A 57,167-nucleotide genomic window follows, 5' to 3' on the forward strand; every position below is an offset into this window, starting at 1 on the left:
GCCACCCGGCGCCGCGCCGCGGCCAGGTCGGACAGCACCGCACCCGGAGACCGGGTGTCGCTGCGGGGGCTGACCGACGAGGTGTTCATACCTCTAATGCTGCCGACCCCCTCCGACATTGCAGCCGCGCAAACCCCAGACCAAGCGACGAATACACCGATTCTGTGGACAACTGGCAGCAGGTCGCGTCTGGGGAGGAGACGACACCGCGAACCACCCCGCGACGGCGCGATCCGGTCACCTCACCTCACGCGGGTGATGCGGGCAGCGCCGCACGCGCCCTAACGTGCGCCACAAGCGCCGCATCGCGCACCGCGGCCCCGCCCCGGCGCGCACCACGCACCCCGGCACCACGCCACCCCGACGCACCACCGACCACGCACCACCGCACCACCGCACCACCGACCACCGACCACGAAAGGACCGACCGACATGGGCGTATGGGATTTCCTGATGTGGGCGTTCATGTTCTACATCTGGCTCGCCTGCATCTGGCTCGTCGTCACCGTGCTCGTCGACGTGTTCCGCGATCACGAACTCAGCGGCGGGGCGAAGGCCCTCTGGGTCATCTTCGTCGTGTTCCTGCCGCTGCTGGGGGCGCTGGTCTACATCATCGCGCGCCCCCAACGCCTCGGCGAGCGCCGCAGCGGCGTGCAGGCGCGGGAGAGCAGAACGGATGCCGATGCCTACATCCGCGACGTCACCGGACGCTCCCCCGCTGCCGACATCGAGGCGGCGAGGAAGCTCCTCGACTCCGGCGCGATCTCGCAGGCCGAGTTCGACGCTCTGAAGACCCGTGCCCTCGCTGTCACCTGACCTCGACATGGCCGCCGTCACTCCCGTGCAACCGAGCGCCGGGTTCGCCGCCCGACGCGAGGCCGGCCGCGCCGCGCGCGCCCAGACGCCCCGGCGCAGTCACGGCCCATGGCAGGCCGCCGCTGGCCGCACCGATCCGCTGGCGCTGCTGGAGGACCAGGCCCGTTCGCGTGTGCCCGAGCTCGTTCCCGTGAGGTACGAGCGCATGCGCACCTCGCCCTTCGCCTTCTATCGAGGCGGGGCGCTGCTGATGGCGTCGGATCTCGCCGCCACCCCGCAGACCGGGCTCACCGTGCAGTTGTGCGGCGACGCGCATCTGTCGAACTTCGGTCTGTTCGGATCGGCCGAGCGGCGCCTGATCTTCGACATCAACGATTTCGATGAGACCCTGCCCGGCCCGTTCGAATGGGACGTGAAGCGCCTCGTCACGAGCTTCGAGATCGCCGGTCGCCACCGCGGGTTCAGCGACGCCGAACGCCGCGAAGCGGTCACCGCGGCGGCCACGGGCTACCGCGAACGCATGCGGGCCGCGGCCCGGGCCTCGGTGCTGGACGCCTGGTACGACACCCTCGACGCCGACAGCGTGCAGACGTGGCTGCGACACGAGCGCGGCGAAGAGCGGGCGACCAAGCGCCAGACGAAGACCTTCGCCTCGGTCGTGGCGAAGGCCCGCACCAAAGACCGCCTGCGCGCGTTCGCCAAGCTGGTGTCCACCCAGGAGGGGCGTCTGCGCATCGCCGCCGACCCGCCGCTCATCGTGCCGGTCGAGGACCTCGTCGGTGACGACATGGATGCCGCGGACATCCAGGACCGCATGCAGGCCCTCCTCGCGTCGTACCGGACGACCCTCGGCATGCAGCGGCATCCGCTGTCGGAATACACCTACGTGCACATGGCACGCAAGGTCGTCGGGGTGGGGAGCGTCGGTACGCGGGCGTGGGTGCTGCTGCTGGTCGGGCGCGACGAGGAGGACCCGTTGTTCCTGCAGGCGAAGGAGGCGGAGGCATCCGTACTCGAACGGTTCCTCGGCCCCTCGCCTACCGCCAGCCACGGCGAGCGCGTCGTGCGGGGGCAGCGGGCGATGCAGGCTTCGAGCGACATCTTCCTCGGCTGGCAGCCGAGGGCCGCCGGCGACGACGCGCTGGAACACGACTACTACATCCGGCAACTGCACGATTGGAAGGGCTCCCTCGACCCCGAGCGGATGGTGCCGCTGGGCGCGGTGCTCTACGCCCGCATCTGCGGTGAGACGCTCGCGCGCGCCCACGCACGTTCCGGCGACCGGGTGCAGATCGCGGCGTATCTCGGCGAATCGAGCGCGTTCGACGACGCCATGGCCGACTTCGCCGCCGCGTACGCCGACCAGAACGACGCCGACTACCGCACATTCGCGGCTGCCGTCGACTCCCACCGCCTGGGAGCCACACCGGCCTAGCCGGAGGCGGCGATGAGCGCACCGGCACCCGCCACGGGCACCTTCAACGGCAAGCTCGCCCTGCTGCTGGCGATGGCCATGTTCGTGCTCGTCGTGGACACGTCGATCATGAACGTGTCGATCTCGGCGGTCGTGGCCGACATCGGCACGACCGTCAGTGGGGTGCAGTCGGCGATCGCGCTCGAAGCGCTCGTCTCGGCGGCGTTCATCCTCATCGGCAGCAAGACCGGCGATCTCATCGGCCGCAAACGCGCCTACGTGATCGGACTGCTCTGCTACGCCACCGGGGCGGTGGCGATGACGCTCGCCCAGACGCTCGTGCCGATCATCATCTTCTGGGCGGTGCTCGGTGGCCTGGGTGCCTCGCTCCTGCTCCCCGCCATGCAGTCGCTCATCCACGGCAACTTCGAGGGCGCCGCGCAGAAGCGCGTGTACGCCCTCGTCGGCGGCTCGGCGGCGATCGCGGCGGCCGTCGGCCCGCTGCTGGGCGGTTTCATCACCACGTTCCTGTCGTGGCGCATCGCGTTCCTGCTGGAAGCGGTGGTCATCGGCGTCGTGCTGCTCGGCATCCGCCTCGTCCGCGACGTGCCCTACACCGGCGCGCGCCGGATCGACGTCGTCGGCTCGATCCTCTCGGTGTTCGGCATGGGCGGTGTCGTGATCGGGATCCTCGTGTGGCAGGAGGGCGAGGGTCCGGTGATCGCGATCATCTCGGGTGGGCTCCTCTGTCTCGTGGGGCTCGGATTCTGGCTCGTGCGCCGCCGGCGCCGCGAGCGGGCGACGCTGCTGGACCCCGACCTGTTCCGATCCAAGCCGTTCCGCATCGGGGTCACCCAGCAGATGCTGCAGCAGATCGCTCTCGGCGGCTCGATGATCGTGCTGCCGATCTATCTGCAGATGGTGCTCGGCTACAACGCGCTGCAGGCGGGCCTCTCGCTCGCCCCGCTGTCGCTCAGCATGTTCGCCGTCGCGATGATCGCCGGCAGGATGAAGCGGCAGCTCCGCCCCGCGAACCTCGTGCTCAGCGGCTTCCTGCTGCTGCTCGCGGGGCTGCTCACCCTCATCTTCGTCGTGCCGCGCGCATCGAGCGGCTGGCTGCTGCTCGCGCCGCTGCTGGTCTGCGGGTGCGGCCTGGGGCTGTTGGTGTCACAGCTGAACAACTACACCCTTTCGCCCATCTCCGACGAACGCGTGAGCGAAGCCGCCGGCGTCAACTCCGCGGCCGGATCGTTCGGGCTGTCGTTCGGGCTCGCCTTCGCCGGCGCCATCATGCTCGCCTCCCTCGCCTTCGTCTTCACGAACATGTCCGAGGCGAGCAGCGTCATCCCCGAAGATGAGAAGCCACGCGTCGCGCAGGTGCTCGAAGCGGATGCCCAGTTCATGTCGGATGCCGCCCTCGCCGATCTCCTCGTCGCCCAGCCGCCGCCCATTCAGGAGGAGATCCTGCGCATCAACGCCGAGGCGCGTCCGATCGCCCTGCAGGTGGCGCTGCTCCTCCCGACCCTCACCGCGCTCGCCGGCATCGTCAACGCACTGCGCATGCGGCGCCTCCCCGATCCGGTGGCATCCGGTTCGGGCAACACCCTGTTGGACTGACCCGGCGTCAGTCGGCAACGCATCCGCGCCGCACCGACGCGTGCGGCGAGCACAAGCCCGTGGCGCGCGCTCAGGCCGCCTCGTACGACCCGACGAACTCGCGCAGAGCGTCCTCGGCGGGCAGTTCCACCCACAGCCTGCTGCTGCCCGCGGTCGAACCGAGCCCGTTGACCAGGGCAGCACCGCCGAGATCGTCCAGCAGCGGTGCGATGCCGGCCGCGTGTGAGTCCGAGACGTATCCGACGACGCGCCCGCGCGCGTGGACCGCGATCGATGAGGCATCGCGACTGTTGCGCGGCTCGCGACGCAGCACATACATGCGGTCACCGTTATGCGAGCGCTCGTGGTCGTCCGCGAGGAAGTGGGTGCGCTCCACCCGGGCACGGCGGGATTCGAGTCCACGCAGATCGGGGAGCGCGGCGTGCTCGTGGGCACGCAACGAAAGCAGAGAGCGGACGTGTTCCCACCAGACAGACATTCCGTTCAGGGTATCGAAGCGCCCTGGGAAATCGCCCGTGCCGACGGTCGCCGCCACTACCCCTGCGCGTCGGGGGCGGCCGGAGAGGTCGTGAACCCGATCAGCTTGTGCGTGCCGTCGCACCACGGCTTGATCGCCGACACCCCGCAGCGGCAGAGCGCCGCCGTGCGCCGCGGCTGGCGGATCTCCTCCCCCGCTTCGTTGCGGAAGACCACGTCGCCGCGCACGATCAGCGGCCCGTCGGGGTAGGGGGTGATGGTGGTCTCGGTGCGCGTCATGCTCTCCTCCACAGGGCGGTGCGTCCCTCCTGCCAGGCGTTCAGGATGTGCTCCCCCGCCCACCCGTCCACCGCGAGGCAGGCCGCGGCGCCGAAGACGATGTCGGGCACGAGGTGCGGCTCCTCCTCGGCGAGCGCCCCGGCGAGGTCCCGCCCTGCGATCTGCTCGTGCACGGCATCGGCCTCGACGTGCTCGTCGAAGTATGCGGTGACGTCGCAGTCGAAGCCGGCCCGGCGGAACCCGTCACCGTAGTGCTTGTTGGGGATCGAGGAGGTCATCTCGAAAGCGGCGAGGTGCCCCACGATCGCGCCGCGCAGGCGCCGCTGGAGGCCGAACATCGACATCACGTTCAGCGACGCGAGCGTGACCGCAGGCACGACATCGACGTAGACGCCGTACGTGTCGTCGAGGCCGACGCCGCGCATCGTCTGCGCGAAGATCCCGGCGTGCGCGCGGCCGGCGTCACCGCTGCCGTACTCGTCGAACTGGATCTCCATGAGCGCCGCCTTCGGCCGGCCGGTGAGCCGCGGGATCGCCCACGAGTGCGGGTCCGCTTCGCGCAGCGTGTAGATGCTGCGGTGCATGAGGAACTCCCGCAGCTGCTCGACGGATGCCGTCTTGGCGACGTAGCGGGCCAGGCTCGGCCCCGGAGCCGGCGCCGTCATCGAGAAGAGCAGCCGGGCGACCGCGTCGACGGTGGCCTCGGGGGCGTCGGGAACCTCGATCTCGGCGCGCAGCTGCGCCTCGAACGCTGCCTCCAGCACCCGCCGCGCGCCCAGCAGGTCGAGATCCCACTCACGTGCGACCGGCAAGTCGGCGAGCGATCCGTAGTGCAGCGCATAGAGGAGGAACAGGCTCACCTGCACGTCGTCGTCCCGGGCGATGTCGGTGGCGCGGTCGACGACGGCTGCCGCCCGGTCGGCGAGGCCCGCGGCATCCTGAGTATCGTCCGCCAGCAGGTCGAGGATCTCGGCGCTGAGCGGCCCGCGCGCCATCGGTCGGGTGCGTGTGTCGGGGTTCGCGGCGGCGTGGGTGGTCATCGTGCGTCCTGTCTGTGGTCGGTGCCCCCTCAGACTCGCAAGAAGCCCGATCCGGTCGCAGGGACTTGACGCCGCCGATGCCGGTCGCTAGCGCGGATTACCCTCGCGACCGTCGCCCGTCAATCCCTTCTGGCTCGCCGCGCGAGGTGGTTACGGTCGTGCGGAAAGACGCTCGAACAGAAGGAGGACAGCCATGGACACCGACAGCGGTCACCCCAGCCAGGCCGAGGGAGAAGACCCCGACCGTCCGCCGGACGGCGACGGCGACGGCGCCACCGGCCACCCCTCGCAGGCAGAAGGCGACGACCCCGACGACGACCGCGAGACCGGTGAAGCCGGGTGAACGTGTGGGCCGGGCATCCGCCCGGCCCTCACGTCGTCACGGGTACTGCGAGCGACGACAGAGCTGCACGAGCCGGCCGAGATACCCCGCCACGGCGAGTTCGGGCGAGAACGCGGGGGCGTTCTGCGCACCCGCGGCCACGAGCTGCGCGTAGCGGGTGACGGCGCGGGACGCCTCATCGAGGCACTCCGCGGCCTCCGGCTCCGACTCAGGCGTCGCCATCAGCACACCGCAGGCACGCACGGCCTCGGCCAGGGCCACGGTCGAGCGATCCGACGCGCCTCGAGCGACGTCGGGGTACTGCATGAGCATTTCCATCAACTCGCGCACGAGCAGCACCGACCGCTCCAGCGCCGACCACGCCCGCCGGTTCTGCTCCTGCTCGGCCGCACGATGTCGCCCGCGCGGATTACCGCGCACGCTGCGCCCCGCCTCGCGCACGCCTTCCGCCACGCTCACCGAGAGCGCCGCAAGGTCGTCGGCGTCACGGCCGAGGCGATCGGCGTCGAGGTCGCCCTCATCGATCAGATCGGCGGTCTGCTGCAGGCTCTGAGCGATGCGATCGCGCAGCTGGGCGAGCTGCGCCCCCGCTTCTCGCAGGTACAGCGGCGGCAGCAGCACGTAGTTCGCGGCGACGCCCACGAGCACCCCGAACGCCATCGTGACGATGTACGAGGTGGAGAATTCGTCCGCGTCACGGCCACCCAGCACCAGCACGAACAGTCCCGCCAGCGCGATCCACTCGCGCCCCTCCCCGAGCCGGCGGATGCCGCCCAGCGCCACCCCCACCCCGATGACGAGGGCGATCGCCACGATTCCCGGCGCCCCCACCGTCAGGGCGACCAGTCCACCGAAGCCGAGCAGGATGCCGAGCCCGAGCCCGACGATCGCCTGGAACCCGGCGCGGGCCGAGTCGGCGACCGTCGGGTACATGCTCACCAGCACCCCCATCGGGGCGTAGTAGGAGTATTCGGCGCTGGCGAACGGCACGTAGGGCGCGAGATACCAGGCCAGTGCCGCGGCGACCGCTGTCTTCACCGCGAGCAGCAGCCGGGACAGTGCGACGACCTCGCTCCCGGCGGAGCGCAGGGTCGCGACCACCGCCGGCCGTCGGAGTGCGCCGCGAGGCGAGGGGCTCATCGCGCCGCCCGACGACCCCGCGCGGCGGCAGCCGCTGCGCTCACTCGTCGTCCTGATCGCCGCCCCGCGCCCCGATCACGTCTCCGTCGTCGTCGAGTGGCACCGGCCGCTCCTCGTCGGGCACCGGCTCCGCCGGCAGCCCGGTGTCGGGATCGATCGGACGGTCCTCATCGGGCACGTTGATGCTCATGGCGTGCTCCTTTCCTGACTCCTTCAGGATCGATCCCCCCGCGACGGACCGCACCCGGTTGACGAAGCCCCGCCGCGCGGCTATCCGCGCGCTCGGAGGCTCCGTCCAGGTTCTCCGTGACAAAATCGTTACTCGAAATCGTTGCGGACCAGATCGAGATCTGCAATCACCCGAACACCCGCCGTAGACCCGACGGCGCCGATCCGCGGGGCCCGACGCGCCCAGAGGAACCGTTTGACTGAGCAGAATTCCGCCACGCCCGCCGCCACGCGTCGCGCCGCCCGCGCGGCTGCCCGCGACGCGGCACGCGCCGTGACCCCCCGCGTCACGGTGCGCAGCGCGTTCGCGATCGCCGTCGTCGTGAGCCTGGCCGGCACCGTCGCCCTCCCCGCCGTCGCCTACCCCGGCACGGAGGGCACGACAACGGCGGCGCAGCCCGCCGTCCCGGGTACGGCGACGGATGCCGCCACGTCGGCGGCAGCCGCGGCCGACACCCGCGAGACGCAGTCGCTCGTCGTGGCATCCGCCGCCGACGGGGTCGCTCTCGACCGGGCGTCCTACGCAGCCACGACCCCCGAAGAACTCGCCAGCATCGAGCAGGCGAAGGCCGAGGCCGAGCGCGCACGTCTGGCGGCCGCCATCACCAACGGCCAGCTCTCGTCAATCTCGTCGGCGCTGCCCATCGTCGGCGCCGGTGGGGTGACCCGCCCGCTCCCTTACTTCAACAACTTCGGCACCCCGTACGCCGGTCACAAGGGCGTGGACTACATGGTCGCCGCCGGCACCCCCATCTACGCCATCGCCGATGGCATCGTGATCGAGTCATCCGAGAGCGGCCCGGGCTGGGGCGTGTACGTGCGGGTCGCCCACAACATCAACGGCACGAGCGTGACGACCCTCTACGCGCACATGACCTACGGCACCCGCACCGTCCAGGTGGGCGACCGCGTCACCGCTGGGCAGGTGATCGGCCAGGTCGGCGCGACGGGTCGCGCCTTCGGCACGCACCTGCACCTGGAGGTGCAGGTCAACAACAGCTACGTCAACGGCGAGAGCTGGCTGGTCGCCAACGGCCTCTGAGCGCAGGGCGGTCAGGCGATGCGGGTGCCCGGGGGCAGTGCGCGCGCGGGGGTGCGGGTGCGGGCGTAGGCCCAGAACATGAGGCCGATGGCCAGCGCGATCTGCACCCCGAGACCGACGAACCAGCTGGGTGTCGTCGAGGCCACGATCTGCTCCGCCGTCTGGGACTGCGGGGCGCGTTCGGCGCACTCGTCGTAGATCTCTTCCGCGACGGGGGCCAGCTGCGCCGAGCGCACAGCGAGCTTGATCTGCCCGAACAGGTCCACCGGCCACCCCTCCGCGCCGAACTGCGCGGGCGTCGCATCCGCCAGGATCACGAACGGATTCGCCGCGAGCACCCACCACACCGAGTCGAAGCGGGGCTGCTCGCGGGTGTAGGTCTCCCACTCGTCCGTGCACACGACGGTGTCGCCGGAGTAGTCGGCGACGCGGTAGGACGACGTCACCTCGGTGCGGATGCTGGAGCCGACGAGCGCGAAGACGATGAGGGTACCGATCGTCAGGGCCGAGACGACGAGGTAGGTCGTGGCCACCGAGAACAGCGGACGGGCGAGGATGCCACTGAGTGCGACACCGACGGCGGAGATGACGCCGATCTCGATGATCAGCACGACGAGGGAGACGAGCACCGTCCACGGGCTCACGCCACCGCCGAGGGTCGCGATCGCCAGGAACGGCAGCGCGACCACCGCGAAGGCGAGACCGGTCGCCCAGGCCGCGAGGAACTTGCCGACGAGGATCTCCCCCGTCGAGGCGAGCGTCACCTGCACCGGTGCGAGCGTGGCGGCATCGCGGTCGCCGTTGATCGAGTTGCCGCTGAAGGTCGGTGACACCAGCACCGCCAGCAGCAGTGTGATGAACACGACGGTGGAGTAGATGCCTGCCCCGGTGTCCGCCGTCGAACTGAACATCGTGAACGCCAGCATGGTGACGCCGACCAGGAGCAGGCCGAAGATGCCGAGCAGCACGTACCAGGCCACCGACCGCACCCGCTGGATGAGTTCGAGCCGCACGATCGTGCCGAGCCGCTGCAGGTTCATGCGGTGCCTCCCCTGGCCGGTCCCTCACCCAGATCGAGGAAGGTGTGCTCGAGCATGCTGGTGGCCGCCGAGAACTCCGCCACCGGGAGCCCGGCGCCGATGAGCGCGGCGAGCGCCTGCGCGGCGTCGGCATCGGAGGCGAACCCCACGAGCACATCGCGCCGGTCGATCGGGAGCACACCGGCATCCAGCCCCAGCGTCCGGGCCACCGGAAGCACGGCGGCCGTCGCGTCGCGATCGGCCAGGCGGATGCGCCAGGTGCGCACGCGGGATGCCGCGGCGGCCACCCGGTCGGAACCGACCGTCTCGCCCGCCACGAGGAACACGGCGTCGTCGATGACCTCCTCGAGCTCCGACAGCACGTGGCTGGAGATGAGCACCGTGCACCCCTCGGCGGCGAACCGGCGCAGCAGCACGCGCAGGTCGATGCGCGCCTGCGGGTCCAGGCCCGAGGCTGGTTCGTCCAGCAGCAGGACGCGGGGGTCGTGCACGAGCGCGCGGGCGAGCCCGAGCTTCTGCTTCTGTCCGCGCGAGAGCACCCGCGCCGGGGAGTCGGCGAGGGGCTCGAGGCCGAGCTCGGCGAGCAGCTGGGCGGCGCGGGCGCGGGCCTGCTCGCGGGTCATGCCGTAGAGCTCGCCGGTGATGGTGATCGTCTCGCGCGCCGTCAGGGCGGGCCAGGCACCGAGCGCATCCGGCATCCACCCCAGGATGCCGCGCGCGAGCGCAGGCTCGGCGACGGGATCGACCCCGCCGATGCGCAGGTCTCCGGCGTCGGGGGCCAGGAGCGAGGCGAGCATGAGCATGAGCGTCGTCTTGCCCGAGCCGTTGGGGCCGACCAGCCCCGTGACCGCACCCTCCCGCGCTTCGAGGGTCACATTGCGCACCGCGTGCACGTCGCCGAACGACCTGCGCACGCCGTGGGCCACTATTCCGGGTGTGGTCACGAGCGTCACCCTAGCGGACGGCGTCGGGGGCGGCGCGAACACCGATCCGGCGCGGCGGGTCAGGGATCGCGGAAGAAGTCGACGCCCAGATCGGGGTGGTCGACGAAGACGCCGTCGACCCCGGCATCCACCAGCACCTGCCACTCCGCCTCGTAGTCGCCGAACACGGCCTTGCCGCCGGGACCGCGGAACTGGCGCACCAGGAACGCGTTCTCGGGGCGCGCCGTCCAGGTGAACACGCGCAGCCCCCGCGCGTGGGCATCGGTGGTGACCGCCGAGGGGCCGTGCACGTGGCCGAGCTTGTCGGGCGCGAGGATGAGCCGCTTGTCCACGCTGATGCCGTCGACGGCACCCACGAGCGCATCCAGGCCCGCCGGGGTCGCCGTCTGCCGGTAGGTCGGCGCGGCGGCGCCGTGCGTGGCTGCGAGGTCGAAGGGCGTACCCGCGGCCTCGAGCAGGTAGATGTAGGAGCCCCGGATGCCGCGGCGGCGCAACTCCGCCAGCACGGTCGATTCGAACGACTCCACGACGAGCGGCAGCCGCCCGTCGGCCCAGCCCGCGGCGCGCAGCTCGTCGGCGACGATCGCGGCCATGTCCCACCCGAGCGAGGCGAAGTAGGTGGCGTGCTTGATCTCCAGCACCACCGCGGTCTCGCGTCCCTCCGCGTGGGACGCGTCCCGCACGAGGTCGAGCACGTCGCGCAGCCGCAGCACCGGCTGGGCGTCGTCGAACCCGGCGCTGGCGGGGCGGATCTTCGGCAGGCGCTCCCGGCAGCGCAGACCCGACAGCTCTTCCCACGTGAAGTCCTCGGTGAACCAGCCGGTCAGTTCCTCGCCGTCGACCGACTTCGTCGTCCGCCGATCGGCGTACTCCGGACGGTCGGCGACGTCGGTCGTGGTGGAGATGTCGTTCTCATGCCGCACCACCAGCACGCCGTCGGCCGAGAGCACGACGTCGGGTTCCACCCCGTCCACCCCGAGCGCGAGGGCGAGGTCGTACGACGACCGGCTGTGCTCGGGACGGTACCCGGGCGCACCGCGGTGACCGATGACGAGCGGGCGGGGGCGGGGCACCGATCCAGGCTACGCGGCGGGGCTTTCGGGCATCCGATTCATTGCTCGCTCTCAGCGATATCCCTCTCCTCCCCCGATACCGGTCCGATACTGTGGATTGCACACAGCATGGCGCTGTGTCACCAACCCCGACTTTGGAGTGTGAGAGCACGTGGCCCTCAACAATCCCGCATTCGCCAACCCGGCGTTCCAGGAGCAGCGTCCCGGTCTGACGCCGCCCAGCGCCGGCGCGGCACAGACTCAGTACGCGGCCGCTCAGCACCAGGGCGTCGACGTCGCCACCCAGGCCAACCTGGAAGGCATGTACGCCGCCCCGCCCGCCGGTGCGATCGAGACCGACCGCATGACCGTCGAGGACACGGTCATCAAGACCATCGGCCTCTTCGCGATCCTGCTGGTCACGGCCGTCGTCGGCTGGATCTGGACGCTGTCGACCGTCACGGTCGCCAACCCGGCGCCCACGATGATGCCGTGGATCATCGGCGCCCTCGGCGGCTTCGTGCTGTCGATGGCCGTCATCTTCGGCTCGCGCAAGAAGATCCGCCCGGGCCTCATCTTCGCCTACGCGGCCTTCGAGGGCCTGTTCGTCGGCGGCATCTCGGCGTACTTCGAATTCATCTTCCCCGGCATCGTCATGCAGGCGACCCTGGCGACGCTCGCCGTCGTGGGCGTGACCCTCGCCCTCTTCGCCAGCGGCAAGGTGCGCGCGTCGAAGAAGGCCACCAAGATCTTCATGATCGCGATGGTCGGCTACCTCGTCTTCTCGCTGCTGAACGTCGTGCTCATGCTCGTGGGCGTCGTGCCCGCCGGCATGATGTTCGGTCTGCACAGCGCCACGATCGCCGGCATCCCGCTCGGCCTGATCATCGGGGTGCTCGTGGTCATCATGGCCGCCTACTCGCTGGTGCTCGACTTCGACCAGATCCAGCAGGGGGTGCGCAACGGCGCTCCCCGCAAGTTCGCCTGGATGGGTGCCTTCGGCATCATGGTCACGGTCGTCTGGCTGTACGTCGAGATCCTGCGCATGCTCGCGATCCTGCGCGGCAGCGAGTAAGCACCGCGCCGTTCGTCGCGAACGGGCCGCCCCTCGGGGCGGCCCTTTCTGCGTTCCCGCGGGGCGTGGCCGGACCGTGAGACGACAGCGGGCGGCCGAAGCAAGGGGAGCTTCCCATCGTCTCGGCCGCCAGGTGCAGCTTCACGGACGGCGGGGCGCGCGCGGGGCGCGGGCGCGGGGGGCGGGCGCGGCGGGCGGGCGCGGGGGGCGGGTCAGCGACCGGGGCGCGGGGCGGGGGCGGTCAGCGCGGACTCGACGGCCGCGGCGAGCGCACGCATCGACGCGGCGGCATCCATCTGCGCGGCGGCGGCGCGGGCGGCATCCGACAGCCACGCGCGCACCCCGGGACCGGTCAGCAGCGCGGTGAGCGCACCGGCGAGGGCCTCGACATCGCCGTCGGGCACGAGCATGCCGCCGCCGCGGGCGAGGGTGTCGCGCGGGCCGTAGGGCATGTCGTACGAGACCACCGGCACGCCGTGGCCGAGGGCTTCGAGCACGACGAGCGGCTGCCCCTCGTTGGTGCTGGCGAGCACGAACAGGTCCGCCGTCGACCACGCCGTCTCGGGATCGGGAGCGTGCCCGTGGAACACCACCGCGTCCCCGACGCCGACCTCGGCTGCCAGCTCCTCCAGCGCCGCACGCTCGGGGCCGTCGCCGTGCACATGCAGCTCGGCGTGCGCCACCGATGCCCGCACACGCGCCAGTGCGCGCACGGCGTGGTCCACGCGCTTGCGCGCGCTCAGCGTGTTGAGCATGACGATGCGCCCCGGCACCGGCTCGTTCCGAAGCCCCGACGGTGCCGGATGCGGCACGACGAACGAGGGGATGCCGTCGCCCACCCGGCGCTGCACATCGGCCTGCTGGGTGGGGGTGAGCCACAGCACACCGTCGAACCGGTCGGCGATGTCGAGCCACCGCGACCACGCGGCATCCATCGGCGCATCCCACGTGTACGGCGTCTGCACATGGCAGGCATGGGTGGTGTGGAGCACCCGGATGTCGGGGTCCAGGAGCGGCGGCGCGTCTGCCACCAGCACCTCGCCCACCTGCCGGGCTTCGCAGATGACGACGACGGGCCGATCGGACACCGCGGCGAGGGCGTTCAGCCACGCGCGGTAGAGCCCGCCGAATCCGGGCAGCCAACCGGCCGGCGCCGTGCCGTCGGCGTTCCAGACCACGACCGGCGCCTCGCTCAGGTGCCACGCGGGGTCGCCGGCGATCACCGGAAGTTCCAGCACGGTGCGGCCCTCCGCGTCGCGGATGGTGCGGGCGTCGTCAGCGGCCGTCGGCGCGGGCAGTGGCAGCGCCGCGGCGCGCAGCCACGCGGCATCCGTGCGGGCGTCGTCGAACAGGTTGCGAAGATCTGCGGGCGCGACCAGCAGCCCGCGACGCACCCACTCGGCACGGTGCGCGTCGTGATCGGCCTGGTCGCCGGGATCGACGCTCAGCACCCGCACCCGCGCGCCTGCGGCCCGCATGTCCTGCACGCGGCGCAGCACCGAGATGGTGAAGCCGCCGTCGCGGTCGGGAATCAGCCGGCTCGCCAGAACCAGGTACTCGGCGTCGGGAAGGGCGCGATCGGTCATCGCTCCATCCTCCCCCACCCCGCCGGGTGTCCCCCGAGCCGGCGTCGGAATTCAGGCTCACGCACCCTGCCGCCCGCCGCAGCTCGCCCGCACCGCCCACAGCCTGAATTCCGACTGTCGGAGGCGCCCGGTGCGGCCGCGCCTCGCGTCGGAATTCAGGCTCACCGCTCACGGCAACCGTCTGCAGCCCGCCCGCACCGCCCACAGCCTGAATTCCGACTGTCGGAGGCGCCCGGTGCGGCCGCGCCTCGCGTCGGAATTCAGGCTCACCGGACCCGGCAAACCCCCGCAGCCGCCCCCGGCCACCCACAGCCTGAATTCCGACAGGCGAAGGTGCCCGAAAACGACGGATGCCGCGACCCTCAGGCCGCGGCATCCCTCACCGATTCACTCCCACTCGATGGTCCCCGGGGGCTTCGACGTGACGTCGAGCACGACCCGGTTGACGTCGCGCACCTCGTTGGTGATGCGGTTGGAGATCTTGGACAGCACGTCGTAGGGCAGGCGGGTCCAGTCCGCCGTCATGGCGTCTTCGCTGGAGACCGGACGCAGCACGATCGGGTGCCCGTAGGTGCGGCCGTCGCCCTGCACGCCGACCGAGCGCACGTCGGCCAGCAGCACGACGGGGCACTGCCAGATCTCGCCGTCCAGGCCCGCCTTGGTCAGCTCTTCGCGGGCGATGGCGTCGGCCTCACGCAGAATCTCGAGACGGTCAGCGGTGACCTCACCCACGATCCGGATGCCGAGGCCGGGCCCCGGAAACGGCTGGCGGCCGACGATGACCTCGGGGAGCCCGAGCTCCCGACCGATCGCGCGCACCTCGTCCTTGAAGAGGGTGCGCAACGGCTCGACGAGCTCGAACTGCAGGTCCTCGGGGAGCCCGCCGACGTTGTGGTGGCTCTTGATGTTGGCCGTGCCGGCGCCGCCGCCGGACTCCACCACGTCGGGGTAGAGCGTGCCCTGCACGAGGAAGCGAATGGGCTCGCCGTCGGCTTCGGCTTCGGCGACGAGGGCCGCCTCGGCCTGTTCGAACGAGCGGATGAACTCGCGCCCGATGATCTTGCGCTTCTGCTCGGGGTCGCTGACGCCGGCGAGCGCGGTGAGGAACTGCTCCCGGGCGTCGACGGTGACCAGCCGCACCCCGGTGGAGGCGACGTAGTCCTGCTCGACCTGCTCCCGCTCACCCTTACGCAGCAGCCCGTGGTCGACGAAGATGCACACGAGCTGGTCGCCGACCGCCTCGTGCACGATGGCCGCCGCGACCGCGGAGTCGACTCCGCCGGAGAGCCCGCAGATGACGCGGGAGTCCCCGACCTGGGCGCGGATCTTCGCGACCTGCTCGGCGATGACGTTGCCGCTGTTCCAGTCGGCGGGGAGCCCGGCGGCCTTGTGCAGGAAGTTCTCCAGCACCGCCTGCCCGTGGTCGCTGTGCTTGACCTCGGGATGCCACTGCACGCCGTACAGGCGACGCTCGTCGTTGGCGAACGCGGCGACGCGGGTCGCGGCCGTCGAGGCGAGCACCTCGAAGCCTGCGGGGGCGGCGGCGACCTGGTCACCGTGGCTCATCCACACGTTCTGCGCCGCGGGCTGGCCGCCCAGCAGCACGCCGCCGTCACCGGTGAGCGTGGCATCCGTCGCACCGTACTCGCGCAGTCCGGTGTTGGCGACCTCGCCGCCGAGGGTCTGGGCCATCACCTGGAAGCCGTAGCAGATGCCGAGGGTCGGCACGCCGAGATCGAACACGGCGGGGTCGAGCGCCGGCGCACCGGGCTCGTACACCGACGAGGGTCCACCGGAGAGGATGATCCCCACCGGCTCCTTCGCGGCGATCTCCGCCGCCGTGGCGGTGTGTGGGACGATCTCGCTGTAGACGCCGGCTTCGCGGACGCGGCGGGCGATCAGCTGCGCGTACTGCGCGCCGAAGTCGACGACCAGGACGGGGCGCTGGGACGAGTCGGTCTGCGTGGTCAACGGGTGCCTTCCGTGGCGGGGATGGATTCGGATGCCGCGGCGTCGCGCTCGCGTCGGACGAGGTAGGCCTTCACATCACGGGCGACGCGGGTCTCCATGAAGAACGACAGCAGCGGGACGATGCCGCCGCACGCGAGCAGCAGGAAGCGCCAGAACGGCCACCGCATGAGGCTCCAGATGCGGAAGCAGGCGAACAGGTACACGACGTAGAACCAGCCGTGGACGATGAGGATGCCCAGCGACAGGTTGAGGCCGTCGCCGGTGGACAGGAGCTCCCCTTCGGGGCCCGGGACGACGGGGGCGAGCCACAGCAGACCGCCGGATCCGCCCGCGAACACCTCGACCGCCAGCGGCGTGTACTTGAGGATCATCTCGGCACACAGCAGCAGCAGGCCCACACCGGTGATGACGGATGCGATCTGGTAGAAACGCAGGGCCCCGCGGATCGCCGGAAACGAGGCGAGTTTGGGCTGAGGCATGGCCTCTATCCTACCGTCGCCGCACCTGTGCCATCCCCGCGCGCCGGGGTGCTCGCGGCTTCCTCCTCGAGGGCCTCGACCTCCTTCTCCCAGGCGTCGCGACCGAGGCGGTACCACATGTAGAACGCGAAGCCCGCGAACACCGCCCACTCGGCGGCATAGAAGATGTTGAGCCAGTTCACCGTGGATCCCTCCCCCGGGGCGGGCGAGTGGATCCGCTCCAGTGCGCCGAGCGGCTCCGCAGAGGTGAGGTACGCCCGGTACGCATCGAGGCCGTCGATGTCGTGCCACTGCGCGAGCAGGGCCGCGGGGGACATGCGGGTCATCGTCTGGGGATCGGCGCCGGCGGGCGGAAGACCCGGGCCCTCGTCCGAGATGAGCCGGCCGGTGACGGAGACCGTGGCATCCGGATCGGCGGCGACCGCGGCGTCGAGCTCGACGACGGCGGCCTCCGCCCCCGTGAGGGTCGGGGTCCAGCCGACCGCCACAGCGAGTGAGGTCGGCTGGTCGGTGCCGGTCGTCGCCGCATCCAGCCGCAGCTGACCGGTCACCCAGTACCCCTCGACCCCGTCGTTGAAACGGGATGCCACGATGAGGAAGTCCCCGGGGACCCAGTGCCCCGATGCCTCGACCATCTGGCCGACGAGCGGCTCGGCGAGGTACTGGCCGGGCTCGGTGACCTCGGCGAGCGGTCGCACCTGCTCGTTCATGCCGGGTGGCGGCGGGTCGGTGTCGATGGCGCTGCCGAGCTGCCACTGGCCGAGCCAGGCGAACACCCCCGCGACCACGAGGGCGAGGGCGAGCATGCCGAGCCACCACGGGCGCAGCAGCACTTCGCGCAGGGTCGGGGGGAACACCTCGGGTGGGGCGGCGGGCGCGGTGACGTCGCGGCCGGAGGGGCTGTGCGGGGTCATCCGCCGGAGTACGGGGCGACGACGACCTCGACGCGCTGGAACTCCTTGAGGTCCGAGTAGCCGGTCGTCGCCATCGACTTCTTCAGCGCGCCGATGAGGTTGGCGGAGCCGTCGGCGACGGTCGCGGGACCGTAGAGGACGGACTCGAGGTTGACCTTCTGCTCGACGCGGATGCGGCTGCCGCGCGGGAGCTTGGCGTGGTGCGCCTCGGGGCCCCAGTGGTAGCCACGCCCGGGGGCGTCGGTGGCGCGAGCGAGCGCGACGCCGAGCATGACGGCATCCGCCCCCATCGCGAGAGCCTTGACGATGTCGCCCGACGTGCCGACGCCGCCGTCGGCGATGACGTGCACGTAGCGCCCGCCCGACTCGTCGAGGTAGTCGCGACGCGCGCCGGCGACGTCGGCGACGGCGGTGGCCATGGGCGCGTGGATGCCGAGGGTGGCGCGGGTGGTGGATGCCGCTCCCCCGCCGAACCCGACGAGCACGCCGGCCGCGCCCGTGCGCATGAGGTGGAGGGCTGCGGTGTAGGTGGACGCACCGCCGACGATGACGGGAACGTCGAGGTCGTAGATGAACTTCTTGAGGTTCAGCGGCGCCTCGACGCTGGAGACGTGCTCGGCCGAGACGGTGGTGCCGCGGATGACGAAGAGGTCGACGCCGGCGGCGGCGACGGTGTCGTACAGCTGCTGTGTGCGCTGCGGGGTGAGGGAGCCGGCCACGGTGACGCCGGCGGCGCGGATCTCGGCGATGCGGTCGCGGACGAGCTCGGGCTTGATCGGCTCGGAGTACAGCTCCTGCATGCGCGCCGTCGCTTCGGCGTCGGGAAGAGTCGCGATCTCGGCCAGCAGCGGGTCGGGGTCGTCGTAGCGGGTCCACAGGCCTTCGAGGTCGAGCACGCCGAGGCCGCCGAGCTGACCGAGCATGATGGCTGTCTGCGGGCTCACGACCGAGTCCATCGGAGCGCCGAGCACCGGGATGTCGAACTGGAACGCGTCGATCGCCCAGGCGGTGGACACATCCTCGGGGTTGCGGGTGCGCCGCGACGGCACGACCGCGATGTCGTCGAACGCGTAGGCGCGGCGAGCGCGCTTGGCGCGGCCGATCTCGATCTCCATGCTCACGCCCCCAGCCTACCGGTCCCCTCTTCCCCGGCCGCCGAGTGAGTATTCGCGCTGCCGAGTGAGTATTCGGGACGGGCGCTCCACTGCGGCGCGCGACGGTCAACGCGCGCTGACGGCGACCGCCTCTGGGCAGGCGACGCTGTCACCGATCGGGGTGCGCTGGTAGTACACCTCGCGGCCGCGACGGAAGGAGCGCAGCAGCCCGGCCCCAGAGAGGACCCGCAGGTGCTCGCCGGCGGTCGCCGCGGCGACGGCCAGCTGCCCGTCCAGCTGCGTCGTGGTCATCGGGACGTCGAGCTGACACAGCACATTCGCCCGCGTCGCCCCAATGAGCTGCCACAGCGACGACTCCTCCTCACCGACGGCGCGGCGCTCCCACATCGCACCGGCACCGCGCGGCGCGTACGTGAGGGTCGGGCGAAACGGCGGCCGGTTGAGAACGAGCGTCCCGAGCCACGCGAAGACGCAGGGCACCAGGATGAGCCCTTCGCCGCTCAACCCGCTCGCGAGTTCGCAGCACTTGCGCGATATGTCGAGCCCGTCCTCCGTGCGCGTGACCTGGGGGTGCAGCGTGCGCAGCATCTCCTCCAGCCCGCCGCGCGAGATGAGCCGGGTCCGATGCTCGATGTCGGCGACCTGCGGGGCCTGGATCCTGTCCCAGTGCGCCACCAGCGCCGTCTCCCAGAACCATTCCAGCGCGTCGAGAATCCGGTGGACGCCCACGGTCGGATCGGCTTCGAACCGGTCGAGGACCTCGATCGACGCGGGCCGCTCCGCACGCTCCCGCAGAGCGATCAAGTCGTCGGCCCACACCGCGAGGTCCTGGGCCGCGACCCGATCCCGAGAACGGGAGACGGTCTCATCGCGTTCCGCGGTCGGGGTCAGCGCATCCGCGATGAAACCGGAACGCAGGCCGCCGACGTCGTCGACTCGACCGATGAGCCTCGCGGGCACGTCCTGCGAGAAGACCCGCTCGAACGGATGCGCCGTGAGCACGACGAGTTTGCGGCCCGGGTCGGCCTCGGCGCCTTCGGCTGAGCGCGCCGAGAGCGCTGGATGCCGGGAGGCGATGCCGCACGGGCACCCCGAATACTCACTCGGCGCGACGAATACTCACTCGCGAGCGCGAATACTCACTCGCGAGCGCGGTCAGCGGCGGTAGTTGGGAGCCTCGACGACGATCTGCACGTCGTGGGGGTGGGACTCCTTGAGACCTGCGGGGGTGATGCGCACGAACTTGCCGCGCGACTTCAGCTCCTCGATCGTGCGGGCACCGACGTAGAACATCGCCTGACGCAGTCCCCCGACCAGCTGGTAGGCCACCGCCGACACCGGGCCGCGGTAAGCGACCTGACCTTCGATGCCTTCCGGGATGAGCTTGTCGTCGCTGGGAACGTCGGCCTGGAAGTAGCGGTCCTTCGAGTACGACGTCTTCTTGCCGCGCGTCTGCAGCGCCCCGAGCGACCCCATGCCGCGGTACTGCTTGAACTGCTTGCCGCCGACGAAGACGATCTCGCCCGGCGACTCGTCGGTGCCGGCGAACAGCGACCCGATCATCACGCTGTCGGCCCCGGCGACCAGTGCCTTGGCGATGTCACCGGAGTACTGCAGCCCGCCGTCGGCGATCACCGGCACACCGGCCTCGCGAGCGGCGAGCGACGCCTCGTACACGGCGGTCACCTGCGGCACGCCGACACCGGCGACGACGCGGGTGGTGCAGATGGAGCCCGGACCGACGCCGACCTTGACGGCATCCACACCCGCGTCGATCAGCGCCTGGGCGCCCTCGCGGGTGGCGACGTTGCCGCCGATGACGTCGATGTGCGCGAACGAGGGGTCGGCCTTCAGGCGACGCACCATGTCGATGACACCCGCCGACTGACCGTTGGCGGTGTCGACGACCACGACGTCGACGCCCGCGTCGCGCAGCGCCTCAGCGCGCTCCCACGCGTCGCCGAAGAAGCCGATCGCCGCGCCCACGCGCAGCCGGCCGTGCTCGTCCTTGGTCGCGAGCGGATACTTCTCGCTCTTGTCGAAGTCCTTGATCGTGATGAGACCGGCGAGCTTGCCCTCGTCGTCGATGAGCGGCAGCTTCTCGACGCGGTGGTGGGCGAACAGGTCGATGACGTCTTTGGCGCCGATGCCGACCTTGCCGGTGATGAGCCCCTCGCTGGTCATGACGTCGCGCACCTGGGTGGCCAGCCGGTCGCTGCCGGTGACGAAGCGCATGTCACGGTTGGTGATGATGCCGACCAGTCGCCCTTCGGTGTCGACGACGGGGAGCCCCGAGATGCGGTACTGCGCGCACATCGCGTCGACCTCTTCGATCGTGGCATCCGGCGTCGTGGTGATCGGGTCGGTGATCATGCCCGACTCGCTGCGCTTGACGCGGTCGACCATCGCGGCCTGCTCGGCGATGGCGAGGTTGCGGTGGATGATTCCCAGACCGCCCTCGCGGGCGATGGCGATCGCCATGCGCGCCTCGGTGACGGTGTCCATGGCGGCGGCGATCAGCGGCGTCGCGACCGTGATGCGTCGCGTGACGCGCGAGGATGTGTCGGCATCACTGGGGATGACGTCGGTGTGCCCGGGCAGCAGCAGCACGTCGTCGTAGGTCAGTCCGACGAAGCCGAAGGGGTCGTTGTGCTCCATAGATGTTTCTCCTGCGCGCGCGGCGCGTACTCGAGTGACGACGACGGCCGGCGCAGTGCGGCGCCTCTTGAACGATTCTAAGCGCGCATGCGCCCCTTTCATTCCCGCGCGCTCACCGCATGCGCACGTGCGGCGGGTTCAGCCGCGCCGCGGCAGAGGGGAGGCAAACGTACGGTAGGCGAAACAGAACCGACACATTACGCTCATACCGTCGTACATCGAGGCTGATGTCGAACCCGCGCTTTGGCCTCCCGTACTCGAACCGGAGGTTCCGTGAGTCCCACGACCACGACGCAGCGGCGCAGCACCGGATGGGTGGGCGTTCTCGTCGGCCTCTTCCTTGCTGCCGCCATGGTCCTGCTGGTCGCGCCCACCGGCGCACATGCCGCATCGACCGCGCCGGACACCCCGGGCGCCGATCAAGAAGAGACCGACTACTACTTCGGCGGCGTCATCACCTTCGACGATGAGGCCGTACCCGACGTGACGATCGGCATCGAGGGCGGCGGCTTCGACGCCGAGACCGTCACCGGCGCCGATGGACGCTGGCGCCTGTATGTGCCGGAGAAGGACACGTACACGCTGGTGATCGACGAATCGACCCTCCCCGAGGGCGTCATCGTCGACCCCGAGCTGCTGCCGGAGGGCATGGTCCCCGTCAGCGGCGCGACGGCGTCGTTCGAGGTCGAGTTCGGCCTCACCGGCTCGAAGATCGTCAACCTCTTCCTCGGCGAAGGCGTACGCCAGACCACGTCGTTCATCGACCAGCTCGCCTCCCGCCTCGTCAACGGCCTCAACTTCGGTCTGCTGCTGGCCCTGGCCGCGATGGGTGCCGCGCTCATCTTCGGCACCACCGGCCTGTCGAACTTCGCGCACGGCGAGATGGTGACGTGGGGGGCGCTGGTGGCGATGGTCGTCAGCACGATGTGGCAGCTGCCGCTGTGGGTCGGGCTGATCGCCGCGGTCCTCGGCGGCGCCGCGCTCGGGCTCGCCTCGGATGCCGCGCTGTGGCGACCGTTGCGAAGAAGGGGCCTCGGCGTCGTCCAGCTCATGATCGTGAGCATCGGACTCTCGCTGGCGCTGCGCTACACCTTCCAGTACCTCATCGGCGGTTCCACGCGTCAGCTGCCGGGCGCGAGCCCCGCGCCGATCCAGTTCGGCCCGATCACCTTGAGCTACATCGACCTGATCAGCATGGGCGTCAGCATCGTCGTGATCATCGCGGTCGCGTACTTCCTGCTGGGCACCCGCATCGGCAAGGCGACCCGTGCGATCTCCGACAATCCGCAGCTCGCGGCGGCCTCCGGCATCAACGTCGACCGGGTCGTGCGCATCGTGTGGATCCTCGCGGGCACCCTCGCCGCCCTCTCGGGTGTGCTGTGGGCGTACTTCCGCCCCGGCGTGCGCTGGGACATGGGCACTCAGATGCTTCTGCTCATCTTCGCCGCGATCACCCTCGGCGGTCTCGGCACGGCATTCGGCGCTCTGCTGGGAGCGCTGATCGTGGGCATCGTGGTGGAGACCTCCACCCTCTGGATCCCGTCCGACCTCAAGTACGCCGGCGCCCTGGTCGTGCTCATCCTCATCCTGCTGGTGAGGCCACAGGGCCTCCTCGGTCGCAAAGAAAGATTGGGGTAACCCGATATGGATTGGGGTGCCATCCTCGGAAACACGCTCAGCTACCTGCTGAGCCCCGTCACCATCGCCTACGCGCTGGCGGCCACGGGCCTCGCCGTGCACTTCGGCTTCGCGGGCCTGCTCAACTTCGGCATGGCGGGCTTCATGGCCCTGGGCGGCTACGGCTACGCCATCTCGGTGCTGAGCTTCAACCTGCCCTGGTGGATGGGCATGATCGTCGGGCTCCTGCTGGCGGCGCTGTTCGCCGTGCTGCTGGGGGTCCCGACCCTGCGTCTGCGCGCCGACTACCTCGCGATCGTCACGATCGCGGCGGCCGAGATCGTCCGGCTGTTGTTCACCACGCAGGTCTTCGACGAGTGGACCAACTCCGCCGACGGTCTGGGTAACTACCACGGCGGATTCCGCGACGCGAACCCGTTCCCCGACGGCCAGTACGGTTTCGGGCCCTGGACGTTCAACCAGGACGGCCTGTGGGTGCGGGTGTTCGGGCTGTTCCTGCTGGCGCTGGCGATCTTCGTCGTCTGGTCCCTCATGCGCAGCCCCTGGGGCCGCGTGCTCAAGGGCATCCGGGAGGATGAGGACGCCGTGCGGGCGCTGGGCAAGAACGTCTTCGCCTACAAGATGCAGGCCCTCGTCGTCGGCGGCATGATCGGCGCGATGGGTGGCATCGTGTACGTGCTCCCCTCAGCGGTGGTCCCCTCGAGCTACACGACCTCGCTCACGTTCTTCCTGTGGACGATCCTGCTCCTGGGCGGTGCTTCCACCATCTTCGGCCCGTCGCTGGGCGCCGTGCTGTTCTGGATGGTGATGGCGCTGCTGGGCAACCTGCTCCCGCAGCTCGCGGCCGAAGGCATCCTCCCCATGTCCGACATCCAGGCGGGCACGCTGCGCTACATCCTCGTGGGTGTCTCGCTCATGCTGCTCGTGATCTTCCGTCCGCAGGGCATCCTCGGCGACAAGAGGGAGATGACCTTTGTCAAGTGACCAGACCAACACGCCCGAGGAGCCGCAGGCTCCGCAGGTGCCGCCGGTGACCGGCAGCGTGCCGCGTCCGAAGACCTCGGGCCTGGCCCGGGGCGAGGCCGTCCCCGGTGTCGCCAAGGTCGACCCGATCATGGTGATCGACGGCGTCACGCGCCGCTTCGGCGGTCTCACCGCCGTGGACGTCGAGCACCTCGAGATCCCGCGAGGCGCCATCACGGCGCTCATCGGCCCCAACGGCGCCGGCAAGACGACCCTGTTCAACCTGCTGTGCGGCTTCGACAAGCCCAACAGCGGCTCCTGGTCGTACGACGGGAAGAACCTCGCCGGCATCCCCGCTTTCAAGGTGGCCCGCATGGGCCAGGTGCGCACCTTCCAGCTGACGAAGGCGCTGTCGCTGCTGACGGTGCTGGAGAACATGAAGCTGGGAGCCCCGAAGCAGCGAGGCGAGAAGTTCTGGCAGTCCTTCATCCCGTCGATCTGGCGCGGTCAGGAGACGGCGAACGAGGAGAAGGCCCGCGACCTGCTGAAGAGGTTCAAGCTCGATGCGAAGGAACAGGACTTCGCGGCGTCGCTCTCGGGCGGGCAGCGCAAGCTCCTCGAGATGGCGCGCGCGCTCATGAGCGACCCGAACCTCGTCATGCTCGACGAGCCGATGGCCGGGGTCAACCCCGCCCTCACCGAGTCGCTGCTCGACCACATCCTCGACCTCAAGGAATGGGGGATGACGGTGCTGTTCGTCGAGCACGACATGCACATGGTGCGCCACATCGCCGACTGGGTCGTGGTGATGGCGGAGGGCAAGGTCGTCGCCGAGGGTCCGCCGGATGCCGTGATGCAGAACAAGGCGGTCATCGACGCCTACCTGGGCAGCCACCAGGACGTCGACCTCGGCGTCGTGACCGGACGCATCGCCGGGGAGCTGGACACCTCGGCGGTCGACCTGCTCGAAGAGATCAAAGAAGAGGAAGAGGCGTCGATCGCCGAGGCCGAGAAGGAGAAGAAATGAGTGCTCCCGCTCCCGCCGCGGCACCGTCCGCGACCGACGGCGACGTCGTCGTCGACGTCGTGGACCTGGTCGCCGGCTACCTGCCCGGCATCGACATCATCAACAGCGCCAACCTGGTCGCCCGCAAGGGCGAGCTGATCGGCATCATCGGTCCCAACGGGGCCGGCAAGTCGACGCTGCTGAAGTCCATCTTCGGCATGGTCAAGGTGCGCAGCGGCGACATCACCGTCAACGGCGAGAGCATCGTGGGCCTCAAGGCCGACAAGCTGGTGCGTCGTGGTGTCGCGTTCGTCCCCCAGTCGAACAACGTGTTCCCGTCGCTGTCGATCGAGGACAACCTGCAGATGGGGCTGTTCCAGAATCCCAAGATCTACGCCGAGCGGCTGGAGTTCGTCACCGGCATCTTCGCCGAGCTCGGCAAGCGCCTCAAGCAGCGCGCGGGGTCGCTCTCGGGCGGCGAACGACAGATGGTGGCGATGAGCCGCGCACTCATGATGGATCCCTCCGTGCTGCTGCTGGACGAGCCGAGCGCGGGACTGTCCCCCGTTCGGCAGGACGACGCCTTCATCCGCGTCTCCGACATCAACAAGGCGGGCGTGACGATCATCATGGTCGAGCAGAATGCCCGCCGCTGCCTGCAGATCTGCGACCGCGGCTACGTGCTCGATCAGGGCCGTGACGCCTACGAGGGCAGCGGCCGGGAGCTGCTCAACGACCCGAAGGTGATCGGGCTGTACCTGGGCACCCTGGGCACCGACGGGGCGTGACCTGCCCGCCGCCTCCCGCTGCACGAAGTGAGGGCCCCAGATCCGTGGATCCGGGGCCCTCACTCACTCACTCACTGGGTGTCAGCGGGTGTCGATGCGCTCGTGCATGTTGTCAGCACCGAACTGGAAGATGCCGATCGACGCCTCGGTCGGGTCACCGTTCTCATCGAACGTCACCGGGCCGGAGTAGCCGTCGTAGTCCGCGGTGCCCCCTTCGAGGATGATGTCCGCGCACTCGGCGAACGAGGTGCAGGTCGTGCCGTCGCCCGAACCACCCGAGACCTCCTGCAGCTTGCCGGAGATCGCGGCGGCGTCGGTGGCGTTGGCCGCCAGCGATGCCAGCGCGAGCAGGATGACCGCGTCGTAGGACTCGGCGGCGTAGGAGAAGTCCGCCAGATCGCTGTTGCCGTCTGCCGTCCAGGCGTCGTTCAGACGGGCCTGGAAGTCGTCCTCCAGCACCGGACCGGGCGTGGTGCCCTTGGCGCCCTCGAGCGGGACGGCCACATCGGTGCCCCACTGCTTGAGGTTGCCGTCGACCAGGTAGAAGTTCTCCGCCGACTGACCGGCGTTGACCAGCAGCGGCGCGATGGTCGCGAACTGGTCGAACGTGATCAGCACGACCGCGTCGGGGTTCTCCGCCGTGACGGTGGCCACCTGCGCGTCGAACGAGCTGTCGCCGTCGTTATACGAGGCCTCGGCGACGACGGTGCCGCCGGAGGCTTCGAAGACCTCCTTGACAACCCCGAACAGACCGGTGCCGTAGGCGTCGTTCTGGTAGATGATGGCGATGTTCTTGTGGCCGTCCTCGGCGATCAGGTTGCCGAGTACCTCGCCCTGCAGCAGGTCGCTGGGGGCGGTGCGCCAGTAGAGACCGTCGTCATCCCACGTCGTGAAGTCCGGCGAGGTGTTCGCCGGCGAGAAGGTGATGATGCCCTCGGAGACGTTGCTGTCGAGGAAGAGCTTGGTCACACCCGACGCCGCTGCGCCGATCATGGCCGAGACGCCTGCGCTCTGCAGCTTCGGAACAGTGGTCTCGAACGCCTTGTTGTCGGCGTCGCCGGAGTCACCGGGGGTCAGGTCGATCGTGAGGCCCTTCGCGGCATCGTTGACCTCGTTGACCGCGAGCAGCACGCCCGCCTCCTCGGGCGGGCCGAGGAATGCGAGGCTGCCGGACTGCGGCAGCACGGTTCCGATGCTGAGGGTGAGGTCCTCGCGGTCGTCGGCGGGCGCCGCCGACGTCTCTGCCGGCTCTGACGAGCCGGCGCAGCCTGCGAGGATGATCGCGCTGACCCCGGCCACGGCGACTGCGCCGAGGACCTTGGCGCTACGCGAACGTGTGAAGACGCTCATAGTGCTCCCTAATTGATTCGTCAGCGGCGCGGCTTGTCGGGCGCCGAGCCAGTGGGACAAACCTAAGCCCGGGTCCGCGTCGCCAGTGTTGCGATGTGTTAACGGTCTGAAACAGTCGCGTCTCGGATCGATAACGGCGTGGCGGATGCCGCGGCGCGCCCGTTCAGGTGATCGCGCCGAGGTCGCCGACGCCGCGGCTGCGGCGGGCGTGGCGCAGCGAATCCACCGTCAGCAGGATGAGCGCCACCCAGACCAGCGCGAAGCCTGCCCAGCGCTCGGGCGGCATGTCCTCGCCGAGCCAGACGCCGATGGCGAACTGCAGGATCGGCGCCACGAACTGCAGCAGCCCCATCACCGACAGCGAGGTCCGGCGGGCGCCCGAGGCGAACAGCAGCAACGGCACGGCCGTCACGACGCCCGCGAGCCCGAGCAGCACGGCGTGACCGGCACCGGCCGTGCCCATCGTGAGGCCCGTCGTCGCCCCCACGACCGCCAACTGCACTGCGGCGACCGGCAGCAGCCAGAAGGATTCGAGCGTCAGTCCGCTGACGGCGTCCACCGCGGGCCCCAGCTGCTTCTTCACGAGGCCGTAGAGTCCGAACGAGCCGGCGAGGGTGAGGGCGATCCAGGGGAACGCGCCGTAGCCGACCACGATGACCCCGACCGCAGCGGCGGCGATGCCCAGGGCCACCCATTGCGTCACGCGCAGGCGTTCGTGGAGCACCAGCACACCCAGCAGCACGGTGACGATCGGGTTGATGAAGTACCCCAGGCTCGACTCCAGCACGTGGCCGGTGAGGGTAGCGATGAGGAACACCTGCCAGTTGACGTAGATGAGGGCCCCGGCGACCGCCGTCCACAGCAGCAATCGCGGCCGGCGCACGATCGCGAGGATCTTCGGCCACGACCGGGTGACGCTCAGCAGCAGCAGACAGAAGACGAACGACAGCAGCACCCGCCACGACACGACCTCCCACGGGCCGGTGGGAGCGAGCACGAGGAAGTAGAGGGGCATGAAGCCCCAGAGGAAGTACGCCGTGAAGGCGTACGCGCCGCCGAGAAGTCGTTCGCGTGCCGGATCGGCGGCGGGGGCGGTCGTCACCGACTCAGCCTAGAGCCGCCGTGATGCAGAAGGACCCGGATGCGCAGGGCATCCGGGTCCTTCAGAAGTGCAGAGCAGTCCGGGTCAGCGGACGACGACCGCCAGCACGTCGCGGGCCGACAGCACCAGCAGCTCGTCGCCACCGAACTTGACCTCGGTCCCGCCGTACTTGCTGTAGATCACGCGGTCGCCGACGGCCACGTCGAGCGGGATGCGGTTGCCGTTGTCGTCGATGCGGCCGGGGCCCACGGCCACGACCTCGCCCTCCTGGGGCTTCTCCTTGGCGGTGTCAGGAATGACCAGCCCGCTGGCGGTGGTCTGCTCGGCCTCGACCTGCTTGATGACGATGCGGTCCTCGAGCGGCTTGATGGAAACCGACACGGTCTACCTCTTTCTTGGAACTGAAGACTCGTTAGCACCCACCCGTTGAGAGTGCTAACGCCAGTGTACGGGGACGCTGGCACTCACGCAACGCGAGTGCCAGCCCGTGACGCCGCGTGACGGATGCCCGGCTCGCCGCTGTGTGCCGTTGTCCGCCCGGCGGGCACGTGACCGACTCATCGCATCGGATCGGGTCTCGCGGTCGCGTGTCGCGGCCTCCCCCGCGACGTAGGCTGAGCGGATGGACCTGGCCGAACTCGGTGCCCTGCTCACCCCCGAAGGCCTGCGGCTGCTGGATGCCACCGACGGCATCCGCACGACCGCCGAGGCCGCCGCCGCGGTGTCGCGGCTGCGGGCCGCGGGACACTCCCCCGATCTCGTGTCGGCCGTCGTCGGCCAGGCGCGGCTGCGTGTGAAGGCGGAGGCGAAGTTCGGCCCGTTCGCCGAGCGCATGCTGTTCACCCGCGCGGGTCTCGAGCAGGCCACGCGGCTGTCGGTGGCCGCGCGCCACGCCGCCCGCTTCCGCGCGGCGGGGTCGGCCCGGGTGGCCGATCTCGGCTGCGGCATCGGCGGTGACGCCCTGGGATTGGCGGCCTTGGGGATCGAGGTCGACGCGGTCGACGCCGACGAGGTGACCGCCGCGATCGCCGCCTACAACCTCGCCCCGTTCGGATCGCAGGTGCGGGTGCACCACGGCACCGCCCAGGCGTTCGACACGGCGGCGGTCGACGCGGTGTGGCTCGACCCCGCCCGCCGCACCGCCGGCCATTCCGAGACCACTCGGGTGGGGGCCGCAGACTGGTCGCCGCCACTGGAGTGGGTGTTCGACCTGGCCGGGCGCCTGCCCGCGGGGATCAAGCTCGGCCCCGCGTTCGACCGCGACGCGCTGCCGGCCGATGCCGAGGCGCAGTGGATCAGCGTCGACGGCTCGACGATCGAACTGGTGGTGTGGACGGGCGCCCTCGCGCGCCCCGGCATCCACCGTGCGGCGCTCGTCGTGCGCGGCGACGCCACGCACGAGCTCACCGCGGCAGCGGATGCCGCAGACGAGCCGGTGCGCGACCTCGGCGCCTTCGTGCACGAACCCGACGGGGCGGTGATCCGCGCGCGGCTGATCGGCGAGGTGGCGCGTGAGCTGCATGCCGGCATGCTGGCGCCGGGCATGGCCTACCTCACCGGCGACGCCGCCGTGACGAGCCCATTCGTGTCGAGCTTCCGGGTGCGCGAACAGCTGCCGTCGGATGTGAAGGGGCTGGCCAAGGCGCTGCGCGAGCGCGGCATCGGCACCCTCGAGATCAAGAAACGCGGCGTCGACGTCGACCCCGCGGCGCTGCGCACGAAGCTGAAGCTCAAGGGCGCGGAGTCGGCCACGCTGCTGATCACCCGCATCGGCACCAGGCGTCTGACGCTGCTGGCCGACCGGGTCGGGTGAGCGCGGCGGCGCGCACCACGACGACGGCGCGTGCGTCGGGGCGTCAGGCGAAGATGTTGGCCGTCTGCGCGGCCCACACCAGCCAGCCCGCGCTGTAGAGGACCGAGACGATGCCGAGCACGAGCGCCCAGACGGCGACGGCGCGATTCTCGAGCGGCCGGCGCAGCGCCACGATCGCGGTGATGGCCGAGCCGATGCCGATCGGGAACCCCCAGCCGACGAAGCACGCGATGAGCAGGCCTGCGACCGAGAACCCCAGCGCCCAGCCGGCGAGACCCACCAGCGGCCGCTGCGGTTCGATCCACGTCGCCGTCGTCCCGGTCTCAGCGCGCGTGACCTCCACGGGTGCCGTGGGCAACCGGCTGAACCCGCCGCGGTGCTCCCCCGGGAGCCGCAGCGACTCGTCGGCGGGGACGACATCGGTCGACGGGGGTTCGATCAGCGGGGATGGTGCGGACGGCGGCGGCGGAGCGGGCTGGGCGGGCTCCCGGGTCAGCGGGGGTTCTGCGGGCTGCGCCGGCGCGGCATCCCCCGTTCGGGAATCCACGGCATCGCGGCGGGGATCGGTCATGCTCGCACCCCCTCGGCCACCTGGATCTCGGTGACCGGCAGCGTCGAGTCGGCGCCGAACTGCAGCGACGACGCGGGCCGCCCGGCGACGATCAGTTCGGCGGCCAGGCCCGCGATCATCGCGCCGTTGTCGGTGCACAGGTTCAGCGGCGGAATGCGCACCTCCACGCCGGCCTCGGTGGCGCGTGCGACCGTGACCTCCCGCAGCCGCCGGTTGGCGATGACGCCGCCGCCCAGCAGCAGCCGCGGCACGTCGTACCGGGCGCAGGCATCGAGCGCCTTCGTGACGAGCACGTCGACCACGGCTTCGCGGAACGACGCGGCGACGTCGGCGATGGGCACCGGCTCGCCCGCCGCCTCGCGCTGCTCGGTCCAGCGGGCGACAGCCGTCTTCAACCCCGAGAACGAGAAGTCGTAGCGGTGCTCGGCCATGTCCGACGCGCGCGACAGCCCGCGCGGAAAACGGATGGCGGTCGGGTCGCCGCCGACCGCCGCGCGGTCGATCTCGGGCCCGCCGGGGTAGGTCAGCCCCAAGATGCGGGCGACCTTGTCGAACGCCTCTCCCGCGGCATCGTCGACGGTCTCGCCCAGCATCTGGACGTCGCTCGTGAGGTCGCGCACGAGCAGCAGCGACGTGTGGCCGCCGCTGACCAGCAGGGCCACCGTCGGGTAGGCCACGGCGTCGCCGGTGAGCAGGTCGGCGGCGATGTGGCCGACGAGGTGGTTGACGGCATACAGCGGTCGATCCAGCCCCACCGCGAGCGCCTTGGCGGCGCCGATGCCGACCATGAGCGCGCCGGCGAGGCCGGGGCCGCTCGTGACGGCCACGGCGTCGAGGTCGGCGAGGGTGATCTGTCGCCCTTCGGTGGCCGAGGCGTCGGCCAGCGCCCGCGCGATCGCCGGCTGCAGCGCCTCGAGGTGGGCGCGGGCGGCGATCTCGGGCACGACCCCGCCGTAGCGGGCGTGCTCGTCCATGGAGCTGGCGATCGTGTTGCTCAGCAGGCGCCGGCCGCGCACGATGCCGATGCCGGTCTCGTCGCAGCTGGTCTCGATGCCCAGCACCAGCGGGTTGTCGCGGTTCATGTGCGCTCCCTCGGTGCGTCGGATTCGGTCGGCGCGGTCGCGGTGTCGGCGGTGGTCGTGACGCGGTCGGACCAGCCGCGCAGGTCGAGCCGCATCACGATGGCATCCACGCCGTCGGGCTGGTAGTACCTTGGCCGCCGACCGAGCTCGGTGAAGCCCTCCGAGAGGTACAGCGCCTGGGCTGCGGGGTTGTCGGCGCGCACCTCGAGGAACACCTCCGCCGCGCGGCGGGCGGCGGCTTCGGCCAGCAGCGCCCGAAGCAGCGTGCGGCCATGACCGCGACCGCGGGCCTCGGCGGCCACGGCGATGGTCTGCACATCGGCATCCTTCGACCCGGCGGGCGCCCGCAGTCCCGCATATCCCACCAGCCGGCCCTCCTCCTCGAGGACGAAGTACCGCCCGTGCGGCGAGGCGAGCTCGCCGCGCATGAGCGTCTCGCTCCACGCGTCGGTCGGGAACGACGCCCGCTCGAGCGCCATGATCGCGTCGAGGTCGGCGACGGTCGCCGCACGCACGCTCACGTGCCGACCTTCTTGCGCGGGGCCGGCACCGAGACGTCGGGCGAGCGCAGGTAGAGGGGTTCGGATGCCGCGACCCGGCGGCCGGCGGCGATCGCCCTGGCCGCGACGAGGGCGAGCAGCTGCGCCGGAACCGCCGCGGCGTCGTGGCGGCGGGCGCCGAGATCGGCCAGGCGCGCGTCGAGGTCGTCGCGCGGAACGAGGGCGGGCTCGGTGACGCGCACCGGCAGACCGTCATCGTCCAGGCCGTCGTAGACGGTGTAGGCGAACTCGCGACGGCGGGCGTCGGTGACGACGGCGAAGCGGGGGGTCTCCTCCCCGCTCATCGCGTCGGCCAGCAGCACCTCGAGCGCGACCGCGTCGTGGCTGGCGACCGGAACGAGCGGGATGCCACGGGCGAGCGCGAACGCGGTCGCGGCGGCGATGCCCACCCGCAAGCCGGTGAAGGGCCCCGGCCCCATGCCGGCGGCGACGTGGGTCACGACGACCGGTTCGGGGGCGCCGGTCGCGCCGATCGGGCCGAAGGCGGCGTCGGCGAGGGCGCGCTGCAGCAGGTCGCCGATGACCTCGGCGTGTCCGAGCGGATTGGGGCTCGTGGCGGCGGAGCGCACCACCCCGTCGTCCTCGACGACGGCGACCGCCGTGCCGAGGGAGGTGTCGATGCCGAGGATCACCCGTCCAGGCTACCTGCGCCACCGGGCGGCATCCGCGTGACCGTCACGGCCGGCGGGAGATCACGACGCGGCGCGGGGTGTCGGCGTCGAGGTCGTCGGTCGCCCGGGAGTACAGCCCGCAGGCGGTGTCGAGGCCCCGGCCGTGCCACTCGCGATCGAGCTCCACCTCCCACCAGTTCTCGCGCAGACCCGCGACCATGTCGCGGCCCCACTCGACGACGACGACCGAGCCGTCGAGGTCGATGTCGAGGTCGTCGAGTTCTGCCGCCGAGCCGAGCCGGTAGGCGTCGACGTGCACGAGCGGCGGCCCGCCGACGAGCGACGGGTGCGTGCGGGCGATGACGAAGGTGGGGCTCTGCACCGGGCCGCGCACGCCCAGGCCGGCGCCGATCCCCCGCGTGAGGGTGGTCTTGCCCGCCCCGAGGGCTCCCGTCAGCACGAGCAGGTCACCGGCGCGCAGGCTCTCGCCGATCGTGCGGCCGAGCGCCTCCATCTCGGCCGGCGACGAGATCTCCCGCTCGCCGACGAGCTCATCCAGTCCGGTCATCGCGCCCTCCTCGTGCACAACGTCGCCGATCGGCCGGCGGAGCGGCCGTGAGACCGGTTCCGCGCGCGGTGCCGGCCCGGAATGGCGACGTTGTGTGCCGGTGCACCGGGCTCGGCCGGCGCGCCGGCACCGCGCTCACGGCGCCACCTCGCGCCGCGGCACGCGCGCGCCGATGCGGGTGACCACCTCGTAGTTGATGGAGTCCGACGCGGCGCCCCACTCGTCGGCGGCCGGCTCGCCGCGGGCGGGATCGCCGAAGAGCACGACCTCGTCGCCGACCGACACCGCGGCGTCACCGACGTCGACGACGAACTGGTCCATCGCGATGCGCCCGGCCACGGTGAACCGGCGGCCGCCGATGACGACCGGCCCGCGTCCCGATGCCGCCCGCGGCACGCCGTCGGCGTACCCGAGCGGAACCAGCGCCAGCGTCGTGTCCGCCGCGGTGCGGTGGGTGTACCCGTACGAGACGCCCTGCCCCGCGGGCACGCGCCGCACTGCCGCGACCGGCGCGCGCAGGGTCATGGCGGGGCGCAGGCCCAGGTCGGCGGAGGTGCGATCGTCGAACGGCGACAGCCCGTACATGCCGATGCCGATGCGCACGGCATCCAGTCGGGCCTCGGGCAGATCGATCGCGGCGTGCGTCGCGGCGATGTGGCGCAGCCGCAGGTCGAGACCCGCCGCACGCGCCAGTGTGGCCGCGCCCGTGAAACGCGTGAGGGCCCGGCGGTCGTCGGCATCGGAGGTGTTGGAGAGGTGACTGAAGATCCCCACCACCCGCACCCGGCCGAGCCCTTCGAGCCGCGCAGCCTCGGAGAACACCGCCGACCAGTCGGCCGAGGCGATGCCGTTGCGCGCGAGCCCGGTCTCGACCTTCAGGTGCACGCCCACCGGGCGCTCGGCGGATGCCGCCGCGGCGGCAGCCTGCAGCTGATCCATGCTCGACACACCCAGTTCGACCCCCGCCGCAGCCGGCGCCGAGAAGGAGGCGCCGGGGGCGTGCAGCCAGGCGAGCACCGGCGCGTCGATGCCGGCCTCGCGCAGCGCGAGTGCCTCGGACACGTCGGCGACGGCCAGCCGTGCGGCACCGGCGGCCAGCGCGGCGCGGGCGGCGCGCTGCGCCCCGTGTCCGTAGCCGTCGGCCTTCACCACGGCGATGACCTCGACCCCGGTGAGGGCTCGCAGGTGGCGCACGTTCGCCTCGATCGCTGCGGTGTCGATCGTCGCTTCGCGGAGCACGCCCGCCGGCATCCCGGTCATGCGGGTGCCTCCGCCGGGGCCTCGGCGACGACATACGCCGTCGCGAGCCCGGCGTCGTGCGACATCGACAGGTGCAGGGTGGTGATGCCCCGGTCGGCGACGACGGCGGCGGTCGATCCGGTGAGGGTGAACCACGGGCGGCCGGAGGGTTCAGGGGTGATCTCGATTTCGGTCCAGTGCACCCCGTCGGAGCCGCCGAGAGCCTTGATGAGCGCCTCCTTGGCGGCGTAGCGAGCCGCGAGCGACCGCGTCGGCAGCCCGCGCTCGGCGGGCGAGAACAGCCGCTCGCTCAGTCGCGGCGTGCGCTCGAGCGACCGCTCGAACCGAGGGATGTCGACCAGGTCGACGCCGATTCCGACGATCACGCGCGCCTTCCTGACGCCGCCGATCGGACGAGGTGGCGCCTCCGCCAGCCTACTCCGCGGGGTCGCGCGGGTGCCCGCCGCGCGGGGCGGGTGACGCGGGTGCGGACGCAGGCGGGTCAGAGGGCGGCGAACCGCGCCTCGTAGCCGGGCGACAGCGCGCGATAGCGCTGGTGCCAGGCATCCTCGTCGCGTGTGGCGTGCGGGCGGGCCAGGTGCGTCTCGAGCGCCTCGAGGTAGGTGTGCCAACCCGCACCGTAGAAGATAGGGCGGATGCCGGTGTGCTCGAGCGTCAGCCGGGTGCCGCCGGCCACCGCGGCGAGCCGCACCACCAGTTCGGTCGGTTCCTCGTCGTCGGCGTGCCAGACGGTGGTGAACCCCCGCGGCGCATCGCACGAGGTGACCGTGCCGCGGCACCACACCCCTTTCCCGTCGGCATCGGCCACTTCCCACCGGCCGCCGAGGCGCAGGTCGCCGCTGTAGTCCGCCATCCACCGCGCCAGCCGGTCGGGCTCGGTGACCGCGGCCCAGAGATCATCGATGTCCGTGGCGTACACCGCCTCGTACACCAGTCGATAGCCGTCGCCGTGCGAGTGGATCAGCGGGGGCGCGATGGTCATGAGACGTCCTTCCGTCGGAGAGTGGGAGACGGTGCCGCGGCGGCATCCGTCGGTCGGGTCGTCGCTGCGCGTACGCGTTTGCCGCGGGCGACCTCGGTGTGGAGGGCGTCGAGCCGCTGCGCCCAGGGAGCGCGCAGCCGCGCCAGCGCCGCGTCGACTGCCGCGAGCCCCGCGGGGTCAAGCGCGTAGATGCGGCGGTTGCCGTCGGGATGTGTCGTCGCGAAGCCGTTCTCCCGCAGCACCCGCAGGTGCTGCGAGACCGCCGGCTGCGAGATGCCGTATTCGCTGCGGATGAGGTCCACGAGGGCACCGGCGGGCTGCTCCCCGTCGGCGAGCACCTCCAGGATCCGTCGCCGCGTGGCATCCGCCAGCACCTCGAACACGTTCACGCCGCCACTATATAAGTGGCGGCTTATATTGTCGACAGTCGCGTGCTGGACGGAATTCCTGCCCCGCGCGCACCCGCGTCGCGAGTCGGTCGCTTTCGCCGCGCAGAGCAGGAATGCCGACACCCCGGGCGGCCGCCGCGAAGCGGGCGAAGCCCGCGCCGAGTGCCGTCGGAATTCCGGCGTTTCGTGCTTTGGCGGCCCGATCGTACGGCGCGCGACACCGTGTGCCTGAATTCCGACACTCCGGCCGCCTCACCGACCGCCGTCGGCGATCGTGGGCGCTCTCCCGGCTCCGCGCACGCGCACGGCGCTCACTCGGGAGCGCGAGCGCCGATACTCACCCGACGACGCGAATACTCACTCGACGGTGACGGACTTCGCGAGGTTGCGCGGCTGGTCGACGTCGAGGCCCTTGGCGTTCGCGAGGCCCATCGCGAAGATGTGCAGCGGCACGACCGCCAGCAGCGGCTCGAACAGGGGCGCGGCCAGCGGGATGCGCAGCACCTCGTCGGCGTACGGCAGCACCGCGGCATCCCCCGCCTCGGCCACCGCGATGATGCGGGCGCCGCGCGCGCGGATCTCCTGGATGTTGGAGACGACCTTCTTCTGCAGCTCGGCGGACTCGCGCGGCGACGGCACGATGACGAACACCGGCTGCCCCGGCTCGATCAGGGCGATCGGTCCGTGCTTGAGCTCGCCGGCGGCGAAGCCCTCGGCGTGGATGTAGGTGATCTCCTTGAGCTTGAGCGCACCCTCGAGGGCGATGGGGTAACCCACGTGGCGTCCCAGGAACAGCACCGAGCGGGTGTCGGCCATCCAGTGCGCGAACTGCTCGATGTGCGTCTGCTCGGTGGCGAGGATCTCCGAGATCTTCGCGGGGATGGCTTCGAGCTCGTGTGCGTTGACGGCGATCTCGGCAGCGGTCAGCGAGCCGCGCAGGCGCGCGACGTGCAGGGCCAGCAGGTACAGCGCGGTGATCTGCGCGACGAAGGCCTTGGTGGATGCCACGGCGACCTCGGGGCCGGCGTGGGTGTAGACGATGGCGTCGGATTCGCGCGGGATGGTCGCGCCCTGCGTGTTGCAGATCGACAGCGTCTTCGCACCGCGGGATGCGGCGTACTTCACCGCCATCAGCGTGTCCATGGTCTCGCCCGACTGGCTGATCGACACGATGAGCGTATCGGGGCCGATCACCGGGTCGCGGTAGCGGAACTCGTGGGCGAGCTCGACGTCCACCGGAATGCGCGTCCACTGCTCGAGGGCGTACTTGCCGACCATGGCCGCATACGCGGCGGTGCCGCACGCGACGACGACGATGCGGTTGATGCCGAGGAACATCTCGTCGAGCCCGTCGAGCTCGGGGATCTGCACCACGCCGTCGTGGATGCGCCCGCGCACCGTGTTGGCGACGGCCTCGGGCTCTTCGGAGACCTCCTTGGCCATGAACGACGACCAGCCACCCTTCTCGGCTGCCGAGGCGTCCCAGACCACCTCGAACGGCTCCACCTCGACGTCGTTGCCGTCGAAGTCGGTGACGGCGACGGCGTCAGGAGTGATCGTGACGATCTGGTCCTGGCCGATGGCGAGGGCGTTGCGGGTGTGTTCGACGAACGCGGCGACGTCGGAGCCGAGGAAGTTCTCCCCCTCACCGAGACCGATCACGAGCGGGGAGTTGCGACGGGCGCCGACGACGACGCCGGGACTGTCCTGGTGCATCGCGAGGAGGGTGAACGCGCCCTCCAGCTGCGACACGACGGCCCGGAACGCGGCGACCAGGTCGCCGTCGTGCTCGCGATACGCGCGACCGAGCAGCGCCGCGGCCACTTCGGTGTCGGTCTCGCTGCGGAACGGGTACCCGTCGGCGACGACGCCGGCTTTGAGCTCGGCGAAGTTCTCGATGATGCCGTTGTGGATGACGGCGAGCTTGCCGTCGTCGGCGAGGTGCGGGTGGGCGTTGGAGTCGGTGGGACCGCCGTGGGTGGCCCAGCGGGTGTGGCCGATGCCGGTCGTGCCGTCGGGCATCGGATCTGCCGCGAGGTCGTCGCGCAGCACGCTGAGCTTGCCGGCGCGCTTGCGCATGTCGAGGTTGCCGTCACCGTCGATCACCGCGATGCCGGCCGAGTCATAGCCCCGGTACTCCAGTCGCGCCAGTCCCGAGAGGAGGATGTCCTGGCTCGGCCGCGGGCCGACGTATCCGATGATTCCGCACATGCCGCCATCCTAGATCGCGGCGGCTGAACGCTTGCGCCGCGGGCGCAGGTCAGGGAACGCGCGGGTTGTGCCGGGTGGGGAGCTCCCCCGCGAGCACCGCGACGATGTTCGCCACCACATCGGGGTTGCCGAAGAGGTCGTCATGGGCGCAGTCACCCCCGCCGATGGGCACCGACACCTCGCCGCGGAGCACCTGACCGAGACCGGCGAGGTCAGCCGTGATGCGCGTCTCGCAGCGCACGACGAACACCGAGTCCGCCTGCGCGGTCGCGGACTCGCGTGAGACCAGTCCGTCACCGAACGACACCATCTGGTCGCCGACGACGAGCCGCGCCTCTCCCGCAATGGCGTGCACCTGCAGCGCATCGGGCCAAGCGGGCAGGTTCGTCAGCTCCTCCGACCCGACGTGCAGCGCACGTCCGGCTTCACCGGTGTTCGCGATCGAGGTGCGCAACCACGTCGGCAACCCGCAGCCCGACTTCGCATCGGTCGCGAGGTCGCGGTTGCACAGGTCCACCAGCGCCGGCACGATCAGCGCCCGCGCCGCCGAGCCGGCACCGACCACCGTGCCGGTGACGAGCGACAGGGCGTCGAGCAGTTCTGCGGCATCCGATCCCAGGGAGGGCGTGCCGACCGTCACCACCTGGCCGATCAGTGCCTCGAGGTCGGGGTGAGCCGCCACCGCATAGCGCAGGGCGAGTCCACCCATCGAGTGCCCGATGACGTCGACGGGCGCGTTCGTCTCGGTGGCGAGCCGGCGGATCGCCCGCGCGAGGCCTTCGACCACGGCGGCTCCCCCCACCCAGGCGGCGGCGGTCTGGGAGTAGTCGAAGGCGTACAGCGTGGTGCCGGGCAGCGCCTCGATCCGGTCCTGCAGCGAGCGGGTCGCCTCCATCGTCTGGGCGAGCGTGGCGCCGGCAGCCGAAACCGGTCGCCGGGCGAAGGGCGATTGTGCGACACCGGGCTCGGCGTCGCCGACGGCGGGCAGTGAGGTGCTCAGCCAGCCGTGGACGAACAGCACCGCATGCTCGGCGGATGCCGCGCGTTCGGGCGCCGACAGGCTGACGAGCGACCCGCCCACCGCACCGGAATATCCCTGCGTCACCGAGAGGTCGACGGGGTTGTCGGTGGGGGTCGCGGCGTGGGAGGGCAGCGGCACACCCGAGCTGGAGAACACGAGCACCACGACCACGGCCAGTGCCACGCGCGCCGAACGCGACAGCCCTCCGCGACGCAGCCACCGCCATGGCCTCGGACCGGTGGGTCTCGACAGCGCTGCACGGCTCGCCGACGAGTGCGGCGAGGTGAGGACACCCCGTGGCGAGGCGGCGCGACGGTCGCCGCAGCGATGCACCATCAGCCGGTTCTCGAACGCGCGATGTTAACCCCCATATCAGTAGATTATGGCGGTAATCGCGGCGTGTCCGAAATGCGGGATCCGAGGGGGAAGCGGGACCCTCTCGAGTCAGCCATTTGGGGACTGATTTACTCGAGAGGGTCCCTCACCCGCGCACTCTCGAGCGATCCGTTGGGGACGGAGCATGCCCGAACGCCGCTTGGGGGGCAGCTGAGATTTACGCGCAGGCGCGCCCATGCTAGCCGATGCGCCCACGAGACCACGATGCGAACCGGCCCGACCCGAGGACGGGCCGCACGCCCCGATCCCCGCCGATGGCGATCTCAGCAGGGGGGCGTCCCCCTATTGGTGGACAACGGGCATCTGTGTAATATTGCCGCCGACAGGCAAGGCCTGAGGCATTTGGGGAGTCCCAGGCCACTGAATTGTCTGTCGATCCAGGGGGCATTTGGGGACACTGTGCACCGTGGGGGGCGTTGTGCCGTCCGCTGTTGCAGCGCACGGCACAACGTGTTTGCGGCCCGGTGTCGCCGACGCGGATTGCCGCTTCCGCTCGCCGGAACCGTGTGCCATACTCAACCCACGCCGGCCGCCGAGAGGGGGCCGCGGAGTACCGAGGGGTCGGTATTCCGCTTCGGACCGATGTGGGAATCGGGCCGCGACAGACACGGCGCCTATTTGGGGGAGTGCGGATTTCGGTCCGTGCTTGGGGAACGCGGGTCTCGACCCGCCTTTGGGGACACTGGGGAACGTTCATGGGGAAACGGTTCTGCACGAGCGCGCACCGTCGTGCGCTCTGCGCTTCATTCATCGCATCAACCGGCGTCGGAACACCGCAATGATCGCCGCGGCGCTGCCTCTGGAATTCGAGGCGAGTGTCCGCGCACCCCGCGTCCTGCCGCTCTTGGAGCAGCGGCTGGCGTGGCTGCGCAGACGGCGCGCGTGGACGGGGACGATCGACGTCGCGGTGATCGTGGCGGCATCAGCCGCGACCACCGCGGTGGCGGGGGCGGCGGCGTCGGGGGAGGTCGCAGCCCTCCGCCCGCAACTGCTGATCGGCTCGGCGGCGCTGGTCGCCGTGTGGATCGGTGCGCTGTTCGCACTGCGCCGCGCGGCGTACCGCCACGGCGCGGGCCGGCGCATGGAGCTCCTCCCGGTGCTCCACTCCGCCGTCCTCGCCCTCGCGGCGCTCGCGCTGACCGCCGGCCTCACCGACTGGTCGGTCGTGCAGCCGCACGTCGTGGTGACGCTGCCGGTCGCGGTCACCGCGCTGGTCAGCGCCCGCCTGCTGCGCCAGGTGTGGCGATCCCACGGGCACAACGCCGTGGCATTCGCCCCGCGCACCCTCATCGTGGGCGATCGGGTGGGCATCGAGCACACGATCCGCTCGCTGCGACTCGACGGTCGGCTCGGTCACAACGTCGTGGGGACGGCGTTGGGGGACGATGGTGTCACCGAGCTGGCCGTCGATCATCTGACCTACCCGGTGCTCGGATCTCCGGGGCAGGCGGCACGGATCGCACGCGAACTCTGCGTGGACACCGTGATCATTGCGGCCGGGACGGACGATCCCGACTTCGTGCGCAGGCTCAGCTGGAGCCTGGAGGGTGCCGCGACCGATCTTGTGCTCGCGACACGACTGACGGACGTCTCCCGTTCGCGCATCGCGTTCGAGCGCACGAACGGTCTCGCACTCACGCACGTGAGTCTGCCCCGGTTCGACCGCTCGAGCATGCGCAGCAAGCGCGCGCTCGACGTGGTCGTCGCGCTCGTCGCGCTCGTTCCGATCGCGATGATCACACCGATCATCGCCCTGCTCATCCGGATGGACACACCGGGGGGCGCGTTCTTCCGGCAGCAGCGGATCGGGCGCGACGGGCGTGAATTCGGCATCCTCAAGTTCCGCACCATGGTCACCACCGCCGAAGCGGACCGCTCCGCACTGGAGGCCCTGAACGAGGGCGCCGGCCCACTGTTCAAGATGAAGGCAGACCCGCGCGTGACGCGTGTGGGCGCGGTGCTGCGCCGTTTCTCGCTCGATGAGCTGCCGCAGTTCTGGAACGTGCTGAAGGGGGACATGAGCGTCGTCGGGCCGCGCCCGCCGCTGCCGACCGAGGTGAGCGACTACGACGGCACGGTGTTCCGGCGCCTCTACGTGCAACCTGGCATCACCGGCCTCTGGCAGGTGAGCGGTCGCAGCGACCTCACCTGGGAGCAGAGCGTGCGGCTGGACCTGCACTACGTCGAGAACTGGTCGCTCTCCACGGATCTCGGCATCATCGCCCGCACCGCCGGCGCGATGGTGCGCCCGAAGGGGGCGTACTGATGTCTCGTCCGACGCTGGCCCTGCGCCCGCAGACCCACGTTCGCCAGGTGCGGGTCGCCGCGCCACTGCCTGCTGCGGCGTCACGGCCGCTCAGCACCGAATTCACCGATGTGCCCGCACTCCTCATCGGCGGCGGCCCGGTGCACCTGACGGATGAGCTGCAGTCGCGGCGCCTCATCATGGCCGCCACCCACGAACCATCGTTGCCGCCGCTGGCGGTCTGCTCGATCAACCTCGATCACGTCCACCACTTCGCGCGAGCCGGCGACGACTTCGGCGAGGGCGCGCCCGTGCGATGGCTGAACCTGATCGACGGCGCCCCGATCGCGCGGCAGGCCCATCGGATGACCGGGGTGTCGTATCCGCGGCTCGCGGGGAGCGACGTGATCCCCGGCATCCTCAACGACGTCGCCACCGCAGGTCTCGCCGTCGGAGTGCTCGGCGGATCGGCGGAGGTCTCGCGGGCGCTGCGCGACCGCCTCGCGACGGGTTGGCCGGGCCTGCGTTTCGCGGGGCACTGGACTCCCCCGCGCGAAGATCTGGCGGACCGGGAGCGATGTGACGCGATGGCGGCGGAGATGAAGGCCGGTGGAGTCGATGTGCTGCTGGTCTGCCTCGGCAAACCACGGCAGGAGCGGTGGATCGCCAGCTACGGCCCCCAGACCGGCGCCTCGGTGCTGCTCGCCTTCGGGGCTGTGGTCGATTTCCTCGCAGGCAGAGTTTCCCGTGCCCCGCGGTGGGTTTCCCGCGCGGGCGTGGAATGGATGTGGCGGCTCATGCTCGAGCCAAGACGGCTGGCGCACCGATACCTCGTAGAGGGACCACCGGCCTATATGGCCGTGCGCCGGTCGCACTCCTCCCCCAGAGGGCATGAGCCGACCACTCGATGAGTGCCCGCCCGGCTACCCAGAGGCCGGGCGGGTACTCGGCCGGGCAAGGGGACCAACACATCTGGGACGGGGAAGGCGACAGCGCTGCAGGTCCGCGAGTCGACAAGGGGAGATCGACGGGGGCACTGCGGCACCGGCGTGAAATGGATGCCGGCGATACGGCATCCCTGAATCTGGGGATACACGAATGGGGAATCGATCACACGCGCACGAGCGCGCCGAAGAAGGCAGGCCACGCGCCGCCGGTATGCGCTGGACGCTCGCGGGCGTCGCGCTGGTTGTGATGATCGGCGTCGGCACCTTCGCGTGGCTGGGGATGACGGCGCCCGGGGAGCGACAGGAGGCCGCCCGTCCCACGGAGGGTTCCTCCCCCGTATCAGCCACCCCCGGCCCGACGATCGGCGCGGCTCCCGCCGCCGGCAGCGAGGTACCGCCGCTGACGACGTCGGACACCCCCGCGAACCGACTGCCTGCCCTGCCCGCGCCGCGTGCACTCGTGTCGACACCCTTGCCGGCGGACGGATTCGCCAGTGGCACGCTCGTCGCCGGCTTCCCCGTCGAGGTGGCCGGCCCCGTCCCCGGCGACGACGTGATCGACACATCGATCGCCGTCGACGACACGACAGCGCAGGTCACGCTCACAGCGCGCACCGATGCCACGGCAGAAAGCGTCCGCACCCACTATCAGCAGGCGTGGGCAGCGCTGAGCCTCACCCCAGGGGTGACGTCCGGGGCTGAGTTGACCTACTCCGACTCGTTCTCATCGGTCTCGCTCGCCTTCGGGCAGAACTCCGGCACCGGGACCGTCTACACCGTCTACGCCGTGCTGCGGGCGGAGTGAGGCGTGTACATCTCATTCCGCAACTCGCCCGTCGAAGAATCACGTCCGTCCGCGCGCAGGCGCGGCGTGCGCACGGTGTCGTCCACGGTCGTCACCCTCGGGGTCGTGTCCCTGCTCACCGACATCTCGTCGGAGTCGGTCGCGGCAGTCCTGCCGCTGTATGTGACGGGCTATCTCGGACTCTCGATGATCGCGTTCGGAGTGCTCGACGGCCTCTACCAAGGCGTGAGTGCGTTCGTGCGCATCGCCGGCGGCCATCTCTCCGACCGCGTCGATCAGCCCAAGTGGGTCGCGTTCGGCGGGTATGCGCTGGCCGCTGTCGCCCGGGTCGGACTGCTCGTCGCAAGCGGTTTCGCCGCGATCTCCGCGGTCGTCACGCTGGATCGCATCGGCAAGGGGATCCGCACCGCCCCCCGGGACGCCCTCATCACGGCCGCCTCGGATCCGCGACGCCTCGCCGCCTCTTTCGGCGTCCACCGCATGCTCGACAACGTGGGCGCGGCGCTCGGGCCGCTCATCGCGTTCGTGATCCTGCTGGTGATCCCCGACGGCTTCCACACCGTCTTCGTGGCGTCGCTCGCGTTCGCCGTGATCGGGGTCGTCCTGCTCGGCCTCGTGGTCCCGAACCTGCGCACCCGAGCGCACACAGCGCGCCGCGTGGCCGTCGGCGACCCGGCGCCGCAGCGCACGCCGTTCGACTGGGCGGTGGTGTGGCGCAGACCGATGCGCCGGCTCCTCGCGGCCGCCGGGATCCTCGGCCTCGTGACGATCGGTGACGGATTCGTGTACCTCGTGCTGCAGGCGCGCGGTGACTTCGCCGCACAATGGTTCCCCCTTCTTTATGTCGGCACCAATCTCGCCTTCCTCGCGTTCGCGATCCCGTTGGGTCGCCTGGCCGACCGCGTCGGCCGGGCCCGCGTCTTCGTCTTCGGGCACCTCGGGCTGCTGGCGCCTTACGTCGTCGCGACGCTCGCGATCGACGACATCGCCGCGACGCTGCTGTGCCTGGTGTTCCTCGGCGCGTTCTATGCCGCGACCGACGGCGTCCTGGCAGCTCTCGCGGCGCAGTTGACGACTCCGCAGACGCGCGGCACCGGCATCGCGGCGGCGCAGACCGTGGTCGCCGTGTCCAGATTCGGCGCCGCGGCCGCGTTCGGCGTCCTCTGGTACGCCGTCGGCCGGGAGCTGTCGTTGATGGTCGTCGCCGTGCTGCTGGTCGTCGCGATCCCGGTGGCGGCCCTGCTGCTGCGCCCACTGATGGTTCCGTCCGCCGTGGAGTCCGTATGAACGCTCGAATCAAATGGGCGGTCATCGCGGCAACCTCCGTCGTCGCACTGGGCGCCGCGACCGTTTTCGGCGCCGTCGCATGGGCGGGCCACGACTCGCGGCTGCAGGCGCCGAGCACGGCCGAGACCAGCACTCGGAACTGGGCGGACGGCGACCGGATCGTCTTCCGCAACACCGCTGACGGCCAGGGCTACGGACACGTCGCCAGTGTGCCGCTGACAGATCCCGCGGGTGCACGGGCGATCACAGACACCGTGTGCGATCGCCTCGATGCGACCGACGACACGATGTCGTGCCTGCGCTCCGTGCGCGGCATCATCCCCTCCTACACCGGCGCTCTCTACACCGACGAAGGCACAGTGACACAGCAGTGGCCGCTCTCCGGCATCCCGAGCCGAACGCGCTTGTCCGCAGACGGCTCTCTCGTCGCGTCGACGTCGTTCGTCACGGGTCACTCCTACGCGACCGTCGGGTTTTCGACCGAAACGATCATCCGCACCGCGCAGGGTGAGAGCCTGGGCAGCCTCGAGGAGTGGTCGCTGCTCATCGACGGCGTGCCGGCGGCGCCCCTGGACCGCAACTACTGGGGCGTGACCTTCGTCGATGACACCTCTTTCTATGCCACCGTCGGTCTGACGACGAGCGGCACGACGTATCTGGTCCGCGGGGACATCCCCGCGCGCACGCTCACGACACTCGCCGAGACGGTGGAATGTCCCTCGGTGTCCCCGGACGCGACCCGGGTCGCTTTCAAACGGGTGACCGCAGGCGCAGGTCCGACGGCGCATTGGACACCTGCCGTCTACGATCTCGCCACCGGACGCGTCACGACGCTGCCCGAGCCGCGCAGCATCGACGACCAGATCGAGTGGCTCGACGACGGGACGCTGCTCTACGGGATGCCACGGGAAGGCGCGCCGGGCGCGACCGATGTCTGGTCGCTGGCCTCAGACGGCTCGCGTGAGCCGGAACTGCTCATCGAGAACGCGTGGTCCCCGTCGGTGGTGAGGGAGAAGTGATGCGCTCGCGTCGCAACACCCACAGCCAGGCCACGGCAGCCCCGATCGCCGCCCCCAGCGCGTTGGCGAGGATGTCCCGCGGGCTGGCGGCACGCGAGGGCAGGAAGAGCTGCGCGAACTCTGCCGCGACCGACAACGCGAGGGCTGTGGCAGCGCCCCACCACGGCCGGCGGAACAACAGAGTGAGCAGAAAGCCCAAGGGTGCGAACAGGACGACGTTGGCGGAGAACTCGATCCAGCCGTATCCGAACCAGGTCGCCCCCGTCCCCTCCCGGATCAGATCGCCGATCGCCTCGACGATCCCGCCGTACGAGACGGGTGCGAGCAGGATCACGACGGCCCCCAGCAGGTACGCGCCCAGACCGACCAGCACCCACCGGCGACCACGAACGCGCTGCCCCATGGAGCCACCCTGGCACACGCCCGCCGCATCACCCCAGAACCGACCGCAGGAGACGAGCCGATGACTGCCGCAGAACGCACAGGGAGCTTCGCGACCGACACCGATGATGCTGAGATCGCGGTGCTCATCGTCACCTACAACAGCGCCGCGGAGATCGGTGGCCTCTTGCAGTCGCTGCGAGCCGAGGCCGCCGACACCCGCATGCGCGTCATCGTCGCCGACAACGACTCGGCGGACGCCACCCTGTCGGTGCTGGCGCGACATGACGATGTCGCGGTGGTGCACACCGGTGGGAACCTCGGCTACTCGGGCGGCATCAACGTCGCCGCCGCCCGTGCGGGCGCCCTCGAGCACTTGCTGATCCTCAACCCCGACCTGCGCGTGCGCCGCGGCGCGGTTCGCGCGATGCTGGCCGCGCTGCGGGACCGCCCGCACGCCGGCATCGTCGCGCCGCGCATCGTGGGCGACGATGGCCGGACCGCCGCGTCGTTGTTCAACGAGCCGCGGGTGCTGCGGTCGTTGGGGGACGCCCTGCTCGGCCCGATCTGGACCACGAGGCCACCGCTGCTCACCGAGTGGATACGCGGCGAGAGCGCGTACACTCACCGCCGCAGCGTCGATTGGGCAAGCGGTGCCGCGCTCTTGGTCTCGGCGGAAGCCGCCCGTGCGGTCGGTGAATGGGACGAGCGGTTCTTCCTCTACTCCGAAGAGACCGACTACTGCAGGCGAACCCGGGAGGCCGGCTACACCGTCGTGTTCGAACCGGATGCGGTCGTCGAGCACAGTCAGGGGAAGTCGGGGACATCGGCGGCCCTCGATGCGCTGCTCAACGTCAATCGCGTGCGATACATGCGCAAGCACGCGCCGCAGCGCGCCGAGGCATTCCGCCGCGTGGCCGTCGTGGGGGCGGGACTGCGGGCGAGGAAGTCCGCGGCGCACCGATTCGTGTTCCGCACCATTCGCGATGAACGCAGCTGGCGCCAACTGCCCCGCGGCAGTTGGCGAGGGGTGGCCGGTTCGGTTGCCGCCTCGGTGATCGTTCCGGCGCACGATGAGTCCGCTGTCATCGAGCGCACCCTGCGCGAGCTCGCCGAACCTGCCTCAGCCGGATCGCTCGATGTCCACGTCGTCTGCAATGCCTGCAGCGATGACACCGCGCTCAGAGCCGGTGCCGTGCCCGGCGTGCGAGTGACTTCTCTCGACATCGCCTCGAAGACCGCTGCGGTCAACGAGGGAACCAGGGCCGCGGCGACAGCGCCGTACATCGTGCTCGATGCGGACATCCACCTGCCGTCCACGGCGATCCCCACTCTGCTGCGTGCGCTCAGCCGACCCGGAGTGCAGGCCGGCAGACCGCCCTTCGAGTACGACACGCTCGACTCGGCGCCGCTCGTGCGCGCCTACTACCGGGCACGCTCACGAATCCCCGCCATGTCGGCCGCGCTGTGGGGCGGCGGCGTCTACGCCCTGGGGTCGACCGGAATCGAACGCGTGGGTGTCCTGCCGGCGTTGACCGCCGACGACTTCTACGTCGACAGCCTGTTCGCCGCGCGCGAGAAGGCGATTCCGCTGAGCGCGCCGGCGCGGGTGCGCATGCCGACTACGACGAAGGCGCTGCTGTCCGTGCTCACGCGCAATCGCCGCGGGGTGTCCGCACTCGGGCACGACGCGGGGCGTCGGACGCTGCGAGACGTGCTGAGCACGGTGCGAGGGCCCGGCAGCATGGCGGACGCGGCCGCCTTCATCGCGCTGACCGCGATCGCTCGCCTGCGCGCGAGGCGATCGGCGGGCAGTGACATGTGGGAACGGGACGACTCGAGCCGCGAGCGCGATGGCGTCGCGATGTTCACCCTCCCCGACAGGTGCGGTTCGGCACGGAATGAGAAGTGTCTCACCGGCCCCGGGGCATGGTGAACCCGGCGTTACGCTTCTTGAGTTCGCGTGACTCGGCGTGAACAGCCCCGCGGTGGGAGTCGCTCCAATGAAGCTGACATCGGCGTTGCGCCGCACACGCGTGCCCCTGCGGCGCCGCGCTCTCTTACTGATGTGCATTGCGGCGGCGGCGATCGTGCTCCTTTTGGGCGTCGTGACGTCCCGGGCGGCGGGCGACGCCGACGCGACCCAGACGCAGCCCGTCGAGGTATCGGTCTTCGGCGCGTCCGCCCCGCCCGCGGCGGAGACCGCGGAGACCGCGGAGACCGCCACACGCTCCGCCTTCGCCGACACCGCGCGCCCCGCCGTCCCCGTCGACCCCGATACGCGCGCGGTCGAACTGGGCATGCGGTTCTCCCCGACGACCGCAGGGACGGTCACCGGTATCCGCTTCTACAAGACGGCGGCCAACGTGGGCCAGCATGTGGGTTCGCTCTGGAACGAGAACGGCGAACTCCTCGCGAGGGTCACTTTCGCCCCCGCCACTGTCGAGGGGTGGCAGTCGGCGTCGCTGAGCAGCCCCGTCGCGCTCACGGCAGACCGGGAGTACGTCGTGTCGTACACCGCCGAGTCAGGAGCGTATTCGGTGGAGGAGGACTACTTCGTCCGCTCCCGGACGGTCGACGGCCTGCGCCTGCCGCGTGCCGCCGGTGTGTACTCCTATGAGGCGGGCTTCCCCACCGCCTCCCACCGATACTCGAACTACTTCGTCGACGTCGTCTTCGCCCCGGCCGCGGATCCCGGCGACGGTCAGCCGACCCCCGCTCCGACGCCGACCGCGTCGGTGCCCCCGGCGAGCGCCTCCGTGCTGGACGAGACGCCGTCGCCGGGCGCAGAAGACATCGATGCCGCCTCCGTCGAACTCGGCATGAGGTTCTCACCGAAGGTGGACGGGGCGATCACCGCAATCCGCTTCTTCAAAACCCCCGGCAACTCCGGCTTGCACCGAGGAACCCTCTGGGATGCCGATGGCAGAGCGCTCGCGCGCGTGACGTTCCCCGAGACGTCGACGCAAGGCTGGCAGCTCGCGCGGCTCGACTCACCCGTGGCGGTCACCGCCGGCGACGAATATGTCGTGTCCTACCTCGCGCCGCGCGGACGATATGTGTCCGAGGAACGCTTCTTCGACCGCGGGATCGACGGACTCTACTTGTCGGTGCCGGCCACGGCGGGCGTCTACGCCTACGGCTCGGGCGGATTCCCCACCGACGACTACGAGAACTCGAACTACTACGTCGACGTCGTCTTCACCCCGGAGCCCACGACGACGCCCCCACCGACCAGTACGCCGACGCCGGTACCGACGCCATCGCCCTCTCCCGTCCCGACCACCCCCGCCCCGTCACCCACACCGACCCCCACTGCCAGTCCCACACCGTCGCCCGAGCCGCACGGCTCTGTGCTGGACCTGCCGCAGGAGGCCTGGTGGGGTGGGCCCGCGTACTACAGTCGATTCCCCCGGGCGAACGCCGCGGGCTGGGATGAGCCCACGTTCTTCCCCATCGCGGTCTTCTTCGGAAAGCCGGCCCATGCAGCTTCGCTCGCTGCCATCGGCGTGAACACGTTCATGGGCGCCGAACACGACGGCTCACCGGTCTCCGTCGTGACGAGGACGGGGATCTCGCTGATCGCGCAGGACGAGTGGACCTCGCAGGAGGTCGGGTCCGACACACGCGTGGTCGGCTGGCACGTGTCGGACGAGTGCGACATGGGTCTCGGCGGCTGCGACAGCCCGCAGGGCGAGCAGGGCAGCCTCGCGATCCAACGTGGCTACGTCGACGCACTGCGAGGCAAGGCCGACGGTCGGTTCCTGCAGGCGAACTTCGGCAACGGCGTGCTGGGAACGTATTGGTCGCCGACCACGATGGACGACCACGTCGCCCTCATGGACGTGACGAGCGTCGACAAGTACGCCTATACGAGCCCTCATGTGCAGGATCTGCTCCGCGGCGCGCCCAGCTGGCCGAGCGAGGTGGACCCGGCGTCGGCTGTGGCGTACGGATGGCAGCAGGACCGCATGGAGACGTTCATGTCTCCCGTCGCCGCCACACCGAACTGGGCGTTCGTGGAAACCGCGCGGCCCTACCTCATCGAAGAGGGAGCGAGCACCATCGCCGTCCCGCAGATCGAGGGCGCCGTGTGGAACTCGATCATCAACGGCGCAGCGGGAATCGCATACTTCCAGCACAACAATGACTCCGCCTGCGGCAATTACTCACTCATCGACTGCTCGGCATCGTTGCGCGACGGCGTGGGGCGTATCAACGCGGAAGTCGCCGCACTCGCGCCCGTCATCAATTCCCCGAGCTATTCGTGGACGTTCGGAGATCACCTCGACACGGCACTCAAAGCCCACGACGGGTACGCGTACATCTTCGCCATGACCGACGGCGGCACCGGTACACGCAACTTCACTCTGCCCCCGGGCGTCGCCGGAGACATCGAGGTGGTCGGGGAGGACCGGGAGATCCCGGTGGTCGACGGCCGCTTCAGCGACGACTTCGAAGCTGAGTACTCGCACCGGGCCTACCGCATCGACCTCGAATAGCCCTATCCTCAGAGGTGGGGCGGGGCCGGGGGGGCCTCGATCTCACGTTCTCTGGGGGTGGACGTGAAGCTGGGGTATTTGGTGCCGGAGTTTCCCGGCCAGACACATGCCTTCTTCTGGCGCGAAGTCAAGGAGCTGGAGCTCGCCGGCGCGAAGGTCGATCTCATCTCGACGCGACCACCGGTTGAGGCGATCGCCTCGCATGCCTGGGGTGACGACGCGCGCGCACGAACGGCGTACCTGAGCAGTCCCGACCTGAGGCGGGCTCTGCGGGCCATTGCGATGCTGGGCAGTGCGGTCGTCTCGGGCCGCATGCGCGCGGTGGTGCGCTCGCTCACGTCACCGGGCGACTCGCGCGCTCACACGCTGCGGACGATCGCGGCTTCCGCGGTGTTGGCCGCGCAGGCGCGTTCCGCGGGATGGAGCCACGTGCACGTGCACTCCTGCGCCGGTTCCGCCGATATCGCGATGACCGCTCGGCTCCTGTTCGGCCTGACGTACAGCCTCACTCTGCACGGCCCACTCGCCGACTATGGGCCGCGCCAGGACCAGAAGTGGTCGCATGCCGAGTTCGGCCTGATCATCACCGAGACGTTGGCGGCCCCCACGCGGGAGATTCTCGGCGAGGCCCTCCCGGAACGGGTGTCGCTCGCCCCCATGGGCATTCGCACTGTGGAGATGCAGCGCGAGAGCCCGTATCGGGCCTGGGCGGGACAGGGACCGTTGGTGGTCTTCAGCTGCGGGCGTCTGAACCCTGCCAAAGGCCATGACACCTTGATCACCGCGATCAAGACCCTCCAGGGGATGCAGGTGCCGGCACGTCTGACGATCGCGGGCGAGGACGAGCAGGGCGGCTCCGGCTATCGGCGGCAGTTGGAGGAGTTGATCGCTCACCTGGACCTCGTCGAGCACGTCGAACTGCTCGGCGCTGTCGATGAGGACACCATCAGGCAACGTCTTGCGGGTGCCCACGTGTTCGCGCTGGCAAGCCACGGCGAACCGCTCGGCGTGGCGATCATGGAGGCGATGGCGATGTCGATCCCCGTTGTCGTCGGCGATGGGGGCGGCGTTCGCGAACTGGTGGTCGACGGCGTGGGCGTACTCGTCGATCCGGAGAGCCCTCTCGGGGTCGCGAGCGGGATCCGCGCCATCGCCTTGGATCCCGCCTACGCCTGCGCACTGTCCGCAGCAGGACGCGCATCGGTGATTTCACGTTTCGACAGCGGCAACAGCGCCCGAACGCTGTTCGACGAGGTCGCGCGGACCCTGTCGACGCGGGCGGGGACAGCGGCATGACACAGCACATCTCGGACATCCGGAGATCAGGCTCGAGTTCGCACGGCGCCCCCTTCTCCCGTTCCACGTTCAACCCTGCGGTGGCGCCGCACGGCGCGGTACCGCTCCTGCTGCGAGTCACTGCCTTCTCCGTCTTCTTCTTCCCTTCGACCATGGTGATCGACGTCATCGGCGCCGCCGGCACCGTTCCGATGATCCTGAGCTGCCTTCTGCTGGTCTTCTGGCTCTGCTCGTGGGCGTGGGGGCTGCACCGCCCGCTGGAATCGCGCCACCCCGGGCGCCTCGCCGGCTTCTTCCTCCTCGTCGGCGTCGCGTCGTCGTATGTCGCGCTCTACGGCGGGTGGTCGGGAGAGAGCACGGCCACCGGGCTGATGGCCGCAGACCGTTGGCTGATCCTCGTGGCCGCCAGCCTGGCTCTGATCCTGGTCACGGGCGACTCCGTCAGAACGATGGCGGATGTGCTGCAACTCGCCCGTTGGCTGCTCGCCGGGGCGTTCTTCTCCTGCCTCGTCGGCGTCGTCCAGTTCACTCTGGGCATCAATCCGATGGAGTGGATTCAGATGGGCATGCCCGGTTTCCGCTACAACGGCGGCGACACGGCCTTCCAAGCCCGCGGCAACCTGATGCGGGTGGCCGGCAGCACCTTCCATTCGATCGAGTTCGCGGTGGTGAGCGCGATGCTGCTCCCCCTTTCGGTATGGCGCGCTCTGCACGATCCGCGAGGAAAGGCGTGGTTCCACTGGCTGCAGACCGCGTTGCTGGTCTTCGCCGTCGCCGCCACCGTGTCACGGTCGGGAATCCTCGGTGCGGCGGTGGCTCTCGCCGTCTTCGTCCCGTTCATGCCGCAGCGCCCCCGGCGCGCCGTCCTGGCGGTATTGCCCGTCGTCGTGGTCGTGCTCTTCCTCACCATCCCGGGCTTCATGCTCACTCTCACCGGCGCGCTGACCGCCGATGATTCGGATCCCTCCATCTCGACCCGCACGAACAACTATCCGCGAGTGATGCGAATGATCGACGAACGGCCATGGTTCGGCGTCGGCCCCGGCAACTACACGGCGCACGGGGCGCTTCAGATCCTGGACAACCAATATCTGAACGCCGCAGTGAGCATCGGGCTCATCGGGCTCGCCTGCCTCGTGGTGTATCTGTGGTTCCCCGCACTCACCGCAATTCACACGGCGCGCACCGCGAGCAGCCCACCGGTGAAGAGCCTCGCGGGCGCATGCGGTGCGGGCCTCGCCGCGGCTGCCGTGTGCTCAGTCACCTTCGACTCTCTCTCCTTCCCGGTCTTCACACTCACCTATCCCCTGCTCGTCGGCCTGTCCGGCGCCGCATGGCAATTGGCCAAGCGCGAGACCGAGTTCGTTTCCGCATCCTCAGGATCCAGCAAGGCATCGGAGTAACCCATGGACCCTCTCGCCGTCATCCGCACGATCTGGCAACAGAAGTGGTACGCGCTGCCTGCCGTCATCCTGGCCATCGCGGCGGCCGTATTCGTCTATGTCGAAGGGCCCCGCGTCTATGAGTCGGACCAGGCCTACGCCCTCGCCAACCCGCAACCGCCGACGGAGAAGCAGATCGACGCCGACCCTTCGCTGCTCGATCTGAACGCGGACAATCCGTACCTGCGCTCGTCCGACCCGAACCTCATCGCCAACGTGTTGATCACCCGGTTGAACTCGCAGGAGTCCGCCAACAGTCTGCAGGCGGCGGGCATCACGAGCGAGTATGAAGCGACCTCGGGATCGATGGGCGGAGGCCTGGCCATTTCGATCAGAGCCTCGGGTGACTCACCCGCGCAGGCCGTGGCCGCCGTGACCGAACTCGGGACACTGCTCCGGTCGTATCTGCGCGAGGTCCAGACCGTGAACGGCGCGGACGAGCGCTACCTCTTCACCGCCATGGTCGTGTCCGACGTCAGCAAACCCACGGAGAAGCTCTCGAGTCGGCTGCGCACCGTCATCGTCGTCGGTATCGTCGGCATCGCTTTCGTCTTCGGCGCGGTCTCGCTCGGGAAGTGGGTGGAGGTCCGGCGGCTCAAGAACGGGAAAGCGCCCCGCCGGTCGCGCAGCGCCGGCGCGACCGAACCTGAAGACCCTGCGCCCGGCGGCGACACCGCCGCGGCGTCATCTGCGGTCGTCCCCCGGCGCACCCTTTCGACGTACGATCCCGTCGAAGCACGACCCTCACACAGGCATCGGACACGCAGTCCCCGGGCGTAGCGACGACGTCAGTCGAACCGGCGAGCGATTGCGGCGATGCCCGCCCGACGCGTCTCCATGTCGGTGCCCGACTTCGCCGAGACCATCACGGCCACATCCGCCGGCATGAGCCGATCGAACAGCGTGGACAGTTCGGTTCGGTCCAGCGTCCTCTCATCGGAGATGCTCACGCAGTGCATGTCCTCGGTCACGACGAGGTGCTCGTCGCGCGGCCGCGCCTGCTCGCTGAACACCCCGTAGAGCACCATCTCCGAGAAGTGCAGTTCGCGCGCGATCGCCGTTGGCCAGTCCACGCCGGCGACGGCGGAGACACGCTCGAGCAGGTCGCGCACGACGGCCGGTTCCCACAAGCTCGGCCACGAGATGAAGTCAGGTCGGGTCGGCAGCGAGCGTGGCGCCAATCCCAGCATCCGGTGCGCCACATCATCCCAGAGAATGTGACGCGGCATCGAGTCGGAGACGGCGTGCGGCAGGCGGTACAGCGGAATCCGCCCGTCCACGAGAAAGGTCTCGAGCGAGAACGGCCGAACGAACTCGATGTCCGAGTCGACGATGAGGACCGCTCCGGCGTGGCTGCGGGCAACGGTCGCGAGCTTGATGATCTGCTGCGCGATCCACCCCCGCACGGGCGGAAACGGCCGCCGCACATTGACCCACGCGTTCATGCCCGGCAGAGCGGCGAAGCTCCGCGGCAGCATCGACCGGGTGGTGATGATGGATGCCCCGGAAGCTCGCAGGGGCGCGAAGAGCGTGAGATCCCGGGGCGGCACCACGATGGTGTGGGCGATTCCCGGGGGGCCGTAGGCGCGGCAGCTGCGCACCAGCTCACGACACAGTTCGAAGTCGCGCGCGTAGCTCGGGGTGACGATTTCGAAGGACTGACGGGTCATCTCTGGCCTCCTCGAGGTAGTGGGTGCGGGGTGATCTCGGGCCTCAGCCCACAGGCGCGGTGCGGTCAGGGGACATGAGCAGGCCGACGAGCTCGGCACTGGTGTCGTCCCATGACGGTGTCCGCCACGCGGCGGCCCTCTCATGCACCGCGCCGTCGGGGTTCATGACGGTGCGCTCGAGCGCGTCCGCGATGGCGGTCGGCGTGGCCGCTGCCCACACCGCTTCCGGGTTGTCGAAGGTGTGTCGGGCGTCGGTGTGCTCGTTGAGCACCGGGATCGCCCCGGCCGCGGCCAGCTCGGCCGGGATGAGCGACACGTTCGTGAACGACAGGACCAGACCTGCGACGACGGAGTTGTAGAGACGGTTCAGGTCGTCGGGGCTCAGATACCCGTGGTTCACGACGTTTCGACCTTGCTCCCTCACCTCGTCGCCGTAGACGTGGATCGGGACCTGCGGGTGCCGTGACTGGAACTCGCGCAGCGCGAGATCGGCTATGCGGAAACCACGTCGGTCGTTGCCGCGTTTGGCGAAGAAGGCGACGCCCTCACGTGGGGGCCGCTCCGGCAGCAGCCGGTACACCACGGTGTCGGCGCCGAACGGCACGACCGACGGGGAGGTCCCCGTCGCCGCGCCGATCGCGGTTCCCACCATCGGGCCGAGGGCGATCATGTGGAAGCCGAACCGGTAGCTGTCCTCTGCGAGGGAGTACAGCGCCCCGCGCGGGTGGAAGTAGGGTTCGAAGTCCTGCACGAAGTAGTGGCGGCTTCCCGGGGCGCCTTCTGCCCGAGCGCCGAGCACGTGCGCGGTCTGCCACGAGGATGCCACGTAGGCGTCGAAGCCCTGCAGCTGCTGCGGGACCGCAGCGATCTCGCACGTGAGCCATGGCCAGCCGGCGCGGATCCGCTCTTCGTGCAGGCGCATATCCCCCCGGTACCGGTCATAGAGCAGGAGTGTGTTGACGATTCCGGCCCGCTCCGCGGCTTGGATCATGCGGAAGAGGGTGGTGTGCCCACCCGAGCCGACACCCGGCGGAACGACGAGCCACGCCACGCGACTGCCCGCAGCCAGCGCAGCCCGCTCCGATGCTGTTCGCGCGGTTGCTCTGACGGAGTCGTAGACGTCGCCGTCGAGCAGCGGGAAGTCGAGTTCGGCGACGTCGAGCCGGTCAGCCAACTTGCGCACGAGCGTCTGCGCCGTCAGGCGCGGACCCTTGTGCGCGAGCCGCCGGGCCAGCCCGACCGGCCCGTGCGGGCCCGTCCACCGTGGCAGGAGCGGCCCGCTCATGCGACACGCTCGCCGGCGAAGGAGAGCAACGTCGCTTGATGGGCGGCCAGACAGTCCGCTGCACTGAATCGAGCACGGCAGTGGTCCGCGATGACCGCCCGGTCTGCGAAGACCAGCGACCCCTCAGCGACGCCGCGCATCGCCGCGACCAGGTCCGGGCGGTTGGCCTGTCTGCGGTACGCGGCCTGCGAGATCTTCGGCCAGGTCACCCCCACGGGTCGCCCCAGCGGGTTGGGGATCAGCACCCCGCGCGCAGGGCCATCCGTCAGCTGCTCCCGTGCGCCACCCACGTCACTCAGGATGACGGGCAGGCCGGTTCCGAGCGCCTCCATCGATCCCAGCGCCCAGCCTTCGAAGAACGAGTCCAGCACGAACGCGTCGGCAGCCCACAGCAGAGCGTCCGCGTCGCCGAGGTTCCCTCGCAGATGGATGCGTCCGCGCAATCCCAGCCTGTCTCGCAGCGCCAGGACCTGCAGGGTGTAACTCGGGTCGTCCACACGCCCGCAGATCAGCAGATGTGTCTTCTCGTGCAGGTGCGCGATCTCACCGAAGGCGGAGACCAGCGCGAAGGCGTTCTTCTGGAGCGAGTGACGTGCGAGGGAGAGGAAGAGGAACTCTTCGTCGAGACCCAACGCAGCCCTCACAGCCTGCCGATCGAAACGGCGCGAACGGCCCGGGTCGACGGGGTTCGGGATGGTCACCACTCGGTGCGGCGGGAGCGTGGGGTCGCCGCTGAGGTACTCGGCT

54 protein-coding genes (1 of these 54 running past the window's edge) are annotated in these 57,167 nt (G+C 70.3%); 21 read left to right on the forward strand and 33 right to left on the reverse strand.

From position 1 onward, the window contains the following. The first annotated feature begins 432 nt into the window (after positions 1-432). Genes H9651_RS12690 through H9651_RS12700 form a run of 3 tightly spaced genes read left to right on the forward strand, consistent with a single transcriptional unit; the run spans position 433 to position 3,847 of the window. Complete coding sequence (locus tag H9651_RS12690) at positions 433-816, forward strand: SHOCT domain-containing protein (protein WP_191719700.1); 384 nt, start codon at positions 433-435, stop codon at positions 814-816. Beyond that, on the forward strand, positions 797-2,251 hold the full coding sequence (locus H9651_RS12695) for a DUF2252 domain-containing protein (protein ID WP_318244869.1): 1,455 nt from the start codon (positions 797-799) through the stop codon (positions 2,249-2,251). The genes H9651_RS12690 and H9651_RS12695 overlap by 20 nt, the downstream gene beginning before the upstream one ends. 12 nt (positions 2,252-2,263) lie before the next feature. Beyond that, positions 2,264-3,847, forward strand: a complete 1,584-nt coding sequence (locus tag H9651_RS12700; RefSeq protein ID WP_191719701.1) for an MFS transporter — start codon at positions 2,264-2,266, stop codon at positions 3,845-3,847. A 70-nt stretch (positions 3,848-3,917) separates the two neighbouring features. Here the strand turns inward: H9651_RS12700 and H9651_RS12705 are convergent, their stop codons facing one another. The 3 genes from H9651_RS12705 to H9651_RS12715 are packed head-to-tail and all read right to left on the reverse strand — an operon-like array spanning position 3,918 to position 5,643. Then, a complete protein-coding gene (locus tag H9651_RS12705; RefSeq protein WP_191719702.1) occupies positions 3,918-4,325 on the reverse strand; it encodes an HIRAN domain-containing protein in 408 nt (135 codons plus the stop codon). A 56-nt stretch (positions 4,326-4,381) separates the two neighbouring features. Continuing rightward, positions 4,382-4,603 carry a CDGSH iron-sulfur domain-containing protein gene (locus H9651_RS12710; RefSeq protein ID WP_191719703.1) on the reverse strand — a complete coding sequence of 74 codons (222 nt, stop codon included), beginning with the start codon at positions 4,601-4,603 and terminating at the stop codon, positions 4,382-4,384. Next, positions 4,600-5,643, reverse strand: coding sequence for an iron-containing redox enzyme family protein (locus tag H9651_RS12715; protein WP_191719704.1), 1,044 nt, complete (start codon positions 5,641-5,643; stop codon positions 4,600-4,602). Before H9651_RS12715 ends, H9651_RS12710 begins: the two co-directional genes overlap by 4 nt. Positions 5,644-5,836: 193 nt before the next feature. Here H9651_RS12715 and H9651_RS12720 point away from each other — a divergent pair, with 193 nt between their 5' ends. Continuing rightward, a complete protein-coding gene (locus tag H9651_RS12720) occupies positions 5,837-5,986 on the forward strand; it encodes a hypothetical protein (protein WP_191719705.1) in 150 nt (49 codons plus the stop codon). A 36-nt stretch (positions 5,987-6,022) separates the two neighbouring features. Here H9651_RS12720 and H9651_RS12725 read toward each other — a convergent pair whose 3' ends face one another. Beyond that, entirely contained in the window at positions 6,023-7,126 is a 1,104-nt protein-coding gene (locus H9651_RS12725; RefSeq protein WP_191719706.1) for an FUSC family protein, read from the reverse strand. A 40-nt stretch (positions 7,127-7,166) separates the two neighbouring features. Then, positions 7,167-7,316, reverse strand: coding sequence for a hypothetical protein (locus H9651_RS12730; protein WP_191719707.1), 150 nt, complete (start codon positions 7,314-7,316; stop codon positions 7,167-7,169). Between the two features lie 234 nt (positions 7,317-7,550). On the opposite strand from H9651_RS12730, the gene H9651_RS12735 reads away from it, so the two are divergent. Then, positions 7,551-8,396, forward strand: a complete 846-nt coding sequence (locus tag H9651_RS12735) for a M23 family metallopeptidase (protein ID WP_225216754.1) — start codon at positions 7,551-7,553, stop codon at positions 8,394-8,396. 11 nt (positions 8,397-8,407) lie between these two features. Here H9651_RS12735 and H9651_RS12740 read toward each other — a convergent pair whose 3' ends face one another. The 3 genes from H9651_RS12740 to H9651_RS12750 are packed head-to-tail and all read right to left on the reverse strand — an operon-like array spanning position 8,408 to position 11,453. Beyond that, the gene (locus H9651_RS12740; protein ID WP_191719708.1) at positions 8,408-9,436 is read right to left on the reverse strand and encodes an ABC transporter permease; all 1,029 of its coding nucleotides are present in this window, start codon (positions 9,434-9,436) and stop codon (positions 8,408-8,410) included. Beyond that, positions 9,433-10,380: an ABC transporter ATP-binding protein gene (locus H9651_RS12745; protein ID WP_191719709.1), complete on the reverse strand. Its 948-nt coding sequence runs from the start codon at positions 10,378-10,380 to the stop codon at positions 9,433-9,435. Before H9651_RS12745 ends, H9651_RS12740 begins: the two co-directional genes overlap by 4 nt. A gap of 59 nt (positions 10,381-10,439) precedes the next feature. After that, the gene (locus tag H9651_RS12750) at positions 10,440-11,453 is read right to left on the reverse strand and encodes a glycerophosphodiester phosphodiesterase family protein (RefSeq protein ID WP_191719710.1); all 1,014 of its coding nucleotides are present in this window, start codon (positions 11,451-11,453) and stop codon (positions 10,440-10,442) included. A gap of 151 nt (positions 11,454-11,604) precedes the next feature. Between H9651_RS12750 and H9651_RS12755 the strand changes: the two genes are divergently transcribed. Further along, positions 11,605-12,507: a Bax inhibitor-1/YccA family protein gene (locus tag H9651_RS12755; RefSeq protein WP_191719711.1), complete on the forward strand. Its 903-nt coding sequence runs from the start codon at positions 11,605-11,607 to the stop codon at positions 12,505-12,507. A 212-nt stretch (positions 12,508-12,719) separates the two neighbouring features. On the opposite strand, the gene H9651_RS12760 is transcribed toward H9651_RS12755, so the two are convergent. From H9651_RS12760 to guaB, 7 genes are all read right to left on the reverse strand, one after another. After that, the gene (locus tag H9651_RS12760) at positions 12,720-14,093 is read right to left on the reverse strand and encodes a glycosyltransferase (protein WP_191719712.1); all 1,374 of its coding nucleotides are present in this window, start codon (positions 14,091-14,093) and stop codon (positions 12,720-12,722) included. Positions 14,094-14,480: 387 nt separating this feature from the next. Beyond that, entirely contained in the window at positions 14,481-16,064 is a 1,584-nt protein-coding gene (guaA, locus tag H9651_RS12765; RefSeq protein WP_191719713.1) for a glutamine-hydrolyzing GMP synthase, read from the reverse strand. After that, the gene (locus tag H9651_RS12770) at positions 16,061-16,543 is read right to left on the reverse strand and encodes a DUF3817 domain-containing protein (protein ID WP_191719714.1); all 483 of its coding nucleotides are present in this window, start codon (positions 16,541-16,543) and stop codon (positions 16,061-16,063) included. Before H9651_RS12770 ends, guaA begins: the two co-directional genes overlap by 4 nt. Positions 16,544-16,548: 5 nt before the next feature. Further along, complete coding sequence (locus H9651_RS12775) at positions 16,549-17,457, reverse strand: SURF1 family protein (RefSeq protein WP_191719715.1); 909 nt, start codon at positions 17,455-17,457, stop codon at positions 16,549-16,551. Further along, positions 17,454-18,572, reverse strand: coding sequence for a GuaB3 family IMP dehydrogenase-related protein (locus H9651_RS12780; RefSeq protein ID WP_191719778.1), 1,119 nt, complete (start codon positions 18,570-18,572; stop codon positions 17,454-17,456). The genes H9651_RS12775 and H9651_RS12780 overlap by 4 nt, the downstream gene beginning before the upstream one ends. Positions 18,573-18,677: 105 nt before the next feature. Beyond that, on the reverse strand, positions 18,678-19,574 hold the full coding sequence (locus tag H9651_RS12785; RefSeq protein WP_191719716.1) for an ArsR/SmtB family transcription factor: 897 nt from the start codon (positions 19,572-19,574) through the stop codon (positions 18,678-18,680). A 153-nt stretch (positions 19,575-19,727) separates the two neighbouring features. Beyond that, positions 19,728-21,230, reverse strand: coding sequence for an IMP dehydrogenase (gene guaB, locus H9651_RS12790; protein ID WP_191719717.1), 1,503 nt, complete (start codon positions 21,228-21,230; stop codon positions 19,728-19,730). A 273-nt stretch (positions 21,231-21,503) separates the two neighbouring features. On the opposite strand from guaB, the gene H9651_RS12795 reads away from it, so the two are divergent. The 4 genes from H9651_RS12795 (at position 21,504) to H9651_RS12810 (ending at position 25,625) form a co-directional block, all read left to right on the forward strand. Next, on the forward strand, positions 21,504-22,868 hold the full coding sequence (locus H9651_RS12795) for a branched-chain amino acid ABC transporter permease (RefSeq protein ID WP_318244870.1): 1,365 nt from the start codon (positions 21,504-21,506) through the stop codon (positions 22,866-22,868). Positions 22,869-22,874: 6 nt separating this feature from the next. Next, a complete protein-coding gene (locus H9651_RS12800; protein ID WP_191719718.1) occupies positions 22,875-23,852 on the forward strand; it encodes a branched-chain amino acid ABC transporter permease in 978 nt (325 codons plus the stop codon). 130 nt (positions 23,853-23,982) lie between these two features. After that, positions 23,983-24,858 (forward strand): ABC transporter ATP-binding protein, encoded by an 876-nt coding sequence (locus H9651_RS12805; protein WP_191719780.1) that lies wholly within the window; start codon positions 23,983-23,985, stop codon positions 24,856-24,858. Then, a complete protein-coding gene (locus tag H9651_RS12810) occupies positions 24,855-25,625 on the forward strand; it encodes an ABC transporter ATP-binding protein (RefSeq protein WP_191719719.1) in 771 nt (256 codons plus the stop codon). Before H9651_RS12805 ends, H9651_RS12810 begins: the two co-directional genes overlap by 4 nt. Before the next feature lie 81 nt (positions 25,626-25,706). On the opposite strand, the gene H9651_RS12815 is transcribed toward H9651_RS12810, so the two are convergent. From H9651_RS12815 to groES, 3 genes are all read right to left on the reverse strand, one after another. Then, complete coding sequence (locus H9651_RS12815) at positions 25,707-26,975, reverse strand: ABC transporter substrate-binding protein (RefSeq protein WP_191719720.1); 1,269 nt, start codon at positions 26,973-26,975, stop codon at positions 25,707-25,709. Positions 26,976-27,138: 163 nt separating this feature from the next. After that, positions 27,139-28,077 (reverse strand): EamA family transporter RarD, encoded by a 939-nt coding sequence (gene rarD, locus H9651_RS12820; protein ID WP_318244871.1) that lies wholly within the window; start codon positions 28,075-28,077, stop codon positions 27,139-27,141. An 84-nt stretch (positions 28,078-28,161) separates the two neighbouring features. Next, positions 28,162-28,458, reverse strand: a complete 297-nt coding sequence (gene groES, locus H9651_RS12825; RefSeq protein ID WP_191719721.1) for a co-chaperone GroES — start codon at positions 28,456-28,458, stop codon at positions 28,162-28,164. Positions 28,459-28,699: 241 nt separating this feature from the next. Between groES and H9651_RS12830 the strand changes: the two genes are divergently transcribed. After that, positions 28,700-29,890, forward strand: a complete 1,191-nt coding sequence (locus H9651_RS12830) for a class I SAM-dependent methyltransferase (protein WP_191719722.1) — start codon at positions 28,700-28,702, stop codon at positions 29,888-29,890. A 43-nt stretch (positions 29,891-29,933) separates the two neighbouring features. Here the strand turns inward: H9651_RS12830 and H9651_RS12835 are convergent, their stop codons facing one another. The 11 genes from H9651_RS12835 to H9651_RS12885 form a co-directional block, all read right to left on the reverse strand. Continuing rightward, complete coding sequence (locus H9651_RS12835) at positions 29,934-30,461, reverse strand: hypothetical protein (RefSeq protein WP_225216755.1); 528 nt, start codon at positions 30,459-30,461, stop codon at positions 29,934-29,936. Beyond that, complete coding sequence (gene tsaD / locus H9651_RS12840) at positions 30,458-31,543, reverse strand: tRNA (adenosine(37)-N6)-threonylcarbamoyltransferase complex transferase subunit TsaD (RefSeq protein ID WP_191719723.1); 1,086 nt, start codon at positions 31,541-31,543, stop codon at positions 30,458-30,460. The genes H9651_RS12835 and tsaD overlap by 4 nt, the downstream gene beginning before the upstream one ends. Then, complete coding sequence (rimI, locus tag H9651_RS12845) at positions 31,540-32,064, reverse strand: ribosomal protein S18-alanine N-acetyltransferase (RefSeq protein ID WP_191719724.1); 525 nt, start codon at positions 32,062-32,064, stop codon at positions 31,540-31,542. The genes tsaD and rimI overlap by 4 nt, the downstream gene beginning before the upstream one ends. After that, the gene (gene tsaB, locus H9651_RS12850) at positions 32,061-32,735 is read right to left on the reverse strand and encodes a tRNA (adenosine(37)-N6)-threonylcarbamoyltransferase complex dimerization subunit type 1 TsaB (RefSeq protein ID WP_191719725.1); all 675 of its coding nucleotides are present in this window, start codon (positions 32,733-32,735) and stop codon (positions 32,061-32,063) included. Before tsaB ends, rimI begins: the two co-directional genes overlap by 4 nt. 43 nt (positions 32,736-32,778) lie before the next feature. Then, complete coding sequence (tsaE, locus tag H9651_RS12855; protein WP_191719726.1) at positions 32,779-33,282, reverse strand: tRNA (adenosine(37)-N6)-threonylcarbamoyltransferase complex ATPase subunit type 1 TsaE; 504 nt, start codon at positions 33,280-33,282, stop codon at positions 32,779-32,781. 135 nt (positions 33,283-33,417) lie between these two features. Beyond that, positions 33,418-34,542, reverse strand: a complete 1,125-nt coding sequence (alr, locus tag H9651_RS12860) for an alanine racemase (protein WP_191719727.1) — start codon at positions 34,540-34,542, stop codon at positions 33,418-33,420. Further along, the gene (locus H9651_RS12865) at positions 34,539-34,907 is read right to left on the reverse strand and encodes a holo-ACP synthase (protein ID WP_191719728.1); all 369 of its coding nucleotides are present in this window, start codon (positions 34,905-34,907) and stop codon (positions 34,539-34,541) included. The genes alr and H9651_RS12865 overlap by 4 nt, the downstream gene beginning before the upstream one ends. Positions 34,908-35,023: 116 nt before the next feature. Beyond that, complete coding sequence (locus H9651_RS12870) at positions 35,024-35,524, reverse strand: SRPBCC family protein (RefSeq protein ID WP_191719729.1); 501 nt, start codon at positions 35,522-35,524, stop codon at positions 35,024-35,026. After that, positions 35,521-35,913, reverse strand: a complete 393-nt coding sequence (locus H9651_RS12875) for an ArsR/SmtB family transcription factor (RefSeq protein WP_191719730.1) — start codon at positions 35,911-35,913, stop codon at positions 35,521-35,523. Before H9651_RS12875 ends, H9651_RS12870 begins: the two co-directional genes overlap by 4 nt. Before the next feature lie 357 nt (positions 35,914-36,270). Next, positions 36,271-38,124 carry a glutamine--fructose-6-phosphate transaminase (isomerizing) gene (gene glmS, locus H9651_RS12880; protein ID WP_191719731.1) on the reverse strand — a complete coding sequence of 618 codons (1,854 nt, stop codon included), beginning with the start codon at positions 38,122-38,124 and terminating at the stop codon, positions 36,271-36,273. Between the two features lie 49 nt (positions 38,125-38,173). Continuing rightward, positions 38,174-39,328: an esterase/lipase family protein gene (locus H9651_RS12885; protein ID WP_191719732.1), complete on the reverse strand. Its 1,155-nt coding sequence runs from the start codon at positions 39,326-39,328 to the stop codon at positions 38,174-38,176. A 991-nt stretch (positions 39,329-40,319) separates the two neighbouring features. Here H9651_RS12885 and H9651_RS12890 point away from each other — a divergent pair. The 5 genes from H9651_RS12890 (at position 40,320) to H9651_RS12910 (ending at position 45,844) form a co-directional block, all read left to right on the forward strand. Beyond that, positions 40,320-41,807 (forward strand): sugar transferase, encoded by a 1,488-nt coding sequence (locus H9651_RS12890; RefSeq protein ID WP_191719733.1) that lies wholly within the window; start codon positions 40,320-40,322, stop codon positions 41,805-41,807. Continuing rightward, on the forward strand, positions 41,807-42,697 hold the full coding sequence (locus H9651_RS12895) for a WecB/TagA/CpsF family glycosyltransferase (RefSeq protein ID WP_191719734.1): 891 nt from the start codon (positions 41,807-41,809) through the stop codon (positions 42,695-42,697). The genes H9651_RS12890 and H9651_RS12895 overlap by 1 nt, the downstream gene beginning before the upstream one ends. Before the next feature lie 187 nt (positions 42,698-42,884). After that, positions 42,885-43,538, forward strand: coding sequence for a hypothetical protein (locus tag H9651_RS12900; RefSeq protein WP_191719735.1), 654 nt, complete (start codon positions 42,885-42,887; stop codon positions 43,536-43,538). Positions 43,539-43,604: 66 nt separating this feature from the next. Continuing rightward, positions 43,605-44,825 (forward strand): MFS transporter, encoded by a 1,221-nt coding sequence (locus tag H9651_RS12905; RefSeq protein WP_318244872.1) that lies wholly within the window; start codon positions 43,605-43,607, stop codon positions 44,823-44,825. Further along, positions 44,822-45,844 carry a hypothetical protein gene (locus H9651_RS12910; protein WP_191719737.1) on the forward strand — a complete coding sequence of 341 codons (1,023 nt, stop codon included), beginning with the start codon at positions 44,822-44,824 and terminating at the stop codon, positions 45,842-45,844. Before H9651_RS12905 ends, H9651_RS12910 begins: the two co-directional genes overlap by 4 nt. Here H9651_RS12910 and H9651_RS12915 read toward each other — a convergent pair. After that, a complete protein-coding gene (locus tag H9651_RS12915) occupies positions 45,801-46,247 on the reverse strand; it encodes a VanZ family protein (protein ID WP_191719738.1) in 447 nt (148 codons plus the stop codon). The genes H9651_RS12910 and H9651_RS12915 overlap by 44 nt on opposite strands. 60 nt (positions 46,248-46,307) lie before the next feature. Here H9651_RS12915 and H9651_RS12920 point away from each other — a divergent pair, with 60 nt between their 5' ends. From H9651_RS12920 to H9651_RS12940, 5 genes are all read left to right on the forward strand, one after another. Beyond that, positions 46,308-48,161 (forward strand): glycosyltransferase family 2 protein, encoded by a 1,854-nt coding sequence (locus H9651_RS12920; protein ID WP_191719739.1) that lies wholly within the window; start codon positions 46,308-46,310, stop codon positions 48,159-48,161. A 154-nt stretch (positions 48,162-48,315) separates the two neighbouring features. After that, a complete protein-coding gene (locus H9651_RS12925; RefSeq protein ID WP_191719740.1) occupies positions 48,316-50,727 on the forward strand; it encodes a DUF4082 domain-containing protein in 2,412 nt (803 codons plus the stop codon). 57 nt (positions 50,728-50,784) lie between these two features. After that, on the forward strand, positions 50,785-52,023 hold the full coding sequence (epsE, locus tag H9651_RS15055; protein ID WP_318244873.1) for an exopolysaccharide biosynthesis GT4 family glycosyltransferase EpsE: 1,239 nt from the start codon (positions 50,785-50,787) through the stop codon (positions 52,021-52,023). 155 nt (positions 52,024-52,178) lie between these two features. Then, on the forward strand, positions 52,179-53,426 hold the full coding sequence (locus H9651_RS15060) for an O-antigen ligase family protein (protein ID WP_191719741.1): 1,248 nt from the start codon (positions 52,179-52,181) through the stop codon (positions 53,424-53,426). A 3-nt stretch (positions 53,427-53,429) separates the two neighbouring features. Further along, complete coding sequence (locus H9651_RS12940) at positions 53,430-54,245, forward strand: chain-length determining protein (protein WP_191719742.1); 816 nt, start codon at positions 53,430-53,432, stop codon at positions 54,243-54,245. Between the two features lie 8 nt (positions 54,246-54,253). Here H9651_RS12940 and H9651_RS12945 read toward each other — a convergent pair whose 3' ends face one another. The 3 genes in view from H9651_RS12945 to H9651_RS12955 are tightly spaced (at most 43 nt apart) and all read right to left on the reverse strand, a layout consistent with a single transcriptional unit that may run on beyond the window. Further along, positions 54,254-55,135, reverse strand: a complete 882-nt coding sequence (locus H9651_RS12945; RefSeq protein ID WP_191719743.1) for a DUF6492 family protein — start codon at positions 55,133-55,135, stop codon at positions 54,254-54,256. Between the two features lie 43 nt (positions 55,136-55,178). Then, positions 55,179-56,420, reverse strand: a complete 1,242-nt coding sequence (locus tag H9651_RS12950) for a rhamnosyltransferase WsaF family glycosyltransferase (protein WP_191719744.1) — start codon at positions 56,418-56,420, stop codon at positions 55,179-55,181. Further along, positions 56,417-57,167, reverse strand: partial view of a glycosyltransferase family 4 protein gene (locus H9651_RS12955; RefSeq protein WP_191719745.1) — the 3' portion only. Its footprint extends 395 nt past the window's final position; only the last 751 of its 1,146 coding nucleotides appear in the window; its start codon lies beyond the right edge, outside the window; the stop codon is at positions 56,417-56,419. The genes H9651_RS12950 and H9651_RS12955 overlap by 4 nt, the downstream gene beginning before the upstream one ends.

This window comes from Microbacterium pullorum (assembly GCF_014836535.1).
In the GTDB taxonomy this organism is placed as follows: Bacteria; Actinomycetota; Actinomycetes; order Actinomycetales; family Microbacteriaceae; genus Microbacterium; species Microbacterium pullorum.

Excerpts from the sequence above, each read along its gene's own strand:
- H9651_RS12690 (WP_191719700.1), top strand. The coding sequence starts at position 433 with ATGGGCGTATGGGATTTCCTGATGTGGGCGTTCATGTTCTACATCTGG.
- H9651_RS12700 (WP_191719701.1), top strand. The coding sequence starts at position 2,264 with ATGAGCGCACCGGCACCCGCCACGGGCACCTTCAACGGCAAGCTCGCC.
- H9651_RS12705 (WP_191719702.1), bottom strand. The coding sequence starts at position 4,325 with ATGTCTGTCTGGTGGGAACACGTCCGCTCTCTGCTTTCGTTGCGTGCC.
- H9651_RS12710 (WP_191719703.1), bottom strand. The coding sequence starts at position 4,603 with ATGACGCGCACCGAGACCACCATCACCCCCTACCCCGACGGGCCGCTG.
- H9651_RS12715 (WP_191719704.1), bottom strand. The coding sequence starts at position 5,643 with ATGACCACCCACGCCGCCGCGAACCCCGACACACGCACCCGACCGATG.
- H9651_RS12720 (WP_191719705.1), top strand. The coding sequence starts at position 5,837 with ATGGACACCGACAGCGGTCACCCCAGCCAGGCCGAGGGAGAAGACCCC.
- H9651_RS12725 (WP_191719706.1), bottom strand. The coding sequence starts at position 7,126 with ATGAGCCCCTCGCCTCGCGGCGCACTCCGACGGCCGGCGGTGGTCGCG.
- H9651_RS12730 (WP_191719707.1), bottom strand. The coding sequence starts at position 7,316 with ATGAGCATCAACGTGCCCGATGAGGACCGTCCGATCGATCCCGACACC.
- H9651_RS12740 (WP_191719708.1), bottom strand. The coding sequence starts at position 9,436 with ATGAACCTGCAGCGGCTCGGCACGATCGTGCGGCTCGAACTCATCCAG.
- H9651_RS12760 (WP_191719712.1), bottom strand. The coding sequence starts at position 14,093 with ATGACCGATCGCGCCCTTCCCGACGCCGAGTACCTGGTTCTGGCGAGC.
- H9651_RS12770 (WP_191719714.1), bottom strand. The coding sequence starts at position 16,543 with ATGCCTCAGCCCAAACTCGCCTCGTTTCCGGCGATCCGCGGGGCCCTG.
- H9651_RS12775 (WP_191719715.1), bottom strand. The coding sequence starts at position 17,457 with ATGACCCCGCACAGCCCCTCCGGCCGCGACGTCACCGCGCCCGCCGCC.
- H9651_RS12780 (WP_191719778.1), bottom strand. The coding sequence starts at position 18,572 with ATGGAGATCGAGATCGGCCGCGCCAAGCGCGCTCGCCGCGCCTACGCG.
- guaB (WP_191719717.1), bottom strand. The coding sequence starts at position 21,230 with ATGGAGCACAACGACCCCTTCGGCTTCGTCGGACTGACCTACGACGAC.
- H9651_RS12800 (WP_191719718.1), top strand. The coding sequence starts at position 22,875 with ATGGATTGGGGTGCCATCCTCGGAAACACGCTCAGCTACCTGCTGAGC.
- H9651_RS12805 (WP_191719780.1), top strand. The coding sequence starts at position 23,983 with ATGGTGATCGACGGCGTCACGCGCCGCTTCGGCGGTCTCACCGCCGTG.
- H9651_RS12810 (WP_191719719.1), top strand. The coding sequence starts at position 24,855 with ATGAGTGCTCCCGCTCCCGCCGCGGCACCGTCCGCGACCGACGGCGAC.
- H9651_RS12815 (WP_191719720.1), bottom strand. The coding sequence starts at position 26,975 with ATGAGCGTCTTCACACGTTCGCGTAGCGCCAAGGTCCTCGGCGCAGTC.
- H9651_RS12830 (WP_191719722.1), top strand. The coding sequence starts at position 28,700 with ATGGACCTGGCCGAACTCGGTGCCCTGCTCACCCCCGAAGGCCTGCGG.
- H9651_RS12835 (WP_225216755.1), bottom strand. The coding sequence starts at position 30,461 with ATGACCGATCCCCGCCGCGATGCCGTGGATTCCCGAACGGGGGATGCC.
- tsaD (WP_191719723.1), bottom strand. The coding sequence starts at position 31,543 with ATGAACCGCGACAACCCGCTGGTGCTGGGCATCGAGACCAGCTGCGAC.
- tsaE (WP_191719726.1), bottom strand. The coding sequence starts at position 33,282 with ATGACCGGACTGGATGAGCTCGTCGGCGAGCGGGAGATCTCGTCGCCG.
- alr (WP_191719727.1), bottom strand. The coding sequence starts at position 34,542 with ATGACCGGGATGCCGGCGGGCGTGCTCCGCGAAGCGACGATCGACACC.
- H9651_RS12870 (WP_191719729.1), bottom strand. The coding sequence starts at position 35,524 with ATGACCATCGCGCCCCCGCTGATCCACTCGCACGGCGACGGCTATCGA.
- glmS (WP_191719731.1), bottom strand. The coding sequence starts at position 38,124 with ATGTGCGGAATCATCGGATACGTCGGCCCGCGGCCGAGCCAGGACATC.
- H9651_RS12890 (WP_191719733.1), top strand. The coding sequence starts at position 40,320 with ATGATCGCCGCGGCGCTGCCTCTGGAATTCGAGGCGAGTGTCCGCGCA.
- H9651_RS12895 (WP_191719734.1), top strand. The coding sequence starts at position 41,807 with ATGTCTCGTCCGACGCTGGCCCTGCGCCCGCAGACCCACGTTCGCCAG.
- H9651_RS12900 (WP_191719735.1), top strand. The coding sequence starts at position 42,885 with ATGGGGAATCGATCACACGCGCACGAGCGCGCCGAAGAAGGCAGGCCA.
- H9651_RS12910 (WP_191719737.1), top strand. The coding sequence starts at position 44,822 with ATGAACGCTCGAATCAAATGGGCGGTCATCGCGGCAACCTCCGTCGTC.
- H9651_RS12915 (WP_191719738.1), bottom strand. The coding sequence starts at position 46,247 with ATGGGGCAGCGCGTTCGTGGTCGCCGGTGGGTGCTGGTCGGTCTGGGC.
- H9651_RS12920 (WP_191719739.1), top strand. The coding sequence starts at position 46,308 with ATGACTGCCGCAGAACGCACAGGGAGCTTCGCGACCGACACCGATGAT.
- H9651_RS12940 (WP_191719742.1), top strand. The coding sequence starts at position 53,430 with ATGGACCCTCTCGCCGTCATCCGCACGATCTGGCAACAGAAGTGGTAC.
- H9651_RS12945 (WP_191719743.1), bottom strand. The coding sequence starts at position 55,135 with ATGACCCGTCAGTCCTTCGAAATCGTCACCCCGAGCTACGCGCGCGAC.
- H9651_RS12950 (WP_191719744.1), bottom strand. The coding sequence starts at position 56,420 with ATGAGCGGGCCGCTCCTGCCACGGTGGACGGGCCCGCACGGGCCGGTC.